This is a genomic window from Microcystis sp. MC19 (genome assembly GCF_003019735.1).
In the GTDB taxonomy this organism is placed as follows: domain Bacteria; phylum Cyanobacteriota; class Cyanobacteriia; order Cyanobacteriales; family Microcystaceae; genus Microcystis.
Genome location: NZ_CP020664.1, coordinates 115,344 through 173,014 on the forward strand (window position 1 = coordinate 115,344; position 57,671 = coordinate 173,014).

At 42.6% G+C, this 57,671-nt stretch carries 54 protein-coding genes and 1 pseudogene; 24 read left to right on the forward strand and 31 right to left on the reverse strand.

Features of this window, described 5'->3' with window-relative positions:
* Positions 1–88: 88 nt before the first annotated feature.
* The 15 genes from B5D77_RS00505 to B5D77_RS00580 all read right to left on the reverse strand — a co-directional run bounded on the left by B5D77_RS00505 (position 89) and on the right by B5D77_RS00580 (position 19,893).
* Positions 89–751: a Na(+)/H(+) antiporter subunit B gene (locus tag B5D77_RS00505; protein ID WP_008201880.1), complete on the reverse strand. Its 663-nt coding sequence runs from the start codon at positions 749–751 to the stop codon at positions 89–91.
* A complete protein-coding gene (locus B5D77_RS00510; RefSeq protein ID WP_008201860.1) occupies positions 751–1,293 on the reverse strand; it encodes a DUF4040 domain-containing protein in 543 nt (180 codons plus the stop codon). The genes B5D77_RS00505 and B5D77_RS00510 overlap by 1 nt, the downstream gene beginning before the upstream one ends.
* A gap of 8 nt (positions 1,294–1,301) precedes the next feature.
* Positions 1,302–1,571: a monovalent cation/H(+) antiporter subunit G gene (locus tag B5D77_RS00515; RefSeq protein ID WP_002752066.1), complete on the reverse strand. Its 270-nt coding sequence runs from the start codon at positions 1,569–1,571 to the stop codon at positions 1,302–1,304.
* Positions 1,568–1,819, reverse strand: a complete 252-nt coding sequence (locus B5D77_RS00520; RefSeq protein ID WP_002771873.1) for a hypothetical protein — start codon at positions 1,817–1,819, stop codon at positions 1,568–1,570. Before B5D77_RS00520 ends, B5D77_RS00515 begins: the two co-directional genes overlap by 4 nt.
* Complete coding sequence (locus B5D77_RS00525; RefSeq protein WP_106908065.1) at positions 1,816–2,199, reverse strand: Na+/H+ antiporter subunit E; 384 nt, start codon at positions 2,197–2,199, stop codon at positions 1,816–1,818. The genes B5D77_RS00520 and B5D77_RS00525 overlap by 4 nt, the downstream gene beginning before the upstream one ends.
* Positions 2,196–3,632, reverse strand: coding sequence for a cation:proton antiporter (locus tag B5D77_RS00530; protein WP_106908066.1), 1,437 nt, complete (start codon positions 3,630–3,632; stop codon positions 2,196–2,198). Before B5D77_RS00530 ends, B5D77_RS00525 begins: the two co-directional genes overlap by 4 nt.
* A complete protein-coding gene (locus tag B5D77_RS00535) occupies positions 3,629–3,976 on the reverse strand; it encodes an NADH-quinone oxidoreductase subunit K (protein ID WP_002796737.1) in 348 nt (115 codons plus the stop codon). The genes B5D77_RS00530 and B5D77_RS00535 overlap by 4 nt, the downstream gene beginning before the upstream one ends.
* Positions 3,977–4,119: 143 nt before the next feature.
* A complete protein-coding gene (locus B5D77_RS00540) occupies positions 4,120–5,586 on the reverse strand; it encodes a cation:proton antiporter (RefSeq protein ID WP_106908067.1) in 1,467 nt (488 codons plus the stop codon).
* Between the two features lie 429 nt (positions 5,587–6,015).
* Positions 6,016–6,306 (reverse strand): hypothetical protein, encoded by a 291-nt coding sequence (locus B5D77_RS00545; protein WP_002783125.1) that lies wholly within the window; start codon positions 6,304–6,306, stop codon positions 6,016–6,018.
* A gap of 382 nt (positions 6,307–6,688) precedes the next feature.
* A complete protein-coding gene (locus tag B5D77_RS25610; RefSeq protein ID WP_157221764.1) occupies positions 6,689–6,832 on the reverse strand; it encodes a hypothetical protein in 144 nt (47 codons plus the stop codon).
* Between the two features lie 193 nt (positions 6,833–7,025).
* Positions 7,026–13,178: an AAA family ATPase gene (locus B5D77_RS00555; protein ID WP_106908068.1), complete on the reverse strand. Its 6,153-nt coding sequence runs from the start codon at positions 13,176–13,178 to the stop codon at positions 7,026–7,028.
* The gene (locus tag B5D77_RS00560; protein ID WP_106908069.1) at positions 13,175–15,007 is read right to left on the reverse strand and encodes a carotenoid oxygenase family protein; all 1,833 of its coding nucleotides are present in this window, start codon (positions 15,005–15,007) and stop codon (positions 13,175–13,177) included. Before B5D77_RS00560 ends, B5D77_RS00555 begins: the two co-directional genes overlap by 4 nt.
* Before the next feature lie 462 nt (positions 15,008–15,469).
* The gene (locus tag B5D77_RS00565) at positions 15,470–16,792 is read right to left on the reverse strand and encodes an AAA-like domain-containing protein (RefSeq protein WP_008201841.1); all 1,323 of its coding nucleotides are present in this window, start codon (positions 16,790–16,792) and stop codon (positions 15,470–15,472) included.
* Between the two features lie 611 nt (positions 16,793–17,403).
* On the reverse strand, positions 17,404–18,951 hold the full coding sequence (locus B5D77_RS00575; RefSeq protein ID WP_106908070.1) for a mercuric reductase: 1,548 nt from the start codon (positions 18,949–18,951) through the stop codon (positions 17,404–17,406).
* A 186-nt stretch (positions 18,952–19,137) separates the two neighbouring features.
* On the reverse strand, positions 19,138–19,893 hold the full coding sequence (locus B5D77_RS00580) for a TVP38/TMEM64 family protein (RefSeq protein WP_008201837.1): 756 nt from the start codon (positions 19,891–19,893) through the stop codon (positions 19,138–19,140).
* A gap of 382 nt (positions 19,894–20,275) precedes the next feature.
* On the opposite strand from B5D77_RS00580, the gene B5D77_RS00585 reads away from it, so the two are divergent.
* The 14 genes from B5D77_RS00585 (at position 20,276) to B5D77_RS00655 (ending at position 31,361) form a co-directional block, all read left to right on the forward strand.
* Positions 20,276–21,661, forward strand: a complete 1,386-nt coding sequence (locus tag B5D77_RS00585) for a cytochrome P450 (protein WP_039900028.1) — start codon at positions 20,276–20,278, stop codon at positions 21,659–21,661.
* 85 nt (positions 21,662–21,746) lie between these two features.
* Positions 21,747–22,730, forward strand: a complete 984-nt coding sequence (gene msrP, locus B5D77_RS00590) for a protein-methionine-sulfoxide reductase catalytic subunit MsrP (RefSeq protein WP_008201833.1) — start codon at positions 21,747–21,749, stop codon at positions 22,728–22,730.
* 43 nt (positions 22,731–22,773) lie between these two features.
* Positions 22,774–23,232, forward strand: coding sequence for a DUF29 domain-containing protein (locus tag B5D77_RS00595; RefSeq protein ID WP_008201832.1), 459 nt, complete (start codon positions 22,774–22,776; stop codon positions 23,230–23,232).
* A gap of 16 nt (positions 23,233–23,248) precedes the next feature.
* The gene (locus B5D77_RS00600; RefSeq protein WP_106908071.1) at positions 23,249–23,713 is read left to right on the forward strand and encodes a DUF29 domain-containing protein; all 465 of its coding nucleotides are present in this window, start codon (positions 23,249–23,251) and stop codon (positions 23,711–23,713) included.
* Between the two features lie 361 nt (positions 23,714–24,074).
* Positions 24,075–25,508 carry a hypothetical protein gene (locus B5D77_RS00605; RefSeq protein WP_106908072.1) on the forward strand — a complete coding sequence of 478 codons (1,434 nt, stop codon included), beginning with the start codon at positions 24,075–24,077 and terminating at the stop codon, positions 25,506–25,508.
* Between the two features lie 266 nt (positions 25,509–25,774).
* Positions 25,775–26,722, forward strand: a complete 948-nt coding sequence (locus B5D77_RS26425; protein ID WP_216643794.1) for a hypothetical protein — start codon at positions 25,775–25,777, stop codon at positions 26,720–26,722.
* 376 nt (positions 26,723–27,098) lie between these two features.
* Positions 27,099–27,482 carry a DUF433 domain-containing protein gene (locus B5D77_RS00615; RefSeq protein WP_106908073.1) on the forward strand — a complete coding sequence of 128 codons (384 nt, stop codon included), beginning with the start codon at positions 27,099–27,101 and terminating at the stop codon, positions 27,480–27,482.
* Entirely contained in the window at positions 27,461–27,865 is a 405-nt protein-coding gene (locus B5D77_RS00620; protein ID WP_106908074.1) for an ACP S-malonyltransferase, read from the forward strand. Before B5D77_RS00615 ends, B5D77_RS00620 begins: the two co-directional genes overlap by 22 nt.
* A gap of 446 nt (positions 27,866–28,311) precedes the next feature.
* Complete coding sequence (locus tag B5D77_RS00625; RefSeq protein ID WP_002758339.1) at positions 28,312–28,539, forward strand: hypothetical protein; 228 nt, start codon at positions 28,312–28,314, stop codon at positions 28,537–28,539.
* A complete protein-coding gene (locus B5D77_RS26825; RefSeq protein ID WP_043998982.1) occupies positions 28,536–28,808 on the forward strand; it encodes a hypothetical protein in 273 nt (90 codons plus the stop codon). Before B5D77_RS00625 ends, B5D77_RS26825 begins: the two co-directional genes overlap by 4 nt.
* 376 nt (positions 28,809–29,184) lie before the next feature.
* Entirely contained in the window at positions 29,185–29,649 is a 465-nt protein-coding gene (locus B5D77_RS00640) for a hypothetical protein (protein WP_106908075.1), read from the forward strand.
* 212 nt (positions 29,650–29,861) lie between these two features.
* Positions 29,862–30,461 (forward strand): hypothetical protein, encoded by a 600-nt coding sequence (locus tag B5D77_RS00645; RefSeq protein WP_371515143.1) that lies wholly within the window; start codon positions 29,862–29,864, stop codon positions 30,459–30,461.
* A gap of 299 nt (positions 30,462–30,760) precedes the next feature.
* Positions 30,761–31,003 carry a DUF433 domain-containing protein gene (locus B5D77_RS00650; protein WP_002790012.1) on the forward strand — a complete coding sequence of 81 codons (243 nt, stop codon included), beginning with the start codon at positions 30,761–30,763 and terminating at the stop codon, positions 31,001–31,003.
* Positions 30,987–31,361 (forward strand): DUF5615 family PIN-like protein, encoded by a 375-nt coding sequence (locus B5D77_RS00655; RefSeq protein ID WP_106908077.1) that lies wholly within the window; start codon positions 30,987–30,989, stop codon positions 31,359–31,361. The genes B5D77_RS00650 and B5D77_RS00655 overlap by 17 nt, the downstream gene beginning before the upstream one ends.
* Before the next feature lie 425 nt (positions 31,362–31,786).
* On the opposite strand, the gene B5D77_RS00665 is transcribed toward B5D77_RS00655, so the two are convergent.
* Both B5D77_RS00665 and B5D77_RS00670 read right to left on the reverse strand, forming a co-directional pair.
* Positions 31,787–32,785 carry an adenosine kinase gene (locus tag B5D77_RS00665; RefSeq protein ID WP_106908079.1) on the reverse strand — a complete coding sequence of 333 codons (999 nt, stop codon included), beginning with the start codon at positions 32,783–32,785 and terminating at the stop codon, positions 31,787–31,789.
* Between the two features lie 164 nt (positions 32,786–32,949).
* A complete protein-coding gene (locus B5D77_RS00670; protein WP_002732311.1) occupies positions 32,950–33,162 on the reverse strand; it encodes a DUF2555 domain-containing protein in 213 nt (70 codons plus the stop codon).
* A gap of 148 nt (positions 33,163–33,310) precedes the next feature.
* Between B5D77_RS00670 and B5D77_RS00675 the strand changes: the two genes are divergently transcribed.
* Entirely contained in the window at positions 33,311–34,087 is a 777-nt protein-coding gene (locus B5D77_RS00675; RefSeq protein WP_106908080.1) for an SDR family oxidoreductase, read from the forward strand.
* A 15-nt stretch (positions 34,088–34,102) separates the two neighbouring features.
* On the opposite strand, the gene B5D77_RS00680 is transcribed toward B5D77_RS00675, so the two are convergent.
* The 12 genes from B5D77_RS00680 to B5D77_RS00735 all read right to left on the reverse strand — a co-directional run bounded on the left by B5D77_RS00680 (position 34,103) and on the right by B5D77_RS00735 (position 44,492).
* Entirely contained in the window at positions 34,103–34,789 is a 687-nt protein-coding gene (locus B5D77_RS00680; RefSeq protein WP_106908081.1) for a helix-hairpin-helix domain-containing protein, read from the reverse strand.
* A 5-nt stretch (positions 34,790–34,794) separates the two neighbouring features.
* Positions 34,795–35,148, reverse strand: a complete 354-nt coding sequence (locus B5D77_RS00685; protein WP_106908082.1) for an NINE protein — start codon at positions 35,146–35,148, stop codon at positions 34,795–34,797.
* Positions 35,138–35,356, reverse strand: coding sequence for a hypothetical protein (locus B5D77_RS00690; protein WP_106908083.1), 219 nt, complete (start codon positions 35,354–35,356; stop codon positions 35,138–35,140). The genes B5D77_RS00685 and B5D77_RS00690 overlap by 11 nt, the downstream gene beginning before the upstream one ends.
* Positions 35,357–35,410: 54 nt before the next feature.
* Positions 35,411–35,692, reverse strand: a complete 282-nt coding sequence (locus tag B5D77_RS00695) for a DUF2470 domain-containing protein (RefSeq protein ID WP_106908084.1) — start codon at positions 35,690–35,692, stop codon at positions 35,411–35,413.
* Between the two features lie 400 nt (positions 35,693–36,092).
* The gene (locus B5D77_RS00700; RefSeq protein ID WP_008201795.1) at positions 36,093–36,572 is read right to left on the reverse strand and encodes a hypothetical protein; all 480 of its coding nucleotides are present in this window, start codon (positions 36,570–36,572) and stop codon (positions 36,093–36,095) included.
* Between the two features lie 138 nt (positions 36,573–36,710).
* On the reverse strand, positions 36,711–37,604 hold the full coding sequence (locus B5D77_RS00705) for an ABC transporter ATP-binding protein (protein ID WP_008201793.1): 894 nt from the start codon (positions 37,602–37,604) through the stop codon (positions 36,711–36,713).
* A 227-nt stretch (positions 37,605–37,831) separates the two neighbouring features.
* Positions 37,832–38,605, reverse strand: a complete 774-nt coding sequence (locus B5D77_RS00710) for an ABC transporter permease (RefSeq protein WP_106908085.1) — start codon at positions 38,603–38,605, stop codon at positions 37,832–37,834.
* A 62-nt stretch (positions 38,606–38,667) separates the two neighbouring features.
* Positions 38,668–39,291: a HEAT repeat domain-containing protein gene (locus tag B5D77_RS00715; RefSeq protein WP_008201789.1), complete on the reverse strand. Its 624-nt coding sequence runs from the start codon at positions 39,289–39,291 to the stop codon at positions 38,668–38,670.
* Between the two features lie 160 nt (positions 39,292–39,451).
* Positions 39,452–39,883, reverse strand: a complete 432-nt coding sequence (locus tag B5D77_RS00720) for a DUF29 domain-containing protein (protein ID WP_008201788.1) — start codon at positions 39,881–39,883, stop codon at positions 39,452–39,454.
* A 55-nt stretch (positions 39,884–39,938) separates the two neighbouring features.
* Positions 39,939–40,751: a HEAT repeat domain-containing protein gene (locus B5D77_RS00725; protein WP_106908086.1), complete on the reverse strand. Its 813-nt coding sequence runs from the start codon at positions 40,749–40,751 to the stop codon at positions 39,939–39,941.
* Between the two features lie 123 nt (positions 40,752–40,874).
* Positions 40,875–42,650 carry a pyruvate kinase gene (pyk, locus tag B5D77_RS00730; RefSeq protein ID WP_008201785.1) on the reverse strand — a complete coding sequence of 592 codons (1,776 nt, stop codon included), beginning with the start codon at positions 42,648–42,650 and terminating at the stop codon, positions 40,875–40,877.
* Between the two features lie 156 nt (positions 42,651–42,806).
* Entirely contained in the window at positions 42,807–44,492 is a 1,686-nt protein-coding gene (locus tag B5D77_RS00735; RefSeq protein ID WP_008201783.1) for an iron uptake porin, read from the reverse strand.
* A gap of 707 nt (positions 44,493–45,199) precedes the next feature.
* Here B5D77_RS00735 and B5D77_RS00740 point away from each other — a divergent pair.
* The 3 genes from B5D77_RS00740 to B5D77_RS00750 are packed head-to-tail and all read left to right on the forward strand — an operon-like array spanning position 45,200 to position 47,079.
* A complete protein-coding gene (locus B5D77_RS00740) occupies positions 45,200–46,015 on the forward strand; it encodes a Ycf66 family protein (RefSeq protein WP_008201781.1) in 816 nt (271 codons plus the stop codon).
* A gap of 12 nt (positions 46,016–46,027) precedes the next feature.
* Complete coding sequence (locus B5D77_RS00745) at positions 46,028–46,564, forward strand: TolB family protein (RefSeq protein ID WP_008201778.1); 537 nt, start codon at positions 46,028–46,030, stop codon at positions 46,562–46,564.
* A complete protein-coding gene (locus tag B5D77_RS00750) occupies positions 46,561–47,079 on the forward strand; it encodes a TolB family protein (protein WP_008201776.1) in 519 nt (172 codons plus the stop codon). Before B5D77_RS00745 ends, B5D77_RS00750 begins: the two co-directional genes overlap by 4 nt.
* A 166-nt stretch (positions 47,080–47,245) precedes the next feature.
* On the opposite strand, the gene B5D77_RS00755 is transcribed toward B5D77_RS00750, so the two are convergent.
* Entirely contained in the window at positions 47,246–48,343 is a 1,098-nt protein-coding gene (locus B5D77_RS00755; RefSeq protein ID WP_106908087.1) for a patatin-like phospholipase family protein, read from the reverse strand.
* Between the two features lie 354 nt (positions 48,344–48,697).
* Between B5D77_RS00755 and B5D77_RS00760 the strand changes: the two genes are divergently transcribed.
* On the forward strand, positions 48,698–50,107 hold the full coding sequence (locus tag B5D77_RS00760) for an IS4 family transposase (RefSeq protein WP_106909933.1): 1,410 nt from the start codon (positions 48,698–48,700) through the stop codon (positions 50,105–50,107).
* A 323-nt stretch (positions 50,108–50,430) separates the two neighbouring features.
* Here B5D77_RS00760 and B5D77_RS00765 read toward each other — a convergent pair whose 3' ends face one another.
* Entirely contained in the window at positions 50,431–51,720 is a 1,290-nt protein-coding gene (locus B5D77_RS00765; RefSeq protein WP_106908088.1) for a glucose-1-phosphate adenylyltransferase, read from the reverse strand.
* Positions 51,721–51,926: 206 nt separating this feature from the next.
* Here B5D77_RS00765 and B5D77_RS00770 point away from each other — a divergent pair, with 206 nt between their 5' ends.
* The 5 genes and pseudogenes from B5D77_RS00770 to B5D77_RS27875 all read left to right on the forward strand — a co-directional run bounded on the left by B5D77_RS00770 (position 51,927) and on the right by B5D77_RS27875 (position 57,369).
* On the forward strand, positions 51,927–53,291 hold the full coding sequence (locus B5D77_RS00770) for a hypothetical protein (RefSeq protein ID WP_039900020.1): 1,365 nt from the start codon (positions 51,927–51,929) through the stop codon (positions 53,289–53,291).
* 335 nt (positions 53,292–53,626) lie between these two features.
* On the forward strand, positions 53,627–54,622 hold the full coding sequence (gene dusA / locus B5D77_RS00775; RefSeq protein WP_039900019.1) for a tRNA dihydrouridine(20/20a) synthase DusA: 996 nt from the start codon (positions 53,627–53,629) through the stop codon (positions 54,620–54,622).
* Positions 54,623–54,637: 15 nt separating this feature from the next.
* The gene (locus B5D77_RS00780; RefSeq protein WP_008201759.1) at positions 54,638–55,450 is read left to right on the forward strand and encodes a DUF362 domain-containing protein; all 813 of its coding nucleotides are present in this window, start codon (positions 54,638–54,640) and stop codon (positions 55,448–55,450) included.
* Between the two features lie 579 nt (positions 55,451–56,029).
* Positions 56,030–56,194, forward strand: a complete 165-nt coding sequence (locus B5D77_RS00785; RefSeq protein WP_254053024.1) for a hypothetical protein — start codon at positions 56,030–56,032, stop codon at positions 56,192–56,194.
* A 2-nt stretch (positions 56,195–56,196) separates the two neighbouring features.
* A pseudogene (locus B5D77_RS27875) lies at positions 56,197–57,369 on the forward strand (RNA-guided endonuclease InsQ/TnpB family protein).
* Positions 57,370–57,671 lie beyond the last annotated feature (302 nt).

Sequence of the window (57,671 nt, forward strand, 5' to 3'; positions counted from 1 at the left end):
TTCCCATTATACTAGAAAGTATAAGGCAAGTTGAGGGATTTTGTCAAGCTTTTTTAAGCAACTTTATTTCTATTTGTCCATCTACGCTTCACAATAAACCGCGATAGCGGATAAAAACGAGGATTACTGCCCAGGAACCTAAAGCTACTTTAACGGCGACTAAAATATTTAGTATCGGTAAAATACCGCCACTAAATAGCGCTCCTAATTCCCCGTGGGGTAACTCAAATCCTGAGAGAGTAATGGCGGCTAAAACAATAAAAACTAAGACGGAAATTTTCTCCCATGTTGCCGCTTGCCAACGGCGATAAATTGCTTGCATCCATTCGGGAGACGAGGTAATGGCTATTAAACCAATTGCCGTACCTCCGGCGACTCCGGCGGCAAAACCTCCCCCCGGACTTAAATGTCCGCGGATAGCTAATTCAATGCCCACTAAAGCGGCAATTGTTGCCCCCAAACGGGCTAAAATAATTGAAGGTTGGTCGGTAAATTGATGGATTTTACTGGCGGGTTTTTCGGTGGCTAGAAGAAAATTCGCCCCCATAATGGCAATGGTAAAAACAATCACTTCATAGATGGTATCGTAAAGACGATTACGAAAAATAACCACCGAAACCGCATTAGGAACACCGCCGTCGCGCACTAGGGATTCAACAATTTCTAAGGATGATATAGAGGAAGCAGTATTGGGAATAATTACCATTTTGACAGCGAAGGCAATGGCGGCTAGAGTGTAAATCCATTTCATTAGTGTTTCTCCTCTAATTTGGGGGTTTCAATACAGGTTAAAATCGTGTTTGCTGCCGTTAATTCATTTTTAAAAATATCGTAGAGATAGGGTAATCTAATTGTGGTTTCGTAGGGGATGGTTTCTGGATTGTCTTGACGGATACAGACGGCATGAACATCTTTATCCCTAAGTGCCTGTTGCAAAGCTTGTTTATCACTGTAGGCAACTAATTCTAAACGCATAAAACGCTTACTTAAAACCGTTTGTAGTTGAGTTTTTAACTGTTCTAAAACTGTATCGGTTTCCTCGGCAATTACTCCTAAACGCATCACTAAAGAGGAACGAATCGCCACCGCGTAGAGAGTTACGGCTAACATGGTTCCCATCAAAGCTTCGGTTAAAGATACATCTGCCGCCCCTAATAAAGCATAAACTAAAGCGGCTATTGCCCCTAAAACCCCGCGAATTACTAAAGCTTGGTAGGGATTAGATTGTAACATCACCATCGCCGCAGTTAAAGGCAAGAGGGCAACAATAACATAGAGATAACTTTCATTCATCTTTAATTCTACTCTCGATCGCTAGAAGTATAAGCTAAAACGTAGCCTAACATGGTGTTCCAAATTGCTAGGGAAATTATTGCCAATAATAATAAAGGCCAATTTTGGGGAACTTTCAAAAGTAGCCCGAAAATAATCGCCATAGAACCCAAGGTATCAGCGACAGATAGACCATGTAATTTATATAATACCGAGCGCTTGTCTAAAAGATGCGCCGTTCCCCAAAACCAGAAAAACACTCCGATAGCGATGCAGATATAACTGAAAATGTCAATCATGATTCGTTCAATCGTTTAAGAATTTGTGCTAATAACATAAAGCCGGCATTACCGACACTGAGAATAATCACTGCTACCACTCCAATCATCCAATCATCCCGCAGAACTGACACCACTAGAATAATAATCGATGATTTACTGGAAGCACTGGCAAAGGCGGCCATTTTTTGCCAGATGTCATCATTTCTTGCCACTTCATAAAGGGGAATTAATAGGGCGACAATCATGGCAATGAGAACAATATTCATCCCTGGGAACTCCGTTTAATTACATGAACTTCATAACCCTCATTTTCCTTGTATTCGGTGACGATAGTTTTCGGGGTAAAGGTAATGAGAAATATATCCCAAAAAGCCAATCTGGGTGAACGTTTACCCGAAATTCTCTCTAAAATAATTTCTTCTTCCTTGTGGGGACGAAAGATAATTTCAAACGCTTCCTTATAAGCTTGGGGAATAGCCAGAAAGACTTTAATTATTACCTTTAACCAATCGCCTAAAGTTTCGCTAGAGGCGAAATTACGGGGTAAAACAAAAGCAATAGCCACCCCGATCATAATATTAGCGGGGGTAAAATTAGCGGTGAGTAAAAACCACATAGTTAAACGCAGAATTATATGTCCGATCATGCTAAAACCATCCAAAATAATAGAACTAACATTATACTCATCATACCAATGAGATTATCAAATTGTTCCCAGGCTCGCGATAATTTTAGGGATAACTTTTTGAAAACTCCCAGATATAACCACCACCCCGCACCGATGACGGCTAAAGCTTTGATAATATTGGGCAGATTATAAGCTTCAACATAAACGGCATTGGATAAAAATAGGGCGGCAAGGAGCAGAATTATTGCTGTCCAGAAACCGATAGTTAGCTTCTGTTTACTTTCGCCACCTGCGTGGGGTAAAAAGATAAATTTAGCAAAGGAAATCGCCGTCCCCACCGCCACAAGATTGATCATAATCTCTTGCCAGGGGACTAAATTTTTCATCGTTAACGCTTTCGCCCCAAAACCGGATAATAGGGGGAATCCAGAGATAGAAAAACTAGCAACCACTAGGGCAATCCAGAGGGAATTAGGGATCGATTGTTGCTGTAATTCTTTAAAATTGCGACTGGGTAAAACTCCCGCTAACAGAAATAGGCAAGATTTAACTAAACCGTGGGTAAGGGTATAAAAACCACTGACTACCGGGGCAGCTAAAATAAAACCTAACTGGGAAATAGTATGGAAGGCTAACATCCGCTTGCTATCCTTTTCAAACACTGCGTATGACACGCCAAAAATCGCCGTTAGCACCCCGAAAAGCCGAATTAGGACATCTAAATCCTCTAGGATTAAAGCACAGCGCAGGAGGGGAAAAATGCCAGCTTTTACCACCACCCCCGACATCAGCGCCGAGACGGAGGTTTCCGATTCCGAGTGTGTCATCGGTAGCCATAATCCCGAGACAAAGATTCCCCCTTTGACTAATAATCCCATGAAGATTAAAGCCAAGGCTTCGGGAGGTGCGCCCTTTAAACCAGCAAAAGCAAAGGAATTATTGGCTTTATAGACTAAAACTGCGCCAATAAGGTAAAATAACATCGCCACATTGCTGATAAACAGATAACGCAGGGCAACCCAGAGAGAGCGATCGCTGCGAGGATAGGCAATCATCAGAAAAGCGGCAATACTAATTACCTCTAGGGCAACGTAAACGCTAATAAAATCCTCACAGACGAAGACAGAATTAATGCTGCCGTGGAGAATGATAGCTTGGGCGTAAAAAAAGGCGGTTTTGCTACTTTCCCAGTTATAAAAGATCACCGCCATGGTCACCAGGGCATTAGTGAGGATAAAATAGGCACTTAACTGATCGGCTACCAGTTTCACGCCATAATTATCCAGTAGGTTAAGGGTTATGGGGGAGGATTGGCTAAATAGAAGGAGAGAATAGGCGAGAGAGATAATAGTGGCGGCGAGAGCCAGATATTTGTCTAATCGCGGCAATAAATAGATGATAAAGCCGATCAAAAAGGGTAAACTTATCCAAGCGATCGTTAAAGTATTCATGGTGTGTTATTTTTTTCTATCTCGCTGCTGTCGAGGGTGGGGTTATCTTTGGCTAATTTCATCACTCCCACCAGCATTAACGCCTGAATGGAAAAACCGATGACGATCGCTGTTAAAATCACTGCTTGGGGTACAGGATCGGCGTAATTTTGCTGTTTAACTGTACCGAGGATGGGAGTAAATAAACCGTCACGGGAAGAAATCACCACATAGTAGGCGATAACGCCCGTACTCATGACATCCATGGCGATAATCTTCATGATTAAGTTTTTTTTCAGGAATGTTCCTAAAAATCCGCACAAAACGGTGGCGAATACAAACAACTCTAGCAGGGGAATCGTCACTGGGCTTCTTGATTAGATTTGGTTATGAGTCAAAATACTTTTTCTAATTATCCTCGATCGAGTCCCAATTGATCAAAAAATTCTCAGGCTTTGCCGCTTCTCCCTTGAATAATTGGTAAATTGGTGAAGATCTATAGTTAGTATTAGCTAAAAGCTAGGAATGAGGGAGCTAATTGGGCTAGGATTAGAGAGAACAAAAGCATTAACATAACAGCCATCATACCGACGAGATTATCAAATTGTTCCCCAGCTGTTGATAATTGTAAGGACAGCTTTTTAAATATCCCTAGATACAACCCCCAACCGATAGCAATAATCCCTAAAGCTTTGCTGATATTGCCCAGATTGTAGGCATCGAAATAGACAGCATTGGCTATAAACAAGGCAGTTAACAATAGTATTATTCCTAACCAACCACTCAAGGTTAACTTTCTCCCAGTGGAAACTTTTGTGTGGGGTAAAAAGATAAATTTAGCAGTGGCGATCGCTGTACCTACGGCTGCTAAATTGATGGCTACCTCTTGCCAAGGTAATAAATTTTTCATCGTTAACGCTTTTGCCCCAAAACCGGATAATAATGGGAATCCAGAGATGGAAAAACTGGCGATAACAATAGCAATCCAGAGGGAATTAGGGATCGCTTGTTGCTGTAATTCTTTAAAATTGCGACTGGGTAAAACTCCCACTAACAGAAATAGGGAAGATTTAACTAATCCGTGGGTAAGGGTATAAAAACCGCTCACCGGTGGGGCAGCCAAAATAAAACCCAGCTGCACGATCGTGCTAAAGGCTAACATCCGCTTGCTATCCTTTTCAAACACTGCGTAGGATACGCCAAAAATCGCTGTTAGCACCCCTAAAAGCCGAATTAGGACATCTAAATCCTCTAGGATTAAAGCACAGCGCAGGAGGGGAAAAATGCCAGCTTTTACCACCACCCCCGACATCAGCGCCGAGACGGAGGTTTCCGATTCCGAGTGTGTCATCGGTAGCCATAATCCCGAGACAAAGATTCCCCCTTTGACTAATAATCCCATGAAGATTAAAGCCAAGGCTTCGGGAGGTGCGCCCTTTAAACCAGCAAAAGCAAAGGAATTATTGGCTTTATAGACTAAAACTGCGCCAATAAGGTAAAATAACATCGCCACATTGCTGATAAACAGATAACGCAGGGCAACCCAGAGAGAGCGATCGCTGCGAGGGTAGGCAATCACCAGAAAAGCGGCAATACTAATTACCTCTAGGGCAACGTAAACGCTAATAAAATCCTCACAGACGAAGACAGAATTAATGCTGCCGTGGAGAATGATAGCTTGGGCGTAAAAAAAGGCGGTTTTGCTACTTTCCCAATTATAAAAGATCACCGCCATGGTCACCAGGGCATTGGTGAGGATAAAATAGGCACTTAACTGATCGGCTACCAGTTTCACGCCATAATTATCCAGTAGGTTGAGGGTTATGGGGGAGGATTGGCTAAATAAAAGGAGAGAATAGGCGAGAGAGATAATAGAAGTAATTAAGGACAGATATTTAGCCCAGCGAGACAGTAAATAGCCAATAAAGCCGCTCAAAAAGGGTAAACTTATCCAAGCGATCGTTAGAGTATTCATGGTGTAGGATTTTCTGATCTTTACTTTGTCTAGGGCAGGGTTTTCCTAGACTAATCTGCTCAATTTCACCAGCAAAGATACTTTCTCTAATTATCCTCGATCGAGTCCTATTGATCAAGAATTTTTTGGGTGGCAAATAGATTGTTTTGGATCTATAATTATTATTGAAAAAAATAAAAGCAAGCGGTTGCGCTTTAATAATGTATATCTTGCCAGAGGGAGCAATCAGTAATGTTTTGGAAATCTTTGATATTTTTGGTAGCAATAATAACCCGACGACTGGGATATTTTTCTTTGATTAGAGACCATTGAGCCGATAGGATACAATCTATATCAATATTTTCTTTAACTTTTCAGCCCAAAGATAAGCGGCTTTTTGTAGTAAAATAAAACTGACTTTATGAAACTTAATTACATTCCTTAACTTATCTAATTCTTGCACGCTTTTACTTCTCGTCTAACCTCATAATCACATAGATCAGATGAAGTCAGAAAAGCTCCTCTTGCCAGCAGACGATAAAACCATTCGGTACATTGATAAACTTCTGTAAATAACTTTTGATCTTCTGGCCAGTCTTCACCGATCGGGGTTACTAATAAGCTTAAAATGTTAGAGTCCAGAATTACAATCACTCTTTTAATAAAACTCATTCCAGCTAACATTTCTTCACTGCTAACTAGCGGCAAAGATAACAGCAAATCTTCTATAGTGATCGTCATGACTTAGATAGCTCCTTAAGAACAACTCATGTTCTCATACTAGAATAATTATATAGGGATTCGATTGTATTTAGGGCTTGCTGAATAAACCTAAACACCCCACACCCCACGAAAAACTTTTTGCCGCAAACCCTAACGATTGATTATGTTTCCGCTGCAACTAGCGCACAGACTAATCTTCGCTTTCTTGATCATTCCTCTCTTCAAACCCTAGCCAAAAAAGTAACACATTATCAACCTCCATCATTTGCTCAGATGTCAGATTTCCTAATTTACGTAAAAGGTTTGCATGGGGAATTGTAACGATCTCTAAGGAAGCGAGCTTGGACTTTCACTTCAAATCTTGAACCACGAGGGGTTGTCGTATGTGGAACCAGAGTCGCTAAGGCACGCTCTTGATTGAGCGCAGGAATACTGATAATTGTCCTCGATCAAGTGCCAATTGATCAAGAATTTTTCGGGTGGCCACAGGAAGGTCAATGGTTAAGGCTATGACATCTAGCAATTTAGGTGTATTATTTGACATTTCTAATCACCTCTAAGCACTACAGGGGGTAGCAGGTTGTTAACCTTGGAATCTCCGAACTATATGTTCTGGATTGAGGCAAACGTCCCTCTGACCAATCATAGCAAATCCGTTTTTAATAGCATGATTAACTCCCAATCCAACTTTAACTTTAACTTCCCACTATCCTATACCTTTTAAACAGGATTGAGTATTAGGTTGATTTTGCCCGGGCCAGCCAATGGAGGTTAAAAATCCCTTGATAAATGGGATTATGGACCCGCAGCCAGCCCTGGTCTTTGATCACTAACCCCGATAAAAGTAACTCTTTTTCTGGGGGGCTATCCTCGGAAATTACCTCTTTTTCCCTTAAAATCCGTTCATAGAGTCTTAGGAGCAACTGGGAGCGGTGACTGTTGAGAAGCCGATCGCGAATAGTCCGCAGATGTTCCGGTTCATCCTGAGCCTCCCAATTGTCAATGATCTTCTTTTGTACCAAGTCCTCAATCCAGGGGGCTTCACCATTGGGGGGAATCGGCGAGGTGGCGGTGCGAATTAACTGACAGAGTTTTTGGGTCAGAAAAGGTTGACCGTTTGTCCAGGCAAAGACTTCTTTTAAGACAGTTTGTGGGTTACTAAATTTCTCGGCCAATCCCCGCAGTAAAGGCTGGGCTTCGTGTTCCTTAAAACCCTCCAATTGAATGGAATGACCGATATTAAAAGGAGTGATTTGGTGGTCAGTAATTAAATCGGAGGGGGTGACAACACCGAAGAAAGCGAAGGTCAAACGCCGATAGAGCGGGTTAAAACCACGCTGGTTATAGCAGGAACGAATCAGGGCAAAAAAGTCATTAACCGCAAAATTTAAGCCCAAAACGCTATCAATTTCATCGATAAAAATCGCAATTGGTTTCGGGGGAGAACCTTCTACTATCCCCACTTCCAGCAATAACACTTCTTCGATAAATTCCCCCAAGCGCTGCACTGCCGAGACATCTTCCCGTTCTTGCCACCAAGCTTTGAGATTGACCCTTTTGAGCAGGCCAAAACGTCGTCCTAACTCGAAGGCTATCCCCTTGTACCATTGGTCGGGAGTGACATTTTCACTGCCGATACGGGTTAAATCAATGGGAGCGCAACAGATACCCTCGTGTTGGAGGTGATCGATCATGCGTACCATTAAACTAGACTTACCCATTTGACGGGGATTGAGAACATAGCAAAAATCGCCGCGTTTGAGGGCTTTATAGAGATAACGGTCGGCGGCGCGAACCACGTAGGTGGGGGCATCCATGGGTAAACTGCCCCCCACTTGGTAGTCAAAGGTGCTAGATTCTTCGGTAGTTCTGAGCAGTTGATTTTCAAACAGTAATTCTGCTTGGGTGGCCTTGAGAATTTCTAGGGTTTGGCTGAGTTCCAGGGTGCGTTCCTGCACTTTCTGTTCTAGGGTGCGGCTATACTCGGCTAATTCTTGGGTAAAGCGAATCCGTTCCGCTTCCGCCTGTTTTCGTTCGGTAATATCGGTAAAAGCGGCGATAGCATAGATAATTTCGCCTTTTTCGTTAAAAACGGGCGTGGCATACACTTCTAGGGGGATAATCTTCTCTCCTTGGTGAACTTCTATATCATCCACCGTGTTTTTTTCCCCCCTTAAAGCTCGGACAATCGGATGGTATTCTGTGGGATACAATCGCTCGGTTCCAGCTTGATATAACTGATAGGTTTTCCCCAACTGATTAGCCGTGGTGATATTAACTATCTCTTTTCCTAAAATCTCCTGGGCGGTTTGATTGGCATAATAGGGTTGACTGCCAGCATCGAGGACAAATACCCCCACCGGCATGGCTTCCAAAAATTGCGCTAGTTGTCTCTGTTTGGCTTTGATTTCGGCGTAGAGTTTGGCGTTAGTAATTGCGATCGCTGCTTGGCTGGAGAGCAGTTGCAGCACTTCCAATCTTTCTTGGGTAAAGGCCCCAACGGTGAGATTATTTTCTAGATAGACAATTCCCCGCAGTTGTCCTTGGTCGAGGAGGGGGGAACAGAGTAGCGATTTGGTTTGATGGGTTTTAATATAGGGATCGTTGCTAAAATTGCCCTGATGGGCGGCATCGTTATTAAGCACGGTTTGACCGCTTCGGGCTACATAGTTAATAATTGAGACGGGAAGATGTTCTTCGATGGCATTAGATTTAAAGACTGTCACCCCATCTTCCTGCACCGAACCGGAGGCTTCGATCAATAGTTGTCCGCCGCTTTCTAGGATAAGATAGCCCAGCTGCGCCCCGGCATTTTCGATGAGAATTTTCATTAGGGTGGCGAGTAATTGATCTAAAACTATCTCGCTAGAAATGGCTTGGGATGCCTTCATAATCGTGGCTAAATCTAACAGTTCTCCCGCATGACTAACTGAATTTTTTCTGGTGGTAGTTCTCGTGGTTTCGGTCAGGGAATTGGCACCATAATTATTGACCATTAACTGAGAATAGCGGCTTTCTATATCTTTGACTTTAGCGGTTGCTCCCCAAAGAGAATAGAGATAAGCAGCTTCATTGATGTAAGTTTTGCCAATTTTTACTTTACCCCAATCGAGATAGAATTTCGCCGCTAGTTCGTTAGCTAGTGCTTCTTCATTAATGTATTCATTTTCCTTGGCTTTAGCGATGGCTAGATCGTAGTTTTCTATGGCTTCTAGGTAGGATTGCTGCACCCGATCCTTTTCCGCTTGCACTAAATAAAATTTATGGAGATAGTTCTGGGGTGCTTGATTAGCCCATTCCCGCAGCTTTTTCTGATTATTCGTCACTCGTTCTAAGACCTGTTGTTTTTGGTCATTATCCAGATGATTATAAATAGCTAAATGGGCGAGGGAATCATAGAAATTATGCAGAGAAATCAAGAAAGTGGCGGTGGCTCCCCCTAGATATTTTTGAGCTTGGTTAGCATTTTCAGTGGCTTGTTCGTACTGTCCAAATAGATAACAAAGGTATAATTTGTTGACAAATAAAGCACAGAGACCATAGAGATCATTAGCCTCTAGATGGTACGGTAACATAACAGTCTCTTGATAGTATTGTCCTTGTAAACGACTGGGATTTTCCGAGCGCCCCAGCAGATTTAAAACTGTTTGTCCGTAGATTTTTAGATAGTTGCGGGTGTTTTCTTGTTTGAGTTTAACAAAAGCCAGATCATAGTTAGCTATTTCTTGGGCTAATTCGGTTAATTCCTGTCCGATAAAGGCGGAATGAAAACAGTAAAGATAGGCGCAGGTTGTTCCGTAGTAGAGATCCCCCATTTCTAAACCAGTTTGATAGGAAGATTTTAACAAAGACAGGGAATTTTTAATCGGTTCTTTCCAGATACTAATAGTGGTGGAAAAGACGGCAATTATTTTCGGCATCAGGGCTTTGGCATGAAATTTATCAGCAATGTTTAAAGCCAATTTTCCAAATTGATAACCCGTTTCCCAATCTTCTAAAAGACCACAAAGAATTAAGCCATAATTAACATAAGTAAAGGCCGCTAGATAACTGTTGCCGTACTGAATTGATAAGTTAATCTGTTTTGATACTAGGATGGGTAAGATATGAGGGGCGGCAATAAAAACAGGAGAAAATATAGCAGCCGCTATCTTCATTATTGCTAATTTTTCTTGCTCACTTATCGGCGGTAAATTACTTAAATCTTCGATATTTTTACCCGCTAATTTTTGCCGAGTTTTATTCATTTCTTCCTGGATATCTGATGATTGTAAGGATTCAGGAATCTCGAAATCTAAGCTTTTGAGGACAGATAAGCCAATTTGTACCGCTTTTAGTTCTTGATTTTGGGCGTGATAAGCTTCGATGATTACTTCATAAACTTTTACTTTATCTAGGGTGGTTTTTGCCTGTTTTAGTACGAGATTAGCCCAGCGATGCATCTGCTCAAAATCCCCACTTAAATAGGCGATTTCTGTGGCTTCAGAATAAATATTTAAAGTCAGTTGATAGTTATTTTTCCAGCTTGATTTTTTGAGAAGTTTTTGAGCGATTTTAATATATTTTAAGGCTCCAGTTTGGGCATTGGCGGCTTTGGCTTTTTGAGCTGCTAGTAAATTCAAGTTAGCCACTGAATCTCGTTCTTTTTCCTCGCTAATTAGTTGATAACCAAGATTGAAATGATCGACTATTTTAAAAATCTTTTCCGATAATTCGTTGGTGGCATTATGATGCCAAAGTAGGCGACCAATTTTTAAATGAATTAAAGATTTTTGGCTGTCTTCGATGAGAGCGTAAGCTCCTTGCTGAATGCGATCATGAGCAAATTTATATTCTTGAATCAGTAATTGTTCATCTAATTCTGAGAGGGGAATAATTAAACCAGCTTCGCTACTAGAAGTTAAAATTGGTAAAAGTTTTAGAGGTGATTTTTCAGATATTACTGCTAGAATATTTAGATTAAATTCTGAGCCAAGACAAGCTGCTAAACTTAAAATTTCCTGAGTTTCGGGGGGCAATTTCTGCATTTTGCCCATCATAAATTGAATCAGATTATCGGTACTGCCAATCCTTTGAATTTGACCGAGATGCCATTGCCAATAGCCCCTATTATTGTCGGTTTTAGTGGTTGTTTCCTGCCCCGGTTGGAAAAACAGCAAATTTTCCCAGTAGATAGTTTTGAGAAATTCATTGACAAAAAAAGGATTCCCGTGGGTTTTTTGCCAGACTAAAGCGGACAAAGATTGCACATAATCAAGAGAATGATTTAAGGTGTCAGCAATTAAATGATTGACCTGTTCAAGACCCAGAGGTTTTAAAATAACTTGATTGATAATTATGCCCCCCTGCTCTAATTTATCGAGAGTAGTGGTTAGGGGATGGGTGGAATTAATTTCGTTACTGCGATAGGAGCCAATTAAAAATAAATAGTCCATATCGCCATCGAGCATAATTAATTCTATTAACTGGAGACTAGCCAAGTCTGCCCATTGCAAATCATCGAGAAAGATGACCAGGGGATGTTCCGGGGAACAAAAGACCCGAATAAAATTTTTAAAGACTAAATTAAAGCGATTTTGAGTAGCGATCGCTCCTAATTGTAACACCTCTGGTTGCGGGCTGATAATTAATTCTAGTTCGGGAATCACATCAATAATCACCCGTGCATTCGTCCCCAAAGACTTGAGGAGTTTTTGTCGCCATAGTTCCAGTTGTGGCTGACTTTCCCCCAAAAGTTGCTTGACGAGATTAGTCAAAGCACTAACCACGGCAGCATAGGGAGTATCGCGCTGAAATTGGTCAAATTTACCGGAGATAAAAAAGCCGCGTTTTTCAGTAATTGGCTGATAAATTTCCTTAACCAGGGTGGTTTTACCCATGCCAGAATAACCGGTAACTAGCATCAGTTCGGTGTGAGAGGAGTTTTTATCCGCGGTGGCTACCCGTTGAAAAGCGGCGAGAAGAGTGGCGATTTCTGCCTCCCTACCGTAGAGTTTTTGGGGAATTTGGAACTGATTGGCTAGATCTTGCCTAGCGATGACAAAATCCTCAATTTTACCCGTTTTTTCTAGTTGTCTTAAACATTCTTCTAAATCTGCCCGAATACCGTAGGCACTTTGGTATCGTTCCTCTGGGGTTTTAGCCATCAGTTTCCTGATGATTGCCTCCACCACCGGGGGAATTTCCTCCTTGACGAGACTATTAACCTGCAAGGGTTGCTTTGCCAGATGACAGTGAACTAATTCCAAAGCATCGTTAGCCCGAAAAGGTAATTGTCCGGTGAGAAGTTCGTAGAAGCTAACGCCCAAAGAATAAAAATCGCTGCGGTAATCGAGACTGCGATTCATCCGTCCGGTTTGTTCGGGAGAAATATAGGCTAAAGTCCCCTCCAGGACGTTGGGATTTTTTAGCCCCGGATTTTCCCGCTGCAGGACGGTGGCAATACCAAAATCGATGATTTTAATCTGTCCGGTTTCGGGGTTAATAACTATATTGGCAGGATTAATATCTTTGTGAATAACCTTGGCGTTGTGAATTTTCTCTAAATTAGCCACTATTCGGAGTGCAAGGCTTAAAAAGTCCCTTAAGGCCAGGGGTTTGCCCCCTAGCCATTTTTTTAAGGATATACCGCCGAAATCTTCCAAAATAATCACGGGAGTTCTGCGGTAGGTTTCTAAACCATAGGCTTTAATCGCCCCCTGGAAGTTCAGGCCGCAGATGGTTTTATACTCCTGTTTGTAGTGGGTTAGTTCTTGGGTGGTGGGATATTCTTGCTTGAGGATTTTGAGGATAACGGGTTGATTATCGACGGTGCGAATCGCCCGATAGACTTCTGAGTTAACGCTTTCGTAAACCTGGGCAAGAATGTCGTATCCTTTGAGAACAATCATTTTTTTACTTGGCGATTGTAAACGGCTGCGGGTCTCCCCAAGAAAAATTCTACGGGAACCAAGACAAGACTTCGCAAGGCTGACAGAAATCGATTTACCTGTGAGACGGAAGGACGGGGAGAAGGGACCACCTGCTCGAAATACTCGGAATGCAAGGTCAAACCAAAGTGAACATCTTCCGGCAAACTCAGTTTAGCAATCGGTCCGTCCTTGAGATTGTCAGGGTTAAATAACCAAGCTTCTAATACTTTGGTCGGGGTTAAAACCGTCGTCAATAGATAGGCCCGTTCTTGGGGAATAAACTGAATGCTATCTAAAATATAGCCATCAGGACAAACATAAAAATCCAGTAGTTCCCGACCTAAATGTGATACATGAGTATCACTGGCATTTTTTTCTTGCCTAATCTGTTCAGTTAACTGATTCCAATCTTTATCGAAGGGAACCTTGGCTAATACCGAGGGCAAGTCATGACAGGGAAGTTCGGCATCCCTGAGGATGCGATTGCTTTGGTCGCGACAATCCATATACTGACGACGACAGATTAATTCACGCACATAACCGAGATAAATTTGATAAACGGCACTGTATCCCTGTTCCGATTCCCGCGGGTCGGCGGTGTAGAGACCGGTACAGAACCAACCCGGATGGATGAAAGCTTGTTCGCTCATCACCCTGGCATCTTCGATAACCACTTTGCGTAGCACTCCGACGTCAAAGGAAAACATCCAGGGGATGCCGTGGTATTCGGGGGGATAACTCTGACCGGTAAAATGTTGGATATCGTCTTTTTCGATCGCTTCGGTTAAACTAATAGTGGCATTTTGGATGGCCACAATCTGAATTTGACCGTTGGTACTATGGTAACTACAAAGGAAGTGATAACTGTCGCCATTGAAGGTAATTAATCGCGAGGGAACGGTGGTTTCTTCTTCCTTGAGGTCTTGACGTTTAACCAGATAAATTTGAGTTTTCGGATAGGTTTCTTCGGGTCTGATTCTGATACCTAATAGTTTGGCTACTCCCATCTGAAAGGGCATATCGGGAATCATGATATAATCTTCGGTGACGATGACCGAATGGGGGCTACCATCGAGGATAGTTCCCTGTAGTTTCCAGGGTTTAAGTTTTTTTTCTTGATCCCAAAGCACAATATACACCGATTTATCTAAATCTTTTAACATACCTCCCGATATAAGTTTTAGCTTTAATTCACAGGTGATAAATTCTTGGGTCTTTTTGTCGTAGAAGGGGTGAGCGGTATTTTCTAGGACTGGGAAAAAAGACAAAGGCACGGAAACAATATGTTGGTCAAAATAACCAATCGGAGTGATGGTATCCAGGGAAACGGGATCCACTTCCCAGTAACGTCCAGCATCGGCGGTGAGGATTAATCTGGTTTCTTCTAGTTGTTTATCTTCGGCAACTTTTTCTAGTTTAACCATAGCAGTATTCGCTATTTCCGAAGAACCTAAAATGCTGACTACAGCGGGAAAAGTGGCTTGACTAATATTAAATATCGGTAAAACTTTTCGCCAAAAACTATCCCAAGTTTTTAGTTTTTTACTGTAAACGTTAACTTGATTATTTTTCCCTTGCAAGTCCCATTTAATAATTACACCTTCGCCAGAGAACAAATGACGGTCATTTTTTCTATGGAAAGGACAGACGATAAAAACGTATCCCGACAGATTTTCCGGCCAATGTCCCTCAGTAATTGTGGCAACTGCTTTATGTAAATTGTTCTCATCCGGTTGACCGAGTTGCGAGCGACTAAAATTGCTAACGTTGACAGTATTTTGGACAGTATCTTTGATTGACATATTCATAAGTAGGGTTTGCGGCAAAAAGTTTGTTGGTGGGGTTAGGAGCCGGTCGTCGGTCGTCAGGAGATAGGAGTCGGGAGCCAGTATTTAGGAGGCAGGAGACAGGAGATAGGTTTTAGGTGTTGGGGTTTTGGGGTTTTGGGGTTTTAGTTCAATTTCCCCACTTCCCCACCTCCCCAATTCATAATTCAGGCTCTTCGTTACTTGTTATGGTTCGATAGGGGGGCATAAATCGACTAAATCCTTATCTGGCAAAAGATTTAACTGATTAGCTCGCTCTAGATCAAAAACAATTGACAAAAATCGTCCAATGTCTTTCTCTATAAGGGTTCCATCTCTTATAACCCCCGTCCATTACATAACACAAACCGAAGAACCATAATTCATAATTCATAATTCATAATTCCCACTCCCCCCACTTCCCCACACCCCACACCCTGCCTTTCACTGATTACTGATTACTGTTTACTGATAAATGATAGAGGATTTCACCTCTAAAAAATAGCGTCGATACAATTCATAGCCTGGTACTACTTTATCTCCTGATTGTTTGAGTAGCCCCATACTGCTGAGTTTGTAAGCGAGAATTGGGTCTAATTGTACGGGTTCCACCGCGCTCATCACCCGATCGAGGGCTTTTGCTAGTTCAGGCTGTTGTTCTAATACTGCCCAATGGCGCCGCAGGTGATGGGCATAAATCCCCGTGACGGAGGTGGCACTGGTTAATATTTGCGTCATGGTTATTTCCTCCCGACTGAGATAGTAGAGGGCAGTTTGTACCAAAGCCGGATGTCCTCCCACTAGCTCCGTCAATTGTTTGACTTTTTCCTGATTTTCCCAGGTGAGTTGATAACGTTGGGCTAATTGTAATACCTCCTCCAGACTAAAATGACTTAACTGTGCGGGGAATCCCACGTTAAAGGGGGATTGATTGAGCTGCAGGGGAACATAAATTTCCGTGGAATGGACGACGATAAGACGGAGTTTTTGCCAAATAGGTAGGGTTTTGGCTTCTTCGTACCAAGAACGCAGCAGCGGTAAAAAATCCTTGGCCACCTGGGGATGTTCAAAAATCTGATTAAGTTCATCAAGAGCCAGGACAATGGGGGCGGTAATCGATTCCAGGAGATAGTCTTGAATGTAAACCGTACAGCTAATCTTGCTGCCTAAATCCTCATCCCAATACTCATCTAATTGCGGTTTTAACTGTAGTTGACGGGCGGCATTGGCACACAACCAGCGCAAAAACTGGTTTAAATCAGCCAAAATCGTCTGGTCCACCTGTTCTAAGTTCAAACTCACCGTGCGGTAGCCTTGCTGTTTGGCAAAATCGAGCATTCTCAAAAGTAGGGAAGTTTTGCCCATTTCTTTGGGAGCTTTTATCCGCACTAAAGCCCCCGGTTTCTTGATTTCCTGCCTTATCTGTTCTTCGAGGGGAAGACGTTCTAAATAAAATGGGGAACCAAGGGGAACTGCTCCATTGGGATAGGGGGGTAATGTGTCCAATTTTTCGCTCTTGGCTGCCGAATTAACCGGAATTTTGTCTTCAGGGGGTGTTTTTAGCTGAAAATTCAGGGCGGCTATTTCTTGCCAGTCGAGGCATAATCGACGACAAATTTGTTCAAAAGTGGCTTGTTCTACCGGTTTACCAGTCAGGAAGTTACTGACAATAGACAGACTAAATTCAGCTTCTTTAGCTAAGGAGCGTTGACTGCTAAAGCCCTGCTTTCTCACGGCTAATTTGACTTGATTGAGGCAGTGTTGTTGTACTCTTAGATGGCCCGACATGGAATCTCTCTCAAGAATTGCGGTGTAGGGTGTGGGGTGTAGGGTGTGGGGTGTAGGGTGTGGGGTGTGGGGTGTGGGGAGTTTTCTCAGTGAACTGATAACTGATAACTGATAACTGATAACTGATAACTGAATTCTAACCCAATGGTAGATGTTGGATTTTGCAGGAGTTCTATTTTTCGACAAGTATAAGCAAAAATTATCTATTAGCCCCAAAAGCTTGAGAATATTTAAATTAACATTTCGCAATATTTATAAATTCTTAAGAATTAATTGAGAAAGATTTTTATTTAATAACGATTTTACAATGGTTACAGCGATTTGATAGAATTTCATAGTGGGTTGTTCTGTGCTTTTTTGGGCAACAATGGTTGAAACCCTGGCCACACCTACAGGGTAATCCGAATTAAGACGGGTAAATCAGTCAATTTCACCCACAACGATGATCTTTTTTTTGTGTAGTTTTATTGCAAAAAAAAAGTTTTTTTGACAAAAAGCAGAAAGTATGAATTATGAATTATGGTTCTTCGGTTTGTCCTACGCAACCTACCTAATCTTAAGAATAAGCACTTTAAATGCGTCTTAGCTTAACTGATAACTGATAACTGATTTTAACGGGATAATTTAGTCAACAATTCCAAGAGTTTTTTACTATTAGGAGTCAAGAGAGTTCGACGATAGGCATCGGCGGCCTTTTTAATCGCTTCCGCTTGGGTGGGGTAGGGATGAATAACAATAGAGAGTTTACTCAGTCCGATTTTAGCAACCATAGCGGTGGTAATTTCAGAAATCATCTCACCGGCGTGGGTGGCGACGATAGTGGCTCCTAAAATTTGGTCGGAACCTTGTTTGTGAATAATTTTTAAAAAACCGTCCGTTTCGCCATCAGCGATAGCTCGATCGACTATACTAAAAGGAATTTTAATAGTATTAGTGGCCAATCCCCGGGCCTGTGCCTGGGTTTCATCCATGCCGACACGGGCAATTTCTGGGTCAGTATAAGTGACCCAAGGCATAACTAAATTACTGAGCTTATAGCGTCCGAAACCGAAGGGAGAAAAGAGGGTATTTTTAATCACAATACGGGCGGCCGCATCGGCGGCATGGGTAAATTTCCAATCCATACAGATATCTCCAGCAGCATAAATTTTCGGGTTAGTAGTTTGCAGATAATCATTAACTTTGACTCCCCGACGAGTATCGTATTCCACGGCCACTGCTTCTAAATTTAATCCTGACAGATTAGGCCCCCGGCCGGCAGCGACTAAAATCTCGTCAACGGTGATAGTTGCTCCTTGACCGTTGCTAGTATATTCAATGGTTTTACCCCGCTCATTTTTTCTGACCCGTTCAATTTGGCAGCAGAGAATTAACTGCATTCCTTCCCGCAGGAAAGTATGCTCAATAATTTCGGCTGCTTCTGGGTCTTCTTTATTTAACAGATGGGAATGATTATGAAATAAAATCACCTGCGTGCCTAAGCGTTGAAAAGCTTGGGCTAATTCACAACCAATCGGCCCGCCACCGATAACAGCTAATCGGGGAGGTAATTTTGTTAGGGAAAAAATTGTTTCATTGGTATAAAATCCCGCCTCTTTTAGTCCGGGGATATCGGGATGAATGGCCCTAGTACCAGTGGCAATGACGGCTTTTTTATAAGCGAGAGTTTTTCCCGCCACTGCCACGGTATTTTGTCCTAAAAAACGAGCGCTACCGAAGAAGACATCGATACCTAGTTTTTGGAAACGTTGCACCGAATCATGATGACTAATATCGGCGCGAATTTGCCGCATTCTGGTCATGACTCTGGCAAAATCTACCCTAGTATCCCCAATATCAATTCCTAATTTTTTGGCTTTCTCAATTTCCCCGATAATTCTAGAGGAACGAATCAGACATTTAGAAGGAACACAACCGAAATTGAGGCAATCTCCCCCCATGAGATGTTTTTCCACTAAAGCCACTTTTAAACCTATATCTAAACCCGCCGCCCCCGCTGCTACAACTAAACCCGCAGTACCCGCACCGATGACGACTAAATCATAACAATCTTGGGGTTGTGGATTGACCCAATCGGCAGGATGAACATAATTAACTAATTTTTGATTATGTTCGTCCACTGGGAGAACATTAACTTCCCTAGAGCTATTTTGAAACATAATAAAGTAGTTATCTTAATGGTGAGATACGAAGTTTTCGTTTTGGGGAGTCAGGAGATAGGAGTCAGGAGTCGGGAGATAGGTTTTAGGTTTTGGGGTTTTGGGTTTTGGGGTTTTAGTTCAATTTCCCCACTTCCCCACTTCCCCATTCCCCCACTTTCCCAACCCCTGACTGATAAATGATTACTATTCACTGATAACTGATGTCAGGGCCTGACGGGCAATTTTTGTGACGTAGAGGGTGACAGCAACGGTAGCGATAAAACCGCTCAGGCGAATAGTCCATTGTAAAACTGGGTTAGTGGCTGGTGCCGAGGTCCCGATAGTGGCAAGATTGCCCGCTAAAGAGCCAATATAAACATACATTATCGTCCCCGGAATCATGCCCGCGGAACCTAGTAGATAATCTTTCAGGGAAACCCCGGTGACACCATAGGCATAATTGAGCAGATTAAAGGGAAATACGGGAGATAAACGGGTTAAAAGCACTATTTTTAAGCCTTCTCTCCCCACAGCTTCATCGATAGCTTGAAATTTACTATTACCTTGAATTTTTTCCGCCACCCAACCCCTAGCCAGATAACGTCCCACCAGAAAAGCGGCAGTAGCGCCGATAGTTGCCCCGATAAAGACGTAAAAAGAGCCTAAAACCAGGCCAAAAACCACACCAGCCCCTAAAGTCAGGATTGAACCTGGAAAAAAGGCCACAGTAGCTAGAATATAGATAATTATAAACGCGATCGCTCCTACGGCTCCCAAACTATCCACCCAAGTTAAGGCATCGAAAAGAATAGTTTGAGGATTAAAACCTGTGGAGGGACTGGATTCGAGGGCAAAAGCGGGGGGAGTAGTCAGGAAAAAAACAAGGCTAAATGTAGTTATTGACAGTAAATGCCTGATAATCACAGTTTTTCCTAAGGGCAAAAACTTGGAAATAATCATAAAAAGTCCCTATAAGGCATGAAAAAAGAGAGATTGAACTATAGAAGCGAATTAAATAGAACTGGGGCTATTCTACCCCGATTATCATTGTTTAGACCAGAAAGCCAATCCTGAAAATTCCCAGAAAATCCCCCTCTCTCCGAGAAGATAAGACAAGCAACAGCCCGATAATTTTTGCTGTTTACCTGATAAGCTAGGACGCATTTTAACCGCCTATCCTTAGATTAGCTGAATCTCCCCTAATCCCTTTACTTTTGCCTCTTGCCTCTTGCCTAATCTCAATAAGCAATTCAAATGCGCGGGCAGCCTATTACACCTTGCCGTCTCTGGGGAAAAAATGTCACAATTAGAAATAATTAGCATTGGATATAGCAATCAATCTATGAAAATCCTCCCCAAGGTCAAAGCCCCTACCTTCCTGCAAATGGCACAATGGATCATTAATCCCGTAGCTTTTATGGAAAATGCCGCCCGCAAGCATGGCGATATTTTTAGCACAAAAGTGGGTTTAACTGTAGATAATTTTATCTTTGTCAGTAGTCCTTCGGCCCTACAACAAATTTTAACTAATGACCGTAAACAATTCTCGGCCCCGGGGGAAGCCAATCGGATTATTGCCCCGATTATTGGTGATTATTCCGTCGTCATGTTAGACGGGGACATCCATAAAAAACGTCGTCAGCTTTTATTGCCACCTTTTCACGGGGAAAGAATGCGTTTCTACGGCGATTTAATCCGCGATATTACCCTGAGAGTAATGGCAGAATTGCCCGAAAATCAACCTTTTAAAGCCCGTTCAGCGACCACAGCGATTGCTTTACAAGTAATTATGGAGGCAGTTTTTGGAATTAGTCAAGGGGAACGTTATCAAACCCTGAAAAAAATTCTGGCTGAAATGCTCGATATTTTTAACTCTCCAGTGATGGCTTCTTTGTTATTTTTCCCAATTTTGCGGGCTGATTTTGGTGCTTGGAGTCCCTGGGGAAAATACCAGCGTTTCCAAGAAAAAATTGATGATATTATCTATACAGAAATTGCCGAAAGAAAAGCTAATCCGAACCCCAATCGTACCGATGTTTTATCACTACTGATGTCGGCCCAGGATGAAGAAGGCAACCCGATGAGCGATAAGGAATTGCGCGATGAATTAATGACCTTATTATTCGCTGGTCATGAAACCACAGCCACCGCTATGTCTTGGGTGCTATACTGGACGCATCGCTATCCAGAAATTAAAGCAAAAATTCTGCAAGAAATAGCCACTTTAGGAGATAATCCTAACCCCATTGACATAACTCGATTACCCTATCTTTCGGCGGTTTGTTCGGAAACTTTACGCATTCATCCCGTGGGAATGTTAACTTTTCCGCGAGTAGTGCAAGAACCGGTAGAACTAGATGGTTATCCTTTAGAAAAAGGGACAATTCTTATGGGTTGTATTTATCTAGCTCACCACCGGGAGCAAACTTTCCCCGATTCCCATACTTTTAAACCAGAACGCTTTTTAGAAAAACAATTCACCCCCTACGAATATATGCCTTTTGGTGGTGGAGCGCGTCGTTGTATCGGGGAAGTTTTAGCCATCTACGAGATGAAAATCGCTATCGCCACAATTTTGGCTAATTATCAGTTAACTCTAGTTAATAATACCCCCGAAAAACCCAGTCGCCGCGGTGTCACCCTTGCTCCCTCGCGAGGAGTTCCTATGGTCTTAAAAGGACGACGGGAACCTCTGGTGACTGCCCCCATGCTCGCCGAAATTTCTTAAAAAAACTGACAAACTATTGTACAATCAGAGTTGTGGTATCATATGTCATAACTCTGCTTTTTTGTCAATAAAATTGGGGATAATTATGGTCTTAATTCGTTTAGCTAAATCTTGGCAAATTTCCGAAAATGAAGTTACTTCCGAAAGTGTTTATTTTAACCGTCGTCGCTTTTTACAGGGGTTAATCGGGTCAGGAATTGCGGGTAGTTCCCTATTATTAACCGCTTGTGGTAAATCCTCCTCCTCGGAAGCTTTAGAAAAAAGTTTGCAATTACCTAAAATTGCAGGGTTCAGCAAGAATCCGAATTTTTTAACGGTAAATCGCCCCATAGTTGCCGAAACTGTAGCGGGGAGATATAACAATTTTTATGAGTTCGGAGGGGGGAAAAATATCTGGTTAAAAGCGCAGAAATTACCGACGAATCCCTGGACGGTAGAAGTGGGAGGATTGGTAAAAAATCCCCAGACCTACGATATAGATACTATAAAAAAAACCTTCCCTCTCGAAGAAAGAATCTATCGTTTTCGTTGTGTGGAAGCTTGGTCAATGGTGTTACCTTGGCTGGGTTTTCCCATGAGTGCTTTAATCGCAGCGGTGGAACCAAAACCAGAAGCTAAATTCGTCCGTTTTACCTCCTTTTATGATCCCGAAATTACCAAGGGGCCAGGATTACATTTAGGAGCCTTACCCTGGCCCTATACAGAAGGTTTAAGAATTGAAGAAATGGCCAACGAATTAGCTTTCTTTGCTGTGGGAATTTTCGGACATGATTTACCGAAACAACACGGCGCACCCTTGCGAATGGTTATTCCTTGGAAATACGGTTTTAAAGGAGCAAAATCGATAGTAAAAATTGAATTTACCGCCAAACAACCCGCCACCTACTGGAACACAATTGACGCTCATGAATACGATTTTGAGGCTAATGTTAACCCCAGTAAACCCCATCCCCGTTGGTCGCAAGCAACGGAGAAATTTATCGGCAGTAGAAGTGATTTATCTTGGGAAATTATCGAAACTCTGCCCTATAATGGCTACGGTGAATATGTGGCTAGTTTGTATAGTTAATTTTGATGATTATCCCCGTTTTATTCAGTTTAACTAAGTATCTATGGACAATAAAACTCTGTACGAACAAGACTTTTATCTCTGGATTAGAACTACTATTAATCAACTGCAAGCCAGACAGTTTGAGCGGGTAGATTTAGATAATTTACTGGAGGAGTTAGCAAGTATGGGAAGGAGTGAAAAACGCAAAATCGAAAATCTTTTGATTCAATTGCTGGTACATTTGCTGAAACTAACCTACTGGACAGGAGAAAAATCTAGAAATGAGGGTCACTGGAAGGGAGAAATTCTCAACTTTCGCAGACAAATAATCGAAGAAATTAAAGATAGCCCTAGTTTAAAACCCTATATTCTGGAAATTTTTGAGGAATGCTATCAATTTGCTAGAAAAGAGGCTCAAGTTAGAACTCAATTACCTCTTGATACTTTCCCCCCTATTCCCATTGGTTCCCTTGAACAAATTCTCGATGAAGATTGGTTTCCCACTAATAACCATGAGTAATATCTAGAGGTCAATTATGGACAATAAAACCCTGTACGAACAAGACTTTTATCTCTGGATTAGAACTACTATTAATCAACTGCAAGCCAGACAGTTTGAGCGGGTAGATTTAGAGAATTTACTGGAGGAATTAGCAAGTATGGGAAGGAGTGAAAAGCGCACAATTAAAAGTCTGTTAACCCGATTATTAGAACATTTACTTAAGCTCAAATATTGGGCGGCAGAAAGAGAGAGAAACGAAGGTCACTGCAAGGGAGAGATTAGAACTTTTCGTCTCGATATATTAGATGAACTTAAAGATAGTCCTAGTCTGAAACTTTATCTTTTGGAAATTTTTGATGAATGTTATCTTTCAGCCCGAAAAAATGCCAGTGACCGCTCTCAATTACCCCTCGATACTTTCCCCGTTATTCCCATTGGTTCCCTTGAACAAATTCTCGATGAAGATTGGTTTCCTGCGGGCGATAATCTGGAAATATAGCCATCAGTTAGACTGCTCCATACTGCTCTAACAAAAAACAACTATCTCCCGATAGCGATCGCTAAAAGTCGAATAATTGTAAATTTCTGTCAAGGGGTGCGGTGAGATCGAAGAATCATCGCTAGAATAGGACTAATTGTCAGGAATTTAGTTAAACAAGGTTTTTGGCAATATGCTAATCTGGCTAACACGCTTTTGGGTGTGATATAGGGAAAAGTTCTGGCAATCGCGCCTAAATAGAGTGTTATACAGAAAGTTTCCGCATATTGTTACTTTCAAGAGTGTTATACGGAAAGTTTCTGTATAATCTCTAGTTAGCTGTTCGTTGTATTAAGCATCTACCCTTCATGGAGTATCTACAATGCCGTTAGACAAACAAGTTACCACCGTCTTCCTTACCTACGTCACCTTAGGAGGCTATCTCAAGGACCGCAAAAATATCGAAGAAGCCTTCACCTCCAATAAAGTTGATGATATTCAGCGAGCTCTCGACACTCTTCTCCAGAACTTAATTACTGAGGCCAAAGCCATCGATGCAATTAAGGGCTTTAGCTTGGAAACTGCCAAAACTAGGATTATGGAGTCTCATGACGAGTGTGTTAGAGAGCGTATGGGAATTGAGGCCGCCCAAGCCGCTGAGGATATTTTGCAGGCTGCTTCGGCTGCTGCTCAGATCGCTCTTGTTGCTGTTTCTTGGACCGTCTTTGGAGCTATCGGATTGGGCATTACTGCCCTTGCGGCCGAAGTTGCGGCGGAGGGTGCAGCGGAAGGAGTCAAGGCTTTGGAGAATACCATCACACAGAGTATTGGTGACATGGGGTTAAAGGCTTACAACGACCCTGCTCTTGCTAATATCAAGGTGTTCCATGATTCCTCCGATCAGGTTTCCGTCAACATTGCTAAGTTGGAGGTGGCAGGAAACAAAGCTGTCATCCGCCAGTCTCTTTTGGGATTGGCTAAAATAAGCGGCACTGTCGAAGAGCTGAAGAAGAACCTGATTCATTTTTATGAAGTTTCAGAGAGACCTGATGACATCATCGGTAAGTACGAATTGCTTGCTGAACTCATCCTCAAGGGTGATGGAGGTCCTGCCGCTCAGAAGATAATTCTCGACTTGAAAGAATCAGGTTTGGCTCCTATTATTATCAAAACCGTCATCTTATCTGTCATGGCTACCGGTCTCGGTCTTACTTTCCAGGTGAGGAAGTTCACAACTGAAATTACGAGGTTAGAGAACCTAGGTGTCTTAACTCTTGAGGACACTGCCGAGGTAGCCGATCTAGCCCTCAAGTCTGAGAGAATGGTCAAGTGTGTCAAGGGCCTAGCCGTTTTAGGTGCCGCACTGGAGACTGCCTTTTTAGGCTGGAAAATTTATGAACAGCGTAAGTTGATCGACTATATCAATGCGCAGATCGAAGACCGCAAGAATAAATTGATCGAGTACTACACAAATTTCCACGAGGCTGTTACGCCACCAACTGTAGACAATGCGATTTTAGGTAACTATGAGTGTCACCTGTATGACCAGGGAGGGAAGAACGATTGGCATTACGTCACTATCAGCAAAGCCAACGATACTACGCTTAATTGGGCAAATCGTGCTGGCGTCAGTTGGACACTCACTGTGACATCGGACAAAACTAAACTCAATGTTGGTCAAGAGTGCCCCTACTATGATTTTAATGATGGGAAAAGTAAAACGCAGTATAGACAAGCTACTGTAGTTTGGACAGGCAGCCAAGTATCAGGAATAATCGGTCCTTGGAATGAACTGTATGATAAATCGGCTACATAGTTTTTCCACATTTAGCTTCCACACTTAGCAAGTATGACTACTGAGGCTCTAGATTCTGTTTCAAGCCTCGGTAGTTGTACGATCAGCAGCTAACCCTTACGTGCACCGGACGGCTTGGCAATCTCTGGCTTCGTTTCAATCATATCTGCCGCCGGTGACGCTCGCCGTTATGCGGCTTGGGTTATGGGTAATGGAAGTAAGTCTTGTTCATTATTGGGGAAATCTATTACTATTAGGTAATGTGTCAAAATTCCTGTAATTGAGTTATGCAAAATCTTTATACCCTAATTGACAGTAATACCTCTCATCCGCATTACGGGCGGTTACTACAGCATCGCGATCATAGTGACCCTAGTATTTTTCATTACTCAGTACAACTCAATGATTTGGAGTCTCTAGCGTGGGAGCCTGTTCAGGCTGGGAGTGAAAAGGACACTGGGCGAATAGCAGTTTGGTCTATCGATTGGAATCACTTTCAACCTGATCAATCACGTTGTTTGGAGAGAGCGCAGATTAATAAGGCTTTGCACGTCTCTGTGAAAGAATTTCACGAAAAATGGCATTATGAGCTGTATCGCTTCAATTGTGAACATTGGGCACGGCTAGTATCAACAGGAGATTGTAGATGCTACCAAATCGCCGAGTTCAAAAAGTTGGAACAAATTCCTGTTTTAGGTTTTTTTATTGTGGGGGTTGCTGGGGCGGTAACGGGCGCGTGGGAGCATAACGGATATGCTCAGGAAGTAATTGAAAAGGCTTGTATGAAGCTTGGTTGCAGAATATCCGAAATAGACAATCCAAGTCATTCAGATATTACTCTATCTCATCATAATGCTAGTTTGGAAGTAGCTCAGGAGCCAATTACATTAAATTTAATTAATGAAGTTCAAAATGAACTAGATGAATTAGACTTAGCTTTTTTAGGAAGCTTAGCGTCTTATTTTGAGAAAATGCCTGATGATATCCGTCAGTATCATCGAGATCATCATGCTTCAAAAGAAGAAGCATATGTAATAGCAAATTATTACAATAAGACTGCTAAAGTTATCAGAAGTGTTCGGACATTAGAAGACTTAAATGAATTATTAAAACTCTTGGAAAACCTTAAGAAAAAGATTAGTCGATACCAGCATAATGAAGATAAATATCGATGGTCTACATGTTTAGATAAAGAAGTGCTGACAAAGCTAAAGAAATTTATTGATACCCTCTAGAATTATTTTAGAGAGTTTGTGCCGCAGCATAACACTTCGTTGGATCGGAACGGAAGCTTACGTGATCGGTTATGATGGATGCAAAGCGCGATCGCCGATCTTGTAGGGTGCGTTCCCTAATGCAACTTCTACTGCTCCAGCGATCGATTTTTGGGGAACGCACCATGCCCATTGATTGAAGCTGTGGGTTTAAGTGTGGTGTGGGCTAATCTGGCTAACACGCTTTTGGACGTGATATAAAGATAATACGGGTGACGGTTTATCTGATGACTGAGAATGGATGTGTAGGGGATGTCTTTCAGGCATTTTTCTGCGGCAACTTTATATTTTTGATAAAATACGAGTTAGTGAACGCAGCCCTTAGGGGGCTTTGGCTATGACGCTCGCATCTAATGGAAAAACCGCTATCATTCGTACAGAGCGAGGACTGACAATCGCAGGAACCCGCATCACCCTCTATGATGTGATGGATTATGTGACTGCTCAATATCCACCTAAGTTCATTCAGGGATTATTTGATCTGACGGAAGAGCAAATTAACACTGCCCTGGCTTATATTGAGGCTCATCGTGCGGATGTGGAAGCTGAGTACCAGCAAGTTCTCAAAGAGGCTGAAGAACTCCGACAATACTATGAAGAGCAAAATCGTGAGCGAGTTGCCCGTATTGCTGCTAAGCCGCCAAAACCTGGCACAGAAGCCATTCGAGCAAAACTTGAAGCGGAAAAAGCCAAGTTTGCATCAAGGGCAGGAATTTTCTAGTTGATCATAACTTACGAGGGCATTCTGTTGTCCTCGCCGGAGGCCTTGCTGCGAGTGGTTGGCTTGACTTGATCTCGATTCGTTTTATTCTGTTTGAAGAAGTTGGGTTAGCTGTCACGAGCGATGATCGTGTTGTTTGGCGGTATGCCCAAGCCAATCAGATGATCCTGATCACCGCTAACCGAAGCATGAAAGGCAAAGATTCCCTGGGGCAAGTGATGCGGGAGGAAAATACCCCCACATCATTACCCGTCGTGACAATCGGTAATATTGAGCGACTACTTGCCGAGCCAGATTATCGAGAGCGTTGCGTTAACCGTTTGGTTGATATTGTAGTTGATATTGAAGATTATCAAGGCGCAAGACGCATTTTCATTCCGTGACGCGCCGAATGCTAGAGCCGTTGAAGTCTATCTGTAGGGACACGGCATAACGGGTTCGTTATACTGAATCGGTTTTTAATAGCATGATTAACTCCCAATCCAACTTGAAAAACCCGCTCCCTTCTCCCCACTGCTGTAACAAAAAACAACTATCCCCCGATAGCGATCGCTAAAGGTCGAATAATTATAAATTTTTGTCAAGGGGGCGGTCAGACAGAGGAATCATCGCTAGAATAAGCCTAATTGTCAGAAATTTAGTTAACCAAGGTTTTTGGCAATATGCTAGTCTAGCTAACAGGCTTTTGGGGGTGATAAAGGGAAAACTTCTGGCGATTGCGCCTAAATGAAGTGATATACAGAAGGTTGACCCATATCGTTACCCCAGAGAGTGTTATAGAGAAAGTTGACCTATAATATGTAGTTATGTTTTCAAGAGAAGAGAAGAAATGTTATCAACACTTCTAAGTAAAGCTGTACAAAAAGCTCAAGAACTACCAGAAGCAATTCAAGACGAACTGGCAGAGCAGTTTATTGAAGACATCGAAAATGAAATCAAATGGCAAGAAACATTATCTAAACCCCAAGACAGCTTAATTCTCAAAGAACTTGCTCAGAAAGCTATTGCGGATTCAGAAAACGGACAGACTGAAGAAATGGGATTTGATGAGCTATGAAGTCGGAACTAAATCCAGATTTCGTCGGCTTATTTCAACAGCTACCAGACAGAGTGAAAAGAACAGCCAGAAAAAATTACAAGTTATGGCAAGATAACCCAAGCCATCCAAGCTTAGAATTTAAGGAGGTCAATCAAGAAGACCAGATCTGGTCAATCAGAGTCGGTATAGGTTGGAGAGCGCTAGGAAGAATCAAGAGTAAGAATGTAATTGTTTGGTTTTGGATAGGCTCTCACGCAGAGTATGACAAATTGTTAAAGAAGTTGTGAACCAAGAAACATAACAAATCACCGCACCCGAAATAATAGTGAAATTTTGTGATAAAGTGCAGTCATATCTAAGAATCTTTGCTATAATTACGCAAAGCTTTTGTGATAATTTTCCTTAAAGGAGATTGTTTGCAGTAAGCTAATCTGGCTAACACGCTTTTGGGGGTGATATAGGGAAAAGTTCTGGCAATCGCGCCTAAATGGGGTGATATACAGAAGGTTGACTCATATCGTTACCCCAGAGAGTGTTGTACGGAAAGTTGACCTATAATATGTAGTTAGCCTTCAAGTTTTAGCAGGGTAACGCGCTGAGGACTATTCATCTGAGCGAGATACTCTAGAAAGTCATTTTTACCGATACACTAACTATTGACTCATGCTTAAAGCCATACATTTTAAATTCTCAAGAGTTTTAATTTTAACAGTTTTGTTTTGTATCATTGCTCACTCATTTATTGACAATACTTTACTGGCACAAACAAATCCAAGTGCTGATATAATCAAAGATTTTATTGACGGAAGAAAAAATGAGCTAAGGATTGGATTAAGAGTACAATCATATCCAATCAGCTTTATAGATCCAAATTCAGTTTCTCCTACTTCAAAAGCCTACAATGGATTCTGTAATACTTTTGCCGATCAAATTTTTGCAGACCTGAAAGACCATCTAAAATCAGAATTTCGGAAAAATCCAAATCTTTCTCCTCTAGAAATAGATAGCAAAGTCAATGCCATTTCTCTTACTAAGACTGATGTTGTCAATTTATCTCAAGGTAAGAGATTTGATGGTGTCATAAAAGGTTTGATAGATGTTGAGTGTGGTGCAAATTCAATTCAATAAGTAGTCGTGCAAAATTAATTTCCTAGTGAAGATAGGCAAGAGGCAAAAGGCAATAGGCAAGAGCGGGGTTAGATATGTGTAATTAATTTTGCTTAGGTACTTATAATACGGAAGTTGAATTTTCAGATCCGTTTTTTAGTACAGGCATAAGCTTATTAGCAAAAAAGGATAACCTTGGAAAAGTTTCTGAAAATGAGGAAGGGTTGGGAAATTTGAAGGTTGGAGTAGTCTCAGGAACCACTACTTCTGATTGGCTTGTTAGAGACAAAAGATATGAAAGTCTTGAATATTATCAGTCTCGACCTGAAGCGATTGCTGCATTAAAGAGGGATTTATTAGGAGCTTATGGTAGCGACTACATTATATTAAAAGGTATTTTGGAGCAAGATAGTGATCTTAAAGATAATTACGATGTATATCCCAAGTACCTGAAGGATCAAAGTTACGGTCTTGTAGTCAAAGCTGGACAGAGTAAGCTAATATATCTTATCAATGAGAAAACGCTCAATTCCTCTAAAGTATTGGACAAAATTAAATTCTTAAAGCAAAATTACTCTAAACCAGAATCTGAGGGAATCGGAGGTAATTTTAGCTTTAATCAAGTTGTTAACTTTATTCATAAATTGTTTTCAAGTCCGCTTAATAGCTTCTTACTAGGAATTTCAATATCAATTGTAGTTCTCATACTTTCCTTTAAAAAAACTCGGCAATTGATTGCTGAAGTTTTTAAGAAACTTTGGGAGCAAATTCTTCCTGATGTGGTTGGATGGCTTTATAGATTGCTGCAATTGATAGTTCGACCGAAAGGCTAACAATACTGTTGCACACCGACCGTATTCAGTGCGATCGCCGATATGGTAGGGTGCGTTCCCTAATGCAAGTGCTACTGCTCCAGCGATCGATTTTGGGGAACGCACCATGCCCATTGATTGAAGCTGTGGGTTAAAGTGTGGTGTGGGCTAATCTGGCTAACAGGCTTTTGGACGTGATATAAGGATAGTATGGGTGACGGTTTATCTGATGACGGAGAATGGATATGTGGAGGATGTTTTTCAGGCATTGCTTACCCCGCTAAAGGTTAGAATGATCATGAAGAAATAGAATTACTCTAATGAAACTAGATCGTATTACGAGCCATCCAAACCGTATGAATGGGCAACCCTGCATTCGTAATCTTCGCCTTACGGTTCGTCGAGTGATTGAGCTACTGGCAACTTATCCCGATCGAGCAGAATTACATCAAGAGTTTCCCGAACTGGAGGATGAAGATATTCGACAAGCCCTAATTTTTGCCTCTTCTTACTTGGATGATCGCATCATTGAACTTCCTAATCGCTATGAAGCTGTTGCTTGATCAGGGAGTACCGCTTTCTGCGGCAACTTTATTATGTGATGCTGGGATCGACACTATTCATGTTGGCCAAATAGGGATGTCTGAAGCTGAAGACTCAGACATTATCCAAAGGGCTAGAGACGAGGGACGGGTTGTTGCTACTCTCGATGCGGATTTCCATACATTGCTGGCACTTGATGTGGCGAATACTCCTTCAGTCATTCGCATTCGGGTTGAAAGATTACGCGCCCAAGCACTTACGAATCTTTTGTTGACAGTAATCGCTGAGTGCGAGGAGGATTTAGAACAAGGAGCAGCCATTACGGTTGAGCCAAGCCGTATTCGTATTCGTCGTTTACCATTAGTGTCTGATGTCTAACGGAAACGTTATACTGAATCGGTTTTTAATACCATGATTAACCCCCAATCCCACTTAAAAAAACCCGCTCCCTTCTCCCCACTCTCCTATAACTTTTAAACAGGATTTAGTATGACTATCTAGGGTCTGCTGAATAAGTACGGGCGAAGCATTCGGATAGAAAATCTACGTTTTCACCGATAGGTTATTGCCCGAATGCTTCGCCCCTACAGGACGCGGGCCGATGAAGACGCAAGGTTTTGAACGACGATTCTCTCAAAATCTGGCACCTGTTTCGCGAGAAAAGCCCCAAAACCCTTACTTTGCCTACATTTCAAATTTATTCAGCAAACCCTATCTAAATTACTCGTTAAGACTGTCTATGAGCAGGGAGCAGAGAGAAAAAACCTAACTCCCGATGACTGAAAGCTGATCACTGACAAAACCTATCCCAAAACGATCAAATCGCGCAGGGATTGAATTTCCTCGGTTTGTAAACGCGCCCCAAAAGTAGAAACTACCCGGGCAGCCGCTAGAGAAGCGAGATTTCCCGCCCCTTTGTAACCCATACCGTGGGTAATGCCGTAGAGAAAAGCACCTGCATACATATCCCCCGCGCCGACGGTATCGATCGCCTGTACGGGATGGGGGTCAATTTCCAGGAGATTTTCGCCATCATAGATCAAAGAACCACTGGCACCCCGGGTGATAGCGAATCCTTTGGCAATGGTTTTAAAATAGGCGATCGCTGACTCAATTTCCTCGCTGCCGGAAATAGTCAAAGCTTCCGACTCATTAGCGAAAACTAAATCTAACCCCGTTCCGATCATTTCCAGTAATCCCTCCCGGAAGAAGATCGCCATATTGGGATCCGACAGGGATAAAGCGGTTTTCACTCCAGCAGCCTGAGCAATTTCTCGCCCTTTAATAGCGGCAGCTTTGGCAGTGGGAGAGGTGACGAGATAACCTTCGAGATAGAGATAATCGGCATTAGCGATCGCTGAAGGTACTAATTCCCGTTCGGAAATTTCCCCAGTGATGCCGAGAAAAGTATTCATGGTGCGATCGGCATCGGGAGTCACAAAAACTAGACATTTTCCCGTGATTCCCACCTCTTTTTCGCCGCCGTGTTCATTGGTATGCAAACCACAGGCCCGCAGATCTTGTAGATAAAACTTACCTAATTCGTCATTGCCCACTTTACAGGAATAGAAACCTCTACCCCCCAACTGAGCGATCGCTACTAGGGTATTCGCCGCCGATCCGCCACCGCTGCGTTTACAATCAAGAGCCAATTTTTCCATCAACTGGGTTTGACGATTTTCGTCCACCAGCGTCATCACTCCTTTATCGATGCCTAATTCTTGCAGTAATTCAGGAGAGACTTGAAATTCCATATCGACGAGCGCGTTACCGATCCCATAAACGTTGTATTGTTTGCCCATAATTTAGTCGATCGCCTAAAAATACTTTGTTATTGATAGTAGGGAAATAAGGAGCAAAAAGCTAGGGGCTTTTTTCAGCCAGAGAATACCATAATCAAAAATAATGGGTGTGCTAGTCTCACACCCCCAGTAATTTGTGTTAAGTTTTGTTTAACGAAGCCACTTTAAGCCTCATCGTAGGCTTCTAGATCCAACAGATAAAGATAAGGTTCGGCTAATTCCTGCCTTTGAAAAGCGATCGCTCGCAACAGGTGCCAATCCCGCAAAGCCTCGAAGGGGTTACTATACTCATCTTTTTCTAGTCGTTCGGCCAAAGAAGCAATATCAGCGGCGGTATATTTGGCAATATCTTGATCAGTGAAGCTTATAACTGTCATTTCTGCACCTCCCTCGACCTTTGTTCTATTTCTAGCCTAACATATATTCTGAGTTGAAAAAATGCCTTGACCGCCAAGTTAAGAACTGTAAATGGAAGGGTAATTGTGGTACAATTCCAGCAAAAAAGCTATTTTTGGTTGATCTTCTATGAAAACAGCCCTCATTACCGGTGCTTCCACCGGTATCGGTGTCGTCTTTGCCCGTCAACTTGCCCAACGGCAAATGGAGCTAATTTTAGTCGCTAGATCTAGGGATAAACTAGAACAATTAGCAGCGGAATTGGGGGAACAATACGGGGTAAAAGTGACGGTTATCGTCCAAGATCTGACCGTTGCTGGAGCGGGAAAGCTAGTATATGATACGGTGAACCAAAAAGGAATCAACGTTGATTTACTGGTAAATAATGCCGGTTTTGGTGGTTATGGTGCTTTTAGCGAGCAGGATTTAGCCCGACAGTTAGAAATGATCCAGTTAAATAATCTGGTATTGGTGGAATTAAGCCACTATTTTCTCCGTCCCATGCTTGCTGGTGCTGGGGGGGCAATTATCAATGTTGCTTCCATTGCTGGGTTTCAACCGCTGCCCTATCTTTCCGTCTATGCGGCGACAAAAGCCTTTGTCCTCAGCTTTAGCGAGTCTCTCTGGGCAGAAAATAAAGACAAAGGCGTTGAAATCCTCGCTCTTTGCCCCGGTCCGACGGAATCGAATTTTTTTGAGGTGGCCCGATTTCCCAGGGCTTTTATGGGCAAAAACGGCCGGTTAGATTCGGCGGAAGTGGTGGTACAAGAGGCTTTAACTGCCTTGGCCAACAAACGCCCCAACGTGGTAGCAGGTAAATTGGCTAATAAAATTATCGTCAATCTGCCCCGTTTTTTACCTAGAAGTTGGATCGTGTCTTTGATAGAAAAGCAATTCAAGCCATAACTAGAATCAAGCTAATTAGAGCAATTGCTGATAGGATTTTAAGGGAATACCTGTCCGGTTTCTCACTTCGATGGCCGAACGATAGACACCGTTTTTTTCTCTTTCGGCGATAATTTTATCGGCCACGGAAAAGTCAAGACCGAGATTGACTAATTCCTCAACAGAGTGGTAATTTAAACAATGCCAAGAAACGTCAACTTCTTGGCGAATATCGTAGGCAAAGATAATCAAAGGTTCCAGTTTTTTGAGATAATTTTCCGGTAAACCAGCCAGGAAGTGTAATTCTTCTAAATGGGTAAAAATATGTCCTTCATTACGGACAGAAACGATATCATTGGCATAGACAATCGGCAGCCCTAATTTATGAACCAGATCGTTGGTAGAACAGCTGTTAATATCAATTTTTTCAAGAGGAGAGGATGACTGTCTAGAATCGGTTCTATTTGCCGAAGCTATTGGATGGGAATTAAGCTGTTGACGGATGTATAAACCCAGGCCGATTTGGGCAAACCAAATTACGATAAAAGCCTCTTGTGTAAGGAAAATAAGGGAGATAATTGTCAAGGCAATGCCGACGGATAACCAACTTTGGTTATTAGTTTTTTTGCCAGCATTAGCAATGGCAATCCCCCCAAAAACTGGGACTAAAGATAGCCAGATCCACTCGGAAGATTCGGGAGGGCGAGGAGAGAGATTAGACATATTTTTTAAAGAGAATCTAAATATTTTCTGCGTTTTTCTTCGTATTCTTCAGCAGTAATAATTCCCTGATCGTAAAGTTTTTTAAGCTGGAGTAAAGTAGCGGTTTTTTGCTGGCCTGATTCTGGCAGTCTTCGCTCTGTACTGTTGGCGAGATAGTTAGGATTGTATTTAGCATCAAAAGCTTGATCTGACATGATGATTAAACCAATAAATTCAAAAAAAGCAATGATGCCGGGGATCAAAGTCCAGAAGAAAAGTAGATAGAGAACACCAGCCAAATTTTCCCCTAGATAAAATTTATGGATGCCAAGATAACCGAGAAAAAAGGCTAGTAAAGCCGCTATAGTTCTATTTCTCATAATTTTTAGATTTCCCTAATTTAGCCAAAAGAAAGTATAAAACCACGATGCCTGCCTGTAATTCCAAGAGAGTAATATAACCCTTGACTAGATAATTTAATTCTAGGGAGGAATTAAAGGCAAAAACTAGCACACCCAAGACTAAAAAAGGCAGTAAACGCCAGCCAGACTTGGGTATTTTTATTCCCGTACTGTTAACCTGATTCATGGGCTAATTCTCTAGGTTGGTCTTTTTCGGTGATAGTCGCAAAATCGGGCTTTGTCAAGGGGTAGTTTGATTAACTTTTAGCATCTCAACGAGGATATTATGGGCATCCTTGGCTGATTCTAGGGTGCGCTCAAAAGGTATTCTAATTGTTTGACTCTCCCCTAATTTTTCTACGGCTAAATCCATGCCTTGGGGATCGATGGAGAGCATTTGAGCCGTTTCTGCATCGGTAATATTACCGTAAACTTGAGCGTAGAAAAGCACGGCATCACCGTGATCTTTGTTCATGTGTTTACAGATGCGATCGCTAATGGTGGGAGTGATAGTTTCAGACATAATATTCCCGAAAAAAATCGATAATAAGGTGGGGACGGATTAAAGCCAGTTCTAAATCGAGGCCAATGGGGGGATATTAGTTAGGGTAGCGTATTTAATCGCTCATTGCCAGATAATTTGGGCGTGGCCATGGCAGACATCAATAATAAGTTTAATATTATTTTCTTGACAAAAATCCTTAATTGTGCATTGATCTAATTGTCCCACTTAAGGTCAATCGGGGTAGAAAGTACAGTCTGGGGCTGTCCGCGCATTTAAATTGCCTGTTGAGATGAGACAAGAGGCAACAGTAAAGGGATTGGGAGAGATTCAGCTAATCGGATAAGCGGTTAAAATGCCTCTTAGCTTCAAACCCCACACCCTGCCCCCGACAAAACTTTTTCAGCACACCCTATATATTTTATCGTTCACAACCAACAACAGAAGCGGTGTAGGTATTACCGATGTGCTGAATACCATTGACAAAAAGATTGACTAAAAAAGGTTGATCATTTGCCCGTACTGTGGCAGTAATTGTTAAGGGTTTATCGGGTTCGATTCGTACTCCATTAGTATTAAAAAATTCCTCGTTAGTTTGATCGCTATACTTGAGAAACAGCCGGATATCAAAGGAGGCAGCCCGGGGAACAGAAACCGTAACGATAAACCTCTGAAAACTTCTACCCCCCGGAACTGCCCAATCGGTATTCCAATTATTACGAGTTATCGTGACACCGAAAGGACCTGGAACAGTGGGTTGTGAGACGCTTTTCGTAACTTCACTACCTTCACCCCCTAATAAAGAAAGTGGCCGACAATTTTGCGCCGCTGCCGGTAGATGTGAGCTTAATAATACCGCCGATAGACTCAATAACCCAGTGATAGAGGTTAATTTCATCATTGATTTTGTCTCCAATTAATAGATAGAACACATCTAAAAATTATAGATGATCATGACGGTAAAAAAAGGCGATTTAACTTAATTGAGGTAAATTACCAGAAAAATGCCGATCATCAACCTTAATTTTCAAAAACGGGGTTAAAATTGATTCATAATTTCCATATAAATATGTTCTAACTGTACCGTCTGACGGGAGATAGAATCAATATTAATGCCGTCAAATGCCCGAATAATATCGCTTAATTCTAGATGTTCATCTAACCAAAAAGCTAAATCTTTACCGTAAAATTTGGCAGTAAATCCTAATTGTTTACCTCGATTTATTGCCGCTTCTTGATCCTGGGTATCCATGATAATAATTTCTTTCGCAGGAATGTGCTGACGCAGCTGATTTAAATTACCTTCGGCAATAATACGACCTTGTTTTAAAATCCCGATACGTTGACAGAGACGCTGTGCTTCATCGAGGAGATGAGTAGTTAATAAAATTGTCATTCCCTGTCGCCGTAATTCTCCGATTAAATCCCAAATTTCATAGCGAGATTCGATGTCTAAACCAGTAGTTGGTTCATCGAGAATTAATAATTTTGGCTGATGAACAATAGCCACGGCAATATTCATCCGGCGCTGCATTCCACCGCTTAAAGTTTCCACCGGACTACGGGCGCGATCAAGCAAATTTACTGCCGATAAACTGGCTTTAATCCGATGACGACGCTGGGGGCGATCGAGTCCATAAATCTGAGCAAAAAAGTTGAGATTTTCCTCACAAGTAAGGGATTTGTACAATAAATTTTCTTGTGGGGCAACCCCAATTAATTCTTTAGTAACTCTAGAAATTGGCAAATAATTAAAGGTAATTTCTCCCGATGAGGGTTTTAATAAATTACAAATTAAGTTAATAGTGGTGGTTTTTCCCGCACCATTGGGACCGAGTAAACCGTAAATTTCCCCCGCTTCAATATGAAAGTTTAATTGATCTAATACTAAGCGTCTTCCGTAATTTTTTTTGACATTACTAATAGTCAGCATTTTAAATAAAGTAACGAGGATAGTCAGGATTTTTTAAGCCATCATCCGTCAGCTAGGTAATAGTAAGAATAACAGGGAAATTGGCTAATTATACTGAAAAATAGGAAGCTGAATAACTGATGGTGGGTTACGGCGAATAGATAAATTAATGATTAAGTCTGATAATTTGTCTCCGCCTAACCCACCCTACCTAACTGATAACTGATCACTGATAACTGATAACTGATTTACAGTCGGCGTTCAAGGTTTAACATTTGTCGATAGGTAAGCCAACCACCTGCTACCATAGCTAGAGCAAAAAGACAGAGAAAGCGAAAATGAGAGCTAATATCTTGTAGATTTTTGCCCTTTGCCCAAACAGCAATTAAAGCTTCATTCATGTGGTAGATCGGGTTATATTTAGCCAGAGATAGAATATTGTCGGGGAATAAAGCAGTCGGAAGAAAAACGCCGCCTAAAATTAATAAAGGAACACCAAAAGTTCCCACCAAGGCATTAACATCTTCCGTTCTTTTCGCCAGTTGAGTACCAAGGATAAATCCTAAACCCACATAGGCGGTGATACTAAGAAAAATAATTAATAATTCTAGAGGAATTGAGCCTTTAAAAGTGGCTCCATACTGTTTAGCAATAGAATAAACTAAAATTGTCTGACAGGCGGCAATCGCACAATGGGCGAGAAAAATGCCAATAAAATAGGAAACACCGCTTAAAGGCGATAAAAATAACCGTTTAATCGTTTGTTGTTCCCTTTCTGCTACTACCGTTGCCACGGTTCCCCCTAAACAACTAAAGAAAAGTGCCGCCCCGACGAGGGTGGGAGGAGTAGCCAGAGCCATCGCCTCGTCAAGCTCAATTTTGCCTTTTTCTGCCATAATATAGCCATTTAAGAGCAGGACAAGGATCGGGAAAATGCCCCAGAGGATTAAGCTACGCCCGCGTCGGATTAATTCTACTAAAATTCGTTGAGCGATCGCTAAAATTTCCTGCCAATATTTCATAGAATGTTAGTGTAATTGTTTCTCCCTGTAGAGAAATAAGTTTTCCTACTTTCGACTTAGGCTTATTGTAAGTGTTCCAGAGCTTGATCGGCACGCAATCCTACCACTATGTCCGTTTCTGTCTCCCGAATCTGTCCTAAAAGTTCCCGAATCGCCCCGCGAAATGCCGCCGCCGCAGTTCCTAATCCCTCTAATCCGACGATCGCCGCATATCTAACCACCCACTCTGGATCCCCTTGCGAAAGTTTCTCCAGTGCCGCAAAAACAGCCTTCTGAGCCTCAGAAACCCGACTTTCCTCCAAATCAGACCAAATTATATTTCCTAAGCCTCTAGCCGCTCCTCGCCGCACGCTAAAGGAAAAATCACTCACCGCCGCCTCAAGCAATAAGTCCAATCCTCGCACATCGCCAATTCCCCCTAGGGCGCGGGTTGCCCAAGCTCTCGCCCCATAATTATAACCGTCTAGGTTGGCTAGTAAATAGGGAACCGCCGCTTTGCCAATGGCGATTAAACCATCCACGGCTGCCACGGAGGCACCGGGGTTATTATATCTCAGCACATCGGTGAGGGTGGGTATTGCCGCTTCACTTTTGGCGGCGGCTAAGTTTTCCACGGCGGTTAGTAACTCATTGGCTGAGTCGGCTTTTTCGACGGCAATAATTAAAGTCTCAACGGTGGGAAGCATTGGTTATTAGTAGAGGGGATGAGGTTAGGCGTTGGGGTGTGGGAATTATGAATTATAAATTATAAATTATAAATTATGAAGTGGGAAGAATAAATAAAAATAATCTCCTGACTCCTAACTCCTGTCTCCTAACACCGCCAACAAACTCTTAAAGATAATTTTATCGCCAAACTTTTTTCTGTAAAATCTGATTAATTTCTTGGGGAAAAGGACAATCATTGGGAAAGTTAAAGGATTGATAATCGGGGTTATCTCGCAAGCTTTTTAAAGCCGTGGCATAGCAATCTAAAAATACTTGATCCCAGTAGGGTTTTAAACTAGGAGAATCCCTCAAAAGTTCTTCTAGTTCCCGTTGACTGCGCCTAATAGTTTCTTGCCAACCTCGATAATCCTCAACGTAATCAGTATAGCAAAGTTTGAGGCAGTGTTCTAAGATGGTGGTTAACCGGTTGCGGAGTTCACGTTTTTGACTTCTGCCCAAACTTTCTATCTCCTCGATCAAGTTTTCCCAGTCAACTTTATCAAAGTTTTTTTGTCTTAACAGAGTGATTGTCTCGTTCAGCCAGCCGACATAATCAGTTTGAATTAGCATAAAAACCTCTGGATTGCATCGGTTTTAATTTAGATACAAAATAACCAATGATTAATTACAATAAACTATCCATTAAAGTGAGAATTTCGGAGATATTTTCGCCGCTAGAATTGGTTTTTAGATGGTTTTCTAAAAGTTCCTTGAGAGCAACCAGTTTCAGACTATTTTCCGCCAAAGTATTAGCGATCGCAGGGGCAGCCGGCAGATAACCCGTAGCGCCTAAATCCATTAAAGCAGAACGACGCAGCTGTAATTCTTCCCCTTGCAAGGCATTAATCAGAATATCGCCATAGTGGGGGTTAGTCGTGAGTTGATAGAGGGCGCGGGCAGCCGCATAACGCACTTTTTCGACGAAATGCTTTAAAAACGGTTCAATCAGGGGAATTGCTTCCGTCGCTTGCAGGGTTCCCAAGGCTTCGATAATCGCCTCGTAGGGTTGGACTAAATGGGGTTTTCCCGCCACTAAAACAGCCCCTTCGATGCCACCCTCTAATAGTTTCTTTAAAGGTGCGATCGCGCTTCGATCCTGAAGCATTTCCAATGCCTGGGCAGCCGATTCGCGCACATAATAATCTTCGCAGTCGAGACAGGCAATCAAAGCGGGAAGACAACTGAGATCATCTAATTTCCCTAAAGCGCTGGCGGCATTGCGTCGCAGGGGATAACCGCCATCGGGAGTGCGATCGCTTTCGTCCTCTAAAGCGGCAATTAACGCCGAAATCGCCTCTGGTTGACGAACACGAAATCTACCCAACCACCAAGCGGCATAATAACGCGCGCCTAGGTCTTCTCTTTGCTGGATATTAGCGATCGCTTGTTCAACAGTATAGGCCGGATTATCGACTGGAGGAGAGTAAGAATCGCTCATAGACAAGTGAAAATGGGTGTTGGGGAATTATGAATTATGAAGTGGGGAGCAGGGAGTGGGGAGAATAAATAAAAATAATCTCCTGACTCCTGAATACTGACTCGGAGAATACTGATAACCGACTCAGTTTTTCATAGTTGCCGCACCCTTGCCAATACCGGAATAAATCAAACCCCGTTGAGCATCGAGACTAATGATCACCCCTTCGCGGATAATTTTCGTGGCATTTTTAACCCCGACAATCACAGGAATACCCAATTTTAAACCGATAGTAGCGGCGTGATTGTTCATCGCGGTATCTTCGGTGATAATTCCGCCAGCTTTCCGCATCATATCCACATATTCGGCGCTGGTGGTGGGAACGACTAAAATCTCCCCGTTACTAAAACTACCCACTTCCCGGGCATTATGGGCCACTCGCGCCCGGCCACTGGCCACACCCTGGCCGATACCTGTACCCTTGCCCAAAAGGGATTTTACCACTTCCACCTTAATTAAATCCGTGGAACCGGCCACCCCTTGCAGAGTTCCCGCCGTCATCACCACTAAATCACCATCTGCGAGGAGGTTATTTTCCTGGGCAAGATTCATCGCCACTTGAAAAGTTTGGCTGGTGGAGGGTAAATCGAGCAATAACATCGGTTTTACGCCCCAAACTAGCTGTAACTGCTGTGCCACTTCCCGATGGGGAGTAACGGCTAAAATCGGGGTTTTGGGGCGAAATCGGGAGACATTACGGGCAGTAGAGCCAGTTTTGGTTAGGGTAATAATTGCCGCTGCCCCCAATTGTTCGGCAATTTGACTGACTGCCGAGGAAATAGCATTGGGAATCGATTGTTTATTGTTAGAGCGAGCGGCACTATTGATCTGTTCCCGTTCGATCCTTTCGGCAATGCGGGCCATGGTTGCAACTGCTTCGATGGGATAATGACCCACAGCCGTTTCATTGGAAAGCATGACCGCATCAGTGCCATCTAAAATCGCATTAGCCACGTCCGAAACCTCGGCACGGGTGGGACGAGGATTACTGGCCATACTGTCAAGCATTTGAGTGGCGGTAATAATCGGGATGCCTAGCTGATTAGCAGTATTAATCAGGCGTTTTTGCAGGATTGGCACGTCTTCGGCTGGTAATTCTACTCCTAAATCTCCCCTGGCCACCATAACACCATCACAGAGGGATAAAATTGCCTCCATTTCCTCGATCGCTTCGTGTTTTTCAATTTTAGCGATCACGGGGATAGATTTACCCGCGCTGGCGATTAATTCTTTAATTTCGAGTATATCTTGGGGATTACGCACAAAACTGAGGGCGATCCAATCCACATCCCACAGCAGTCCGAACATTAAATCTTTTTTGTCCTTATCGGTTAACGCTTTTACCGACAGATAAACGTTGGGAAAATTTACCCCTTTATTACTGGATAAGACACCCCCAACCACCACGCGACAGGAAAGATCACCTTTCAAGCGATCCACTGATTCCACCCGCATTTCGACTTTACCATCATCGAGGAGAATTCTCGAACCTTCTGGGACTTCTTGGGCGAGCGAGGGATAGCTAATGGAACTTATTTCCTGATTACATTCCACATCCCTAGAAGTAAGGATAAACGGTTCCCCCGGTTTCAGGGTAATCGACCCACAGGCAAATTTACCTAAACGAATTTTTGGCCCCTGTAGATCCTGAAGGATGCCAATCGGTTGATTGAGTTCAAAGGCTAACTGACGGATCAGGTTAATGCTGTGACGATGGTAATCGTGATCGCCATGGGAAAAGTTTAATCTAAATGTCGTCGCCCCCGCCTTGATCATCTGACGTAATGTTTCCTTATTTTGCGAGGCTGGGCCAATCGTGGCCACAATTTTAGTGCGACGGGGGAAAGACAGAGAGTGCATAGATAAGCAACTAAATAGGCGAAGTAAATATAGCAGCGTTTGGGACGCTCCGATCATCTTCTCATAAATGGCTATATCCAGTGAAAAGTTAAAAGTAAAAAAACGGTGAGATCTACAAATCCCACCGTTCTTATTGATCGAGTCCGTCAACTCAGCTTAGAAACGGAAAGTTGTCCGGAGGACACCGACAAAAATGGTGTCGTTATTACGGTTGTTAGCGTTGAAGATCGCATAGGCACCAGGGGTAATCAGAATATTTTTGGTGACTGGGAACTTATACTGAGCTTCTACCATGTAGGAAGTACCATCTTCCTTGTCGGAACGGGGTACTTGACCACCTCCGAAGGAAAGGGCTGCACCTTCGGCAAAGAGATCGAGGACAGAAAGATTCAGGTTCCAAGACCAGATACCAGTGTTATTATCCCCGATCGCAGCATTAACTCCTGTGGCCGAGGCATCAGCATAACCACCCCATGCCGCTATATTTAAGACTCCTGGGATAACCTGGGCGCTACCCTGCAAACCGAAACGGTTAGCAGTAGTACCAACGTTACCGAAGGGACGTTCCGTCAGAGGGCTGCTGACGTTACCGAATAAACCAGAGCGAATATCGGCAGCAGTTTGATAACTGTGAACGTAAACGAAGTTAATATCGGCAAATTTGATGAAGGAGAAACCCACCTGCGCGCCAGTACTGAAGGAACCATTGAACAAACCGTTTCCTTCGCTAGGATTAGAGGCACCACTGCCCGCCAGATAAGCCCCTGTAACTTGGAAAACATCACCGATCTTGAATCGAACCCCTGCACCCGTGCCAGAAGGACCGCGGAAGACGATGTTGTTATAACGTTGACCGCGAGATAAAGCACCGGTGCCGCTATCGGCGAGGAAGGGGTTAGCAGTGAGGAAAACGTCATCAAGGTTCAGGCCGTTAGCGCCAACCCAAACGGTGATGTTACCGAAGGGAGTACCGATGGGAGCGCGGTAGAACAAGTCATCGATGGTGACATCGTTGTCACGACCGTCATCGTATGCTAGACGGGTCATATTGGTTCCCGCCGGACCGTTTTGGTTGAAGGTGCTGTTAAAGTTACCCGCTTGTAAACGGGTTCTTAACATATCTTTACCGGTGAAGCTGGTTTCAAAGTTGAGTCGTACCCGGTTATTAAACACAGTTTGGGTTTGATCTTGATTGCTGCCATCAGTAACTGTACCGTTGGTATTGGTAATGGAAGCTTCACCACCCCAGCTATCGGCGACACTGAAGATTACCTCACCTCTGAGTTTGGTGGTGGTAGAAAATTGATTATTTTCCAAGAAAGAAACCCGCTGTTCTAGGTTATCTACTCTAGCCCCTAAGGCCGCTAGTTCGGTTTCAAATTCTTTAACAAGACGTTTTAATTTATCGATGTCTTCTCTGAGTACAGCGATACCATCTTGAATTAAACGTTCCATGACGTTTAAACAAGCGTTTAAACCGGCGGCAAATTCCCAACGAGTCGTGGCCCGATCACCGCGGAAGGTACGGTCGGGATAACCAACGATACAACCGTAACGTTCCACAAGGCTTCTTAATGCTTCGTAGGCCCAAGCAGTGGGAGATACGTCCCGCAGTTGGTTAACGCTAGTCACCTGAGACATGGAACCCTGATAGACACCTGTATTGATCTGCTGACTACTTTGGGCGCGTTGAATGCGATCGAGTTGCTGTTGCGCAGCCGGATCAATTTTAAGTTGAGGTGTACCGGGCATAGTTTGAGCCACTGCGCTGCCAGCAGCCGCTACGGAAGCACCCAGCACTAAGGGCGTTACCTTGACTAAATTCTTGAATAGTTTTGACATGGGTCAATCCTCACACCTTATTCTATGGATTGAATGAACTATGGATACAAGCAGACTATTTACCTAGCCTGAATTATACTCACATTCTATGCTAATTCCCCCTTGCCTAGGTTAAGTTAATTTTATGATATGACAGAAAAATTTCTGTCTAATCTTATGTAAGATTAGGACTTACGCACTTTACAAGTCCCCGATGACGTGCATCACCCAAAGTTGGTCGTTTCAGACTTTTGGCGATTAACTTCCCAACAATAGCGATCGCTCAAAAGCCCTCAAGCAAGAAATCATATTAAAATGCCCGAAACCCATAGAACACATTTAGTCAATCCTGTCAATGGGTAATTTCTAAAGATTTTGTTAAGATGTCAGCCTTATCAGTTATCAGTTATCAGTTATCAGATGTGAGTTTTCAGTTCACTGTTTACTGTTCACTGTTCACTGATAAAATCTCCCCACTTCCCCCCGCAACGCGCACGAAGTGGTCTCCCCACTTCCCCACTTCCCTAACAATAGTTGTGTGAACTAGGCTCGATCGAGTAAGTTAGAATCGAGGATGATAGATATAGTGCTAGACTTCGGGGTTAGAATATAGATCGACTCTAGAAGTTAAAAACAGCAAGATTGCTGCCGAAAGCTGACGGCTAATGGCTAACCGCTATAGATAAAGACTCGATTCTTGAATTTAAGCACCGAGAAGGGAGATAAAGATGGTCAATTTTGGGCTGAATTCGGCCAGTATCTTAGGAATTTTTCTGGCAGTAGCCGGAGCCGGGTTATACTTCCTGCGCTCGGTGCGGCCGGAACTTTCCAGGGATCATGATATATTTTTTGCCGCCGTTGGGTTACTGTGCGGTTTAATTCTACTTTTTCAAGGGTGGCGACTGGATCCGATTTTGCAATTCGGACAATTTTTGCTGACTGGAGCAGCGGTTTTTTTTGCCTTCGAGACGGTAAAATTAAGGGGTTTAACCACGGAACAGGCCCGCCGCGGCACGTCTTTTGTCGATGAACGTCCTGTGAGTCGGGAATATCGGGCCGAATTGGAACCCCTCGACACCTACGAACCGGAGGAACGTTACGAAGATAATCCCCGTTTACGCGGTTACGATGATCCCCGCTCTTCCCGTACTTCTAGTTATCAGGACGAGGAACCCCGCAGCACCCGCACCCGTCGGCCAGCCGATACCGGCAGTCGCAAAACGGCTAATCGTCGTCCCCGCAATAGTTCCCCCACTAGCGATCGAGAGGTTTATGATCAGCGCCCTAGCGGTGATGATTGGGAAGAAACCAGTCCCCGTCCACGTCGTCGTCCCGCTAGTGAAGAGACGAGCAGTAAACCGCCCCGCACTAGCCAAAAACGCCGTACTCGCCCAATAATTGCCGATGATCCGCCATTTAAAGGGGAATACGTCGATTATCAACCGATCGATCCTAGGGATGCTGGCGATCAAGAAGATTGGGAGAGACCAGATAATAGTGAACGGGAGTCGAGCAATGATAATCAGACTAGGTTTGATTATTAAGGAGTAGGTCCGATGACCAAAGCTCCCTTTTTGCTGTTTATCTGCTGGTTTTTAGGGGTTATAGGCGGTTGTAATCTCAATAACCCCGGTTTCTCTACAGGAACCCTAAATAGTCGCTATAATGACGAAAAACCTGCCCTGAGCGGTGATGGTCGTTGGCTGGCTTTGCTGTCTAATCGTCGCGGTAGTAATCAGATGCTGCTCTATGATTTGCAGACAAAACAATACCAGACCCTAGGGGGATTATATACGGGTCAAGAAATTACCGATAGCCCTAGTTTAAGCCAAACGGGGCGTTATCTGGCTTATGTGGTGATTATTGAAGGTCGTCCCGTCATCGCTTTATATGATCGCATTACCGATCGCTCTGAGTTATTGAGTCAAAATTATCGCGGTTGGTTACGAAATCCTCGTCTTAGTCCCGATGGTCGTTATCTTGTCTTTGAATCCGCTCGTCGGGGACAATGGGATGTGGAGGTTCTTGATCGCGGTCCGAATATCGAGTTAGATATTGCCGATGGCAGTCCCGTTGAAAGTCCCAAACCGTGAAACGTTATTTTTTTATTAGTCTTGTTGCTGTAATTAGTTTGTTAACTGGATGTGCGGGTTATCCGAGTTTACTGTCTTTTCCTTTCGATCGAGGGGGAAGAAGTTTAAATAGTGCTGCTAGTGAATTAACTCCCTATCTTGCCTCTCGCTATCTCGTTTTTGCTTCCGATCGCAATGGTTCCCAAGCTATCTATCTTTTTGATGCTATTGATCGCCGTTTATTGCCTTTACCCGGCCTAAATTCTCTCGATCAGATCGCTTCTAGTCCTTCCATTAGTGAAGATGGTCGTTATATCGTTTTTACTGCTAGTCGTCAGGGAAAAACGGCGATTTATCTGTACGATCGACAAACTCAACAGAGAAGGGAAATTGCTCCCGATCTGCTCGCGGAAGTACGCAATCCGATCATCAGTGCCGATGGTTCTAAAGTGGCTTTTGAAGTGGCAAAAAATGGGCAATGGGATATTATGATTTACGATCTATCCGGACGGGTATTAGTCAATGAAAATCAGTGATTATTAGACCTCTTGTAAAAATCAAAAATTGTTGTTAGGGTTAGTAGTCAGTAGTCAGTAGCCGGTCGTCAGGAGAATTAAGAATGAATAATAATCAATTAAATAGTCTATTGACAGATTTCATGCTATTTAATCCTTATTTTTGCCGTTTTTGAAACCTCAAAAATTATCCTAAACCCATAGCTTTTAGTCGATGTTCTAGAAACTGTTTTCCCTGTTTTTCGCCGTCAGCGATCAGACGCTGAATATTGGACGGAGAGCGATCGAGTTTACTTTCATAGTTGAGACTATCGGCTAATTCCGCCGACATTTCGATCATCGGGATATGGTAATCCTGATCGGGATCTTCTGGGAAAGATTTAGGAATTTTAAATGGTTCTGTTAAGGCGATCTCCCGCAAAAATTCCTCTTTAAAGGCTCCTTTAAGAAATAATTGATTGATAAAATCAATCTGATCGAGACCTTGAAATAGGGAAACATTGCCTTCTAATTCATTGCGGCGATCAGCAATATCATCGGATTGCACGGGGATCTTATCTCTGGAGGTGGGATTAATTTTAATTACCCAAATTTCATCGGGAATATTTTCGACTCCGACAAATTCACGGCGAATTAAAGAACGGATGGGGGGATTATCGGAGAATAGTCCATCCCAGTAGGCCATAGTTTCAATGGTGACAGCAGGAAAAATGTTAGGAACACAAGCAGAAGCGAGGATATGTTCAATTTTAACTGCTTCCTGGCGCGAGCTAAATTTACTTAACTTTCCTGTCAGGATATTACAGGCCCCAATTAATAAAATTGGTGGTTCTGGTTTAGCTCCCCAAGTGGCTAATTCCGAAAAGTCAATATGCGCTCTTAGTAACTGATCAAAGTTGGTAAAGCGACTGCGTAAACCGTAGGTAGCTATAGAAAATAAGGTTTTAGTAATCGGAGAGGAAGGACTGAGATTATACTGGGGAATTAATCCTTTGCTGGCTAATTCTAGAGCTTTAATAGCTGAGTCATTAAATAGTTGTTCTTGGGGAGTTCGAGCACTATTATCTTCCCAAAAATCAATCATTCTTTTCCAAACGATGCTATCACCTTTTTTGAGAGCATACCAGGTGAAAAAGGCACAGATAGCACCGCCAGAAGTACCACTGAGACTGACAATATTAAAGTAATCTTGTACTTTATTGTCAAATAATGCTTTTAATGCACCGGCAGTAAAAGCAGTTTGACTGCCGCCTCCCTGACAAGCGATCGCGATTTTGGCTTTCATAAATATCCTTTGAATGGCTTCTATCTAAGCCCTAGGGCTTTAATTTAAGGTTAATTGATAAACTTAAAATCGGATGCAAAAATATAGAAATTTTTCTGATTTTCAGAGGAGCTGCTCGGGAGATTTTGCTATCACTTCTAGAAAAGGATAAGTAGGTAGGTATTAAAAACTTTCAGATGCCCCCCTTATTAAGGGAGGATTAAAGGGGGGACTAAGGGGGGATCGGCACCCCCCTTATTAAGCTATCCATTAGTCAGATCTTTCTTAACAAAAAGAGAAGAAACTTAAAAAAAGGGGAAACGATTGATAGGTATAGTTTTGAAAGAAGGAATTAAGGTGGAGGTAAGCAAAAAAATGGAGAAATGGGCAGCCCAAGAATTACAGTATGCAGACCTAGGGGACACCAGAAGAAAGAAAAGGTTAATCAGTATCGTAGAAAACTTGGCCAGCCAACCTAGTACAAGTGTGCCACAAGCTTCGGGAAATCTAGCCGCCGCCAGTGCCACCTACGACTTTTGGAATTCCCCCTATTTTCACCCCTCAGATATAATTGCCGCCCAAGCTAAAAGTACAGTAGAAAGAATCAAAGAACATCCAATAGTTTTGGCAGTGCAAGACACAACAAGTTTAGACTTTACGACGCAAAAAGCCAAAAAAGGAATGGGTTATCTAGATTGTAAAACATCCTTTGGTCTCAAAGTTCATACCACCTTAGGAGTCTCAGCGCAAGGAGTACCTTTAGGACTGATTAATCAATATGTCTGGGCAAGAGAAGAAAAGAATTTAGGGATTGCCAAGCAAAGAAAAAAAAGAGAAACTCAAGAAAAAGAAAGTCAAAGATGGTTAGATTCTTTGTCAGAAACACAACAACAAATACCCGAAGAAATTCAAGTCGTAACAATCGGAGATTCTGAGGCAGACATATTTGATTTATTTGCCCAGTCAAGAAATCCTAACTCTCATTTATTAATTCGAGGAACTCATAACCGAAAAGTTAACTATCTCGAAGACAAGCAAAGGTCAGGGCATCCAGAGACTAAATATTTACATCAATCCATCAGAGAAATAAAAGCCTGTGGTAGCCTAGATGTGCAAGTAAAACGCAATCCTAATCACGAGGCTAGACTAGCTAAACTAACAGTTAGATTTGCCAGTTTTGAAATACAAGTACCTAAGCATCACTCGAAAGCGAACCCTCGTCAACCGGTCAAATTACAGGTAATTTTAGCTGAAGAAGAAAATCCGCGTCCTGGAGTTAATCCTATCAGTTGGCTCCTCTTAACTAGCCTAGACATTAGTAGCTTTGAATCAGCGATAACCTGTGTGCGCTGGTATAGTTATCGCTGGTTAATAGAACGCTATCATTTTGTTTTAAAAAGTGGTTGTGGATTAGAAAAACTGCAATTAGAAACGGGTCGGAGAATTGAGATGGCCTTAGCTACCTATTCAATTGTAGCTTGGAGATTACTTTGGTTAACCTATCAAGCACGCTTACACGGAGAGGAGAGTTGTGAAAGTTTTTTGGAAGAACATGAATGGCAATCTTTGTGTGCCACTATTCATAAAAAGAGTCCGCCACCTGAAAAGCCGCCCTCCTTTCGAGAAGCGGTCAGAATGATTGCTTCTCTTGGGGGGTTTTTAGGTAGAAAAGGTGACGGTGAACCAGGTGTTAAAACTATTTGGTTGGGACTGCGAAGGTTACATGATATCAGCCAGACTTGGAAACTATCTCATCAAATTAGTTCCCCCATAGAACCCCCTTGAGCCATCTGGCACACTTTTCTCTTTTTGTCAAATTTTATGTTAAGAAAGATGTGACTAATGGATAGCTTATTAAGGGGTGCAGGGGGGATCGAACCTAAAATCCATTTTTAATTTAATTATAACCAGCTACTTATGGTTTCAAGGGAATTGTCTAGGTAATTAGCTGAAGCCATCAGCCTGCGGCTATATCCAAGCGATAATAACTAGAAAAATGGCTAATTAATCGGATAAATAAAAGCTGATAACTGATAACTGATAACTGATAACTGATAACTGATAACTGATAACTGATAACTGATAACTGATAACTGATAACTGATAGATTAAATTACCGTGCCGTCGGGAATAGTGGCATTTTTGAAAATAACCACGATGCCGCTGCGAACATAGAAACCTAAATCTTCGCGATTAGCTTCTTCCACACGATCTTTGTTAACAATTAAAACATTGGAACCAATGCGAGCATTTTTGTCCACAATTGCCCGACGAATAGTGGAACCGGGACCGATACCCACGGGAATTTTGGCATTTCCGATCAGACTTTCCCGTTCGGGGAAAGACTCATAAAAGTCGGCTCCCATCAGCATTGTATCCTCGATCGAGCAGTCTTTGCCAACTCGACTACGAATACCTAAAATCGAGTGATGGATGCGAGATTCTTTGAGAATACAACCTTCAGAAATCATCGATTCTGTCACCGTACAATTGAGCATTTTTGTGGGTGGCAGATAGCGAGAACGGGTATAGATGGGTGCTTTTTCGTCGTAGAAACTAAAGGCGGGATTGGGTTGTTGAGTCAGGGCGAGATTAGACTCATAAAAGGCTTCAATCGTCCCGATATCTTCCCAGTAACCCTTAAATAAATAAGCCTGAAGATTGTAGTCTTTAGCCGCCGAGGGAATAATTTCCTTGCCGAAATCGGTCTGTTCTTTATTGGCATCGAGCAGATCGATTAAAACATTCTTTTTAAAGACATAAATTCCCATGGAAGCGATGTAGGGACTTTGGCGAGCTTGGTCGGGACTTAAGCCTAAAATCGTCGTATCTACCCGCATTCTTTCCAATTCTGGCCCTTTGGGTTTCTCATAAAAATCGACAATTCGCCCCGAATCATTAATTTTCATCACCCCAAAAGCGGAGGCCCGACGTTCATCGATGGGAACCACTGATAAAGTGATGTCGGCGTTGGTTTCCCGATGGCGTTCGATGAACTTGCTGTAGTCCATGCGATAGAGATGATCTCCCGAGAGAATCAGATATTCATCGATATCCCAATCCTTCATCGTCCAAATATACTGTCGTACTGCGTCGGCCGTGCCTTGGAACCATTGAGGATTTTCCATGGTTTGTTGAGCGGCCAAAACTTCCACGAAACCATCACTAAAACCCGTAAAATTATAGGTACGATTGAGGTGACGATTGAGAGAAGCGGAATTAAATTGCGTCAACACATAGATTTTGTCAATCTGGGAGTTAATACAATTGCTGACGGGAATATCGATTAGGCGATATTTTCCCGCTAGGGGGACGGCAGGTTTGGCCCGCAGTTTCGTTAACGGATAAAGGCGAGTTCCGGCCCCGCCACCTAAGATAATAGCTAATACTTTTTTCACGCGCGTAACCCTCGCGATTGGCTGTTTCCTTCTCAAAGTAAGTGTAGGATGATAGCGCACCTTATTGATAGAGGGGAAACAAAAATCTAGATCTAAAAGTCATCAAGAGGGAATCGATGGGAATCTTTGGGGATAAATTGGCTAAAATTATGAATTTTTGGGCTAAATCATTAGTATTCACCTTTTTTCTCCCTTTACCGTACCTAATGCCCGCCACGGTGACGGGCGATCGCTGTTCTTGGTTAGCCCAAGGTTCCGATGTACAAACTTTCGGTAAACAGGGCCAAAGCGGAAAAGCTGGCAAAGTTGGCGGCCAAGGCAGAAATAGTGACAGTTTAACCCTTTTTCTCGATGGTTCTCCCCTAAAACTCGATATTTCAGGACAAAAAGGGGTCAATGGTGAAAATGGCGGCAATGGCAGCGATGGCAACTGTAGCGGTCAACCGAGCAACGTCACACGAAATCTCCAGGCCGCCGGTGGTGGTAACGGTGGCAATGGGGGTAATGGTGGTGATGGCGGTAATGGCGGCGCTTTAACCCTCTATGCCACTAATTTAGATTTTTTAAGACAAGTAACGGTCAATGCGGCCGGAGGCGCCGGGGGTTTTGGGGGTCAAGGAGGCCAGGGGGGCAAGGGTTGTCGCTGTTCTCAACCTTTCTGGACAATTCAAACCTGCAGCGGTAGGCCGGGAGATGCCAATTATAGCTGTACCACCAGAGAATTTAGCTGTCAGGATGGTCTGGATGGGGCGACGGGTAATAGTGGTCGTAACGGTCGCGAGGGTCGTTTAGGACAGTTAACTTTAATTCAAATCGATCGCCCTTTAACTGCCGATCAACCGAGCGCAACTGTTCCCCTGGCGGAGTTAAAAGAACGGGGTTATATTCTCTCTAAAAATATTTGGGAAACTCGCACCGGGGCAGTGTCTTTATTTGCCCCCGGTTCCCTGATCGATGATCAATATCGGATTTTAGTAGATCGATCGGAACGTTCTTTTATTTTAATTTGGAATGCGCCCCAGGAGTTTAACCGGTTTGCTAATCAGCGTTTTACTTTAACCCTCGATGATCAAAAGGAAATGAAGGTAACTGTCCCCAGTGACCTCTGGATTGAGGGAACCACTCAAAAACGCAATAATGTTACGGAATTTGTCGTTTATAATGCTGTTTTTGAACGAGATGTCACCCAATTAGAAGCAAAAGGTATCACAGGAAATGGTACTGATTTAAGGCTTTTTCTTGAAGATAAAGCTTCCCAATCGAATTTAATCGGCACTAAATTTAAAGTGCGTTATCGTGTCACTCGTTGGCAAGCAGACGACCTGCAAACCAGTCCCAGAACTGATTTTGTCACTCGCTATGAAGGAGATATGCCCGCTAATTTAGTCCGACAGGAGGGCAATCAATTTATTCTGGATATCGGTCAATTACCCTTACCTGTGGAATCCTTGCGATCGGGTACGGGAATAGAAATCGAGTTACTTGCTACTCGTTCTTTTGCCGGTTATTCCAAAGAACAAAAAATCGTCATCCGCGACACGATTAAAGGGGCAAATATGCCACGGAGGTAAGTCAAAAAAGTCCCCTTCTCCTTTCTCCGGTGCAGTCTTAACCAATAATTTAGATAGTCAACTTAAGTAGCTGGTTATAATTAAATTAAAAATAGATTTTAGGTTCGATCCCCCCTTAGTCCTAGGGTTGATTCATAGTAGGGTTGATTCATGAATCAACCCTACCCTTAGTCCCCCCTTGATCAGGGTGGTGTCTGATAATTTTTAACGCCTACCTACTTACCAAAAGGCTTTAAAATATCTTGAGAGGAAGACCGGTTATTCTGTGGGTTTCCCCGGAGAATGTCCCGATCAGCGGATCGATGGCTACCCTGAAGGAGAAAATCAAGGGAAAGATGGGCAATATTTTAAGTGTGGCTCCGATGATGGATTATACCGATCGCCATTTTCGCTATTTTTTGCGACAAATTAGCCGTCGTCCCCTTCTCTACACGGAAATGATCACGACGATGGCGATTAAACACGGCGATCGCTATAAGTTGCTGGGGTTCTCCCTAGCAGAAAAACCTCTCGCTTTGCAGTTAGGGGGTGATAATCCCTATCTTTTGGCAGAATGCGCTAAAATAGCCGAAGATATGGGTTATGACGAGGTAAATCTCAATGTGGGTTGTCCTAGTTCCAGGGTAAAAGAGGGCAATTTCGGAGCTTGTTTGATGGCTAACCCGGAATTAGTAGCGAGGGGAATATCGGCAATGAATCAAGCTGTATCGATTCCCGTGACTGTAAAACAGAGAATTGGCATTGATCATCAGGATAGTTACGAAAATATGGCCAATTTTGTCCGTATTGTCGCAGATGCCGGTTGTCAACGTTTTACCATCCACGCACGCAAAGCTTGGTTACAGGGATTAAGTCCCAAGGAAAATCGCACCGTCCCCCCCTTACGTTATGATGATGTTTATCGCCTAAAAAATCAGTTTCCCCATTTGTTTATTGAAATTAATGGCGGTATCATTAATTTAGAACAGGCTAGACAACATTTACAATTAGTAGATGCGGTCATGATCGGTCGGGCAGCCTACGATAATCCCTATTTATTTGCCACAGTTGATCGAGATTTTTATGGGAAATCGGTTACTCCTCCTACCCGGGAAGAAGTAATCAAAAAAATGCTTCCCTACATCGATGAGTGGGTGAGTAAAGGTTATAAATTACACCAGATCAGCAAACATCTTTTACAGCTTTTTGCCGGTCAGCCCGGAACTAAAGCCTGGAAGCGTTATATTAGTGAAAATAGCCATTTTCCTGGGGCCGATTCTGGGGTAATCTGGCAAGCTTTACAGCAGGTAAATTCCCTAAATGATCTGGCTAATCTGTCAGTTTCCCATTGATTTATTTTCCTTTCTATGATTACCCAATCCTCAATTAATGCCGGGGTAAAAAATTCAGCTATGGCGGATTTTGTTTATCAACCTCCCCCGGCAGCTATCACAGCTAAACGTATTTTAATTAAACCGAATTTAGGTTATCCTGTGCCACCACCAGTAACGGTTAGTCTGCCGGTATTAAGTCAAGTTTTGCGGGGATTAAGAGGGGCAAATACCACGGCAGAAATTATCTTGATCGAGGGAGTTTGTTCTGCTATTTCTTTGAGAGAAATTATCGATATTTTGGGAGTAAAATCTATTATTGATCCCGGAATAACCATTCTTGATGCTGATAGTTTACCACAGCAAGAATATCCGAATCTTTCCCCTTTTCCTGTCCGTTTTTCCTCGATGTTTGCCCCTAAAATTATCGAAGAAGTGGATTGTCGGATCACGATTGGAACCTTAAAACGCACCCATTTAAAGGATGAACCCCTGATTTCTGCTTCTTTAAAAAATCTCTATGGACTCTTTCCCCGTAGTCATTATAAAGCCCGTAGTCCTAACTCGCGGGGGCAATTACATCGCCCCTCCGTACCACTAATTTTACAGGATGTTTATTTTTGTATCGGTCATCTTTTTGATGGGGCAGTGGTGGACGCCAATCTCAAATATTTTAGTAGCAATTGGCGACCGGATCGAGGAAAATCTATTCCTCTCGGTCAAGTGTTTTGGGGTGATGATATGATTAGCGTGGATCGCAGTGCTTGCCTGTTGGGTGATGAACCGATGCCAAGTTATTTAGATGCGATCGATTTGCTTCGTTCTCAACTTTTAAACGGAACCAATTAGGGTTAATAATTAGGGTTTACTGAAAAAATAAGGGCGAGGCATTCGGATAGAAAATCTACGGTTTCAGCGATAGGTTATACTAAATCCGTTGAGTATGGGCTACTTATGAGGACAGGCACTCATGCAATAGGCAATAGGCAAAAGAGGTAATAGATAATCAGTTTTTAATAACCAGATTTAGTATCAGGAGTCAGTAGCCAGTCGTCGGTCGTTTCAGGCTTTGTTGCCCTGCTTTTTGTACCAATTTGTGGACTAAAAGAAGAATAATGCAAGGTTTTTGAATGTCCCAATCCTATTTTCGCAGCATGAACATCGGATTTTAACAGGTCAAAAGCCTTATTTTAAAAGGGTTTTACCATTATTCAGCAAGCCCTGCTTAATTTAAATGAATCAACCCTAGGGCTTTGGGGGGTAGAACCCTCCAAAGGCTTGGATTGAGTGATAAAATCGCAGGTAATACTAAATCCGTTGAGTATGGGCTACATATCAAGAGAGGCACTCATGCAATAACTGGATTTAGTATTGTAAAGTTTCAATAGAAATATAGTCAGATATAGTCAGGGATGGTAATATATAGACATGAAACTATCAGACTATGCAAAAAAAGCAGGAATAAGTTATCGAACGGCTTGGAGGTGGTGGAAACAAGGGAATTTAACAGGCTATCAATTGCCTTCTGGTACAATTATCACAACGGATGACAACCCTTCAAAACCCGACGCTGAGTTAAAAGACAACGAATAATAATGTTAGTAGCAGAAAGACACATTATCAAGAAAGGACATCGATTTTGGGCTGAGATAGATAATTTATCTTGGCAGTCTAAAAATCTTTACAACTCAGCCAATTATTTAATCCGACAAAACTTCATTTATGGTCATGGCTATTTGACCTATAATCAGATGGCCTCTCTCATGAAAGAGACAGAACAGTATCAAGCTTTACCCGCTAAAGTTTCCCAACAAGTTTTAAGAAGATTAGACCGGAACTGGCAATCATTTTTTGCCGCTTCATCGGAGTTTAAAAGTCACCCCGATAAATTTCTGGGAAAACCCAAAATTCCTGGCTATAAGGAGCCAAAAAAAGGACGAAATCTCTTAGTTTACACGATTCAAGCTATAAGCAAAGTAGGTCTTAGGGAAGGATTGGTCAAACTATCAGGTACTTCAATTGCCTTGCCGACAAGAGTAGAGGAGCGCATAGCAGAAGTCAGAATAGTTCCTAAATGTGATTGTTATGTAATCGAGGTAATTTATGAGAAAACCGAACAGTTCTTAGCTCCTAATGAAAAGATAGCTGCGATAGATTTAGGCATAGATAATTTGATGGCTGTAACTTCAAATTAACCAGATTTTATCCCTTTGTTGATTAATGGCAGACCGTTAAAAAGCCTGAATCAATTTTATAACCAACGTCGAGCTAAGTTGCAATCTCTGTTAAAAGGCAATCGTCAAAGTTCCCAGAGAATTTGCCGTTTAACTCGCTGTCGTAATCAGAAAGTAGATGATTATCTTCATCAGGCTAGTCGTTATTTAGTCAATCTCTTAGTTGACCAAGAGATAACAACTTTAGTAATTGGGAAAAATGACGGTTGGAAACAAGAAGTAAACTTAGGGAAAGTCAACAATCAAAAGTTTGTGACCATCCCTCATGCTCGATTGATTGAGATGATTAGTTATAAATGTCAATTAGCGGGAATTAAAGTGATTATTCAAGAAGAATACTATACCTCAGCTTCTAATTTTTTGAATGACGATCCTCTCCCCGTTTATGGACAGATAACTGAAAGGCCAGTGTTTTCAGGAAAAAGAATTTTACGAGGGTTATATCGTACAGATAAGGGGATTCTGGTTCAATCTGATGTCATGGGTTCCTACAATATTTTACGAAAAGCATTGGCTCTTCTAGGTTCTGTGTGATCAGTTTAACTTACAATATGATCGATCGATCTTTGTGTCCTCTGTGTCTCTGTGGTTCCTTCCACTCCCTCGCTAGGAGGAATGTATCTTAGAATACATTTTACCCACCAAACCTGGGAGAGCCAAGCATTCCCAAATGCGTTTAACCGCTATGGGATAGAGAGGTGCGTAGTTCACCCAAGGAGAATCAATCTCTCGAAGTAAAAGTGAAAGGAATTTCTGAAATGGAATTCAGTCTGTCTATATTTGACTATACTTTTACTAACTATGACCACTCCCCATCTCCTGCCGACCGACTCCTC

What these genes read in the sequence shown, in the direction of transcription:
- B5D77_RS00505 (WP_008201880.1), bottom strand. Translation starts at nt 751, where the DNA reads ATGAAATGGATTTACACTCTAGCCGCCATTGCCTTCGCTGTCAAAATG.
- B5D77_RS00510 (WP_008201860.1), bottom strand. Translation starts at nt 1,293, where the DNA reads ATGAATGAAAGTTATCTCTATGTTATTGTTGCCCTCTTGCCTTTAACT.
- B5D77_RS00515 (WP_002752066.1), bottom strand. Translation starts at nt 1,571, where the DNA reads ATGATTGACATTTTCAGTTATATCTGCATCGCTATCGGAGTGTTTTTC.
- B5D77_RS00520 (WP_002771873.1), bottom strand. Translation starts at nt 1,819, where the DNA reads ATGAATATTGTTCTCATTGCCATGATTGTCGCCCTATTAATTCCCCTT.
- B5D77_RS00525 (WP_106908065.1), bottom strand. Translation starts at nt 2,199, where the DNA reads ATGATCGGACATATAATTCTGCGTTTAACTATGTGGTTTTTACTCACC.
- B5D77_RS00530 (WP_106908066.1), bottom strand. Translation starts at nt 3,632, where the DNA reads ATGAATACTTTAACGATCGCTTGGATAAGTTTACCCTTTTTGATCGGC.
- B5D77_RS00540 (WP_106908067.1), bottom strand. Translation starts at nt 5,586, where the DNA reads ATGAATACTCTAACGATCGCTTGGATAAGTTTACCCTTTTTGAGCGGC.
- B5D77_RS00545 (WP_002783125.1), bottom strand. Translation starts at nt 6,306, where the DNA reads ATGACGATCACTATAGAAGATTTGCTGTTATCTTTGCCGCTAGTTAGC.
- B5D77_RS25610 (WP_157221764.1), bottom strand. Translation starts at nt 6,832, where the DNA reads ATGTCAAATAATACACCTAAATTGCTAGATGTCATAGCCTTAACCATT.
- B5D77_RS00555 (WP_106908068.1), bottom strand. Translation starts at nt 13,178, where the DNA reads ATGATTGTTCTCAAAGGATACGACATTCTTGCCCAGGTTTACGAAAGC.
- B5D77_RS00560 (WP_106908069.1), bottom strand. Translation starts at nt 15,007, where the DNA reads ATGAATATGTCAATCAAAGATACTGTCCAAAATACTGTCAACGTTAGC.
- B5D77_RS00565 (WP_008201841.1), bottom strand. Translation starts at nt 16,792, where the DNA reads ATGTCGGGCCATCTAAGAGTACAACAACACTGCCTCAATCAAGTCAAA.
- B5D77_RS00575 (WP_106908070.1), bottom strand. Translation starts at nt 18,951, where the DNA reads ATGTTTCAAAATAGCTCTAGGGAAGTTAATGTTCTCCCAGTGGACGAA.
- B5D77_RS00580 (WP_008201837.1), bottom strand. Translation starts at nt 19,893, where the DNA reads ATGATTATTTCCAAGTTTTTGCCCTTAGGAAAAACTGTGATTATCAGG.
- B5D77_RS00585 (WP_039900028.1), top strand. Translation starts at nt 20,276, where the DNA reads ATGAAAATCCTCCCCAAGGTCAAAGCCCCTACCTTCCTGCAAATGGCA.
- msrP (WP_008201833.1), top strand. Translation starts at nt 21,747, where the DNA reads ATGGTCTTAATTCGTTTAGCTAAATCTTGGCAAATTTCCGAAAATGAA.
- B5D77_RS00595 (WP_008201832.1), top strand. Translation starts at nt 22,774, where the DNA reads ATGGACAATAAAACTCTGTACGAACAAGACTTTTATCTCTGGATTAGA.
- B5D77_RS00600 (WP_106908071.1), top strand. Translation starts at nt 23,249, where the DNA reads ATGGACAATAAAACCCTGTACGAACAAGACTTTTATCTCTGGATTAGA.
- B5D77_RS00605 (WP_106908072.1), top strand. Translation starts at nt 24,075, where the DNA reads ATGCCGTTAGACAAACAAGTTACCACCGTCTTCCTTACCTACGTCACC.
- B5D77_RS26425 (WP_216643794.1), top strand. Translation starts at nt 25,775, where the DNA reads ATGCAAAATCTTTATACCCTAATTGACAGTAATACCTCTCATCCGCAT.
- B5D77_RS00615 (WP_106908073.1), top strand. Translation starts at nt 27,099, where the DNA reads ATGACGCTCGCATCTAATGGAAAAACCGCTATCATTCGTACAGAGCGA.
- B5D77_RS00625 (WP_002758339.1), top strand. Translation starts at nt 28,312, where the DNA reads ATGTTATCAACACTTCTAAGTAAAGCTGTACAAAAAGCTCAAGAACTA.
- B5D77_RS26825 (WP_043998982.1), top strand. Translation starts at nt 28,536, where the DNA reads ATGAAGTCGGAACTAAATCCAGATTTCGTCGGCTTATTTCAACAGCTA.
- B5D77_RS00640 (WP_106908075.1), top strand. Translation starts at nt 29,185, where the DNA reads ATGCTTAAAGCCATACATTTTAAATTCTCAAGAGTTTTAATTTTAACA.
- B5D77_RS00650 (WP_002790012.1), top strand. Translation starts at nt 30,761, where the DNA reads ATGAAACTAGATCGTATTACGAGCCATCCAAACCGTATGAATGGGCAA.
- B5D77_RS00655 (WP_106908077.1), top strand. Translation starts at nt 30,987, where the DNA reads ATGAAGCTGTTGCTTGATCAGGGAGTACCGCTTTCTGCGGCAACTTTA.
- B5D77_RS00665 (WP_106908079.1), bottom strand. Translation starts at nt 32,785, where the DNA reads ATGGGCAAACAATACAACGTTTATGGGATCGGTAACGCGCTCGTCGAT.
- B5D77_RS00670 (WP_002732311.1), bottom strand. Translation starts at nt 33,162, where the DNA reads ATGACAGTTATAAGCTTCACTGATCAAGATATTGCCAAATATACCGCC.
- B5D77_RS00675 (WP_106908080.1), top strand. Translation starts at nt 33,311, where the DNA reads ATGAAAACAGCCCTCATTACCGGTGCTTCCACCGGTATCGGTGTCGTC.
- B5D77_RS00680 (WP_106908081.1), bottom strand. Translation starts at nt 34,789, where the DNA reads ATGTCTAATCTCTCTCCTCGCCCTCCCGAATCTTCCGAGTGGATCTGG.
- B5D77_RS00685 (WP_106908082.1), bottom strand. Translation starts at nt 35,148, where the DNA reads ATGAGAAATAGAACTATAGCGGCTTTACTAGCCTTTTTTCTCGGTTAT.
- B5D77_RS00690 (WP_106908083.1), bottom strand. Translation starts at nt 35,356, where the DNA reads ATGAATCAGGTTAACAGTACGGGAATAAAAATACCCAAGTCTGGCTGG.
- B5D77_RS00695 (WP_106908084.1), bottom strand. Translation starts at nt 35,692, where the DNA reads ATGTCTGAAACTATCACTCCCACCATTAGCGATCGCATCTGTAAACAC.
- B5D77_RS00700 (WP_008201795.1), bottom strand. Translation starts at nt 36,572, where the DNA reads ATGATGAAATTAACCTCTATCACTGGGTTATTGAGTCTATCGGCGGTA.
- B5D77_RS00705 (WP_008201793.1), bottom strand. Translation starts at nt 37,604, where the DNA reads ATGCTGACTATTAGTAATGTCAAAAAAAATTACGGAAGACGCTTAGTA.
- B5D77_RS00710 (WP_106908085.1), bottom strand. Translation starts at nt 38,605, where the DNA reads ATGAAATATTGGCAGGAAATTTTAGCGATCGCTCAACGAATTTTAGTA.
- B5D77_RS00715 (WP_008201789.1), bottom strand. Translation starts at nt 39,291, where the DNA reads ATGCTTCCCACCGTTGAGACTTTAATTATTGCCGTCGAAAAAGCCGAC.
- B5D77_RS00720 (WP_008201788.1), bottom strand. Translation starts at nt 39,883, where the DNA reads ATGCTAATTCAAACTGATTATGTCGGCTGGCTGAACGAGACAATCACT.
- B5D77_RS00725 (WP_106908086.1), bottom strand. Translation starts at nt 40,751, where the DNA reads ATGAGCGATTCTTACTCTCCTCCAGTCGATAATCCGGCCTATACTGTT.
- pyk (WP_008201785.1), bottom strand. Translation starts at nt 42,650, where the DNA reads ATGCACTCTCTGTCTTTCCCCCGTCGCACTAAAATTGTGGCCACGATT.
- B5D77_RS00735 (WP_008201783.1), bottom strand. Translation starts at nt 44,492, where the DNA reads ATGTCAAAACTATTCAAGAATTTAGTCAAGGTAACGCCCTTAGTGCTG.
- B5D77_RS00740 (WP_008201781.1), top strand. Translation starts at nt 45,200, where the DNA reads ATGGTCAATTTTGGGCTGAATTCGGCCAGTATCTTAGGAATTTTTCTG.
- B5D77_RS00745 (WP_008201778.1), top strand. Translation starts at nt 46,028, where the DNA reads ATGACCAAAGCTCCCTTTTTGCTGTTTATCTGCTGGTTTTTAGGGGTT.
- B5D77_RS00755 (WP_106908087.1), bottom strand. Translation starts at nt 48,343, where the DNA reads ATGAAAGCCAAAATCGCGATCGCTTGTCAGGGAGGCGGCAGTCAAACT.
- B5D77_RS00760 (WP_106909933.1), top strand. Translation starts at nt 48,698, where the DNA reads ATGGAGAAATGGGCAGCCCAAGAATTACAGTATGCAGACCTAGGGGAC.
- B5D77_RS00770 (WP_039900020.1), top strand. Translation starts at nt 51,927, where the DNA reads ATGCCCGCCACGGTGACGGGCGATCGCTGTTCTTGGTTAGCCCAAGGT.
- dusA (WP_039900019.1), top strand. Translation starts at nt 53,627, where the DNA reads ATGGGCAATATTTTAAGTGTGGCTCCGATGATGGATTATACCGATCGC.
- B5D77_RS00780 (WP_008201759.1), top strand. Translation starts at nt 54,638, where the DNA reads ATGATTACCCAATCCTCAATTAATGCCGGGGTAAAAAATTCAGCTATG.
- B5D77_RS00785 (WP_254053024.1), top strand. Translation starts at nt 56,030, where the DNA reads ATGAAACTATCAGACTATGCAAAAAAAGCAGGAATAAGTTATCGAACG.